45 protein-coding genes (2 of these 45 running past the window's edge) are annotated in these 57671 nt (G+C 58.9%); 22 read left to right on the plus strand and 23 right to left on the minus strand.

Features of this window, described 5'->3' with window-relative positions; genetic code table 11:
• On the plus strand, nt 1–579 hold the 3' portion of the coding sequence (locus tag AC1V0D_RS11870; protein ID WP_482907454.1) for an NAD-dependent epimerase/dehydratase family protein. Its footprint begins 57 nt before the window's first position; only the last 579 of its 636 coding nucleotides appear in the window; the start codon falls outside the window, past its left edge; it ends in the stop codon at nt 577–579.
• Here AC1V0D_RS11870 and nrdG read toward each other — a convergent pair.
• From nrdG to galR, 3 genes are all read right to left on the minus strand, one after another.
• On the minus strand, nt 571–1038 hold the full coding sequence (gene nrdG, locus AC1V0D_RS11875; RefSeq protein WP_046101097.1) for an anaerobic ribonucleoside-triphosphate reductase-activating protein: 468 nt from the start codon (nt 1036–1038) through the stop codon (nt 571–573). The genes AC1V0D_RS11870 and nrdG overlap by 9 nt on opposite strands.
• On the minus strand, nt 1035–3173 hold the full coding sequence (gene nrdD, locus AC1V0D_RS11880; protein ID WP_150028710.1) for an anaerobic ribonucleoside-triphosphate reductase: 2139 nt from the start codon (nt 3171–3173) through the stop codon (nt 1035–1037). The genes nrdG and nrdD overlap by 4 nt, the downstream gene beginning before the upstream one ends.
• 211 nt (nt 3174–3384) lie before the next feature.
• Complete coding sequence (gene galR / locus AC1V0D_RS11885) at nt 3385–4386, minus strand: HTH-type transcriptional regulator GalR (protein ID WP_009092386.1); 1002 nt, start codon at nt 4384–4386, stop codon at nt 3385–3387.
• Nucleotides 4387–4576: 190 nt separating this feature from the next.
• Between galR and AC1V0D_RS11890 the strand changes: the two genes are divergently transcribed.
• From AC1V0D_RS11890 to lplT, 8 genes are all read left to right on the plus strand, one after another.
• The gene (locus AC1V0D_RS11890; RefSeq protein ID WP_482907455.1) at nt 4577–6832 is read left to right on the plus strand and encodes a molybdopterin guanine dinucleotide-containing S/N-oxide reductase; all 2256 of its coding nucleotides are present in this window, start codon (nt 4577–4579) and stop codon (nt 6830–6832) included.
• Between the two features lie 295 nt (nt 6833–7127).
• Nucleotides 7128–8867 (plus strand): penicillin-binding transpeptidase domain-containing protein, encoded by a 1740-nt coding sequence (locus tag AC1V0D_RS11895; RefSeq protein WP_009092384.1) that lies wholly within the window; start codon nt 7128–7130, stop codon nt 8865–8867.
• 414 nt (nt 8868–9281) lie between these two features.
• Nucleotides 9282–10469, plus strand: a complete 1188-nt coding sequence (locus AC1V0D_RS11900) for an efflux RND transporter periplasmic adaptor subunit (RefSeq protein ID WP_336793824.1) — start codon at nt 9282–9284, stop codon at nt 10467–10469.
• Nucleotides 10466–13660 carry an efflux RND transporter permease subunit gene (locus tag AC1V0D_RS11905; protein WP_482907456.1) on the plus strand — a complete coding sequence of 1065 codons (3195 nt, stop codon included), beginning with the start codon at nt 10466–10468 and terminating at the stop codon, nt 13658–13660. The genes AC1V0D_RS11900 and AC1V0D_RS11905 overlap by 4 nt, the downstream gene beginning before the upstream one ends.
• Nucleotides 13657–16758, plus strand: coding sequence for an efflux RND transporter permease subunit (locus AC1V0D_RS11910; RefSeq protein ID WP_482907457.1), 3102 nt, complete (start codon nt 13657–13659; stop codon nt 16756–16758). Before AC1V0D_RS11905 ends, AC1V0D_RS11910 begins: the two co-directional genes overlap by 4 nt.
• A gap of 2 nt (nt 16759–16760) precedes the next feature.
• Nucleotides 16761–18146: an efflux transporter outer membrane subunit gene (locus tag AC1V0D_RS11915; RefSeq protein ID WP_482907458.1), complete on the plus strand. Its 1386-nt coding sequence runs from the start codon at nt 16761–16763 to the stop codon at nt 18144–18146.
• A 91-nt stretch (nt 18147–18237) separates the two neighbouring features.
• On the plus strand, nt 18238–20388 hold the full coding sequence (gene aas / locus AC1V0D_RS11920) for a bifunctional acyl-ACP--phospholipid O-acyltransferase/long-chain-fatty-acid--ACP ligase (protein ID WP_482907459.1): 2151 nt from the start codon (nt 18238–18240) through the stop codon (nt 20386–20388).
• Nucleotides 20385–21575, plus strand: a complete 1191-nt coding sequence (gene lplT / locus AC1V0D_RS11925; protein ID WP_046101105.1) for a lysophospholipid transporter LplT — start codon at nt 20385–20387, stop codon at nt 21573–21575. Before aas ends, lplT begins: the two co-directional genes overlap by 4 nt.
• Before the next feature lie 53 nt (nt 21576–21628).
• Here lplT and ridA read toward each other — a convergent pair whose 3' ends face one another.
• From ridA to argF, 4 genes are all read right to left on the minus strand, one after another.
• The gene (gene ridA / locus AC1V0D_RS11930) at nt 21629–22015 is read right to left on the minus strand and encodes a 2-iminobutanoate/2-iminopropanoate deaminase (RefSeq protein ID WP_058957616.1); all 387 of its coding nucleotides are present in this window, start codon (nt 22013–22015) and stop codon (nt 21629–21631) included.
• Nucleotides 22016–22087: 72 nt separating this feature from the next.
• Nucleotides 22088–22552 carry an aspartate carbamoyltransferase regulatory subunit gene (pyrI, locus tag AC1V0D_RS11935; protein ID WP_009092371.1) on the minus strand — a complete coding sequence of 155 codons (465 nt, stop codon included), beginning with the start codon at nt 22550–22552 and terminating at the stop codon, nt 22088–22090.
• Nucleotides 22553–22564: 12 nt separating this feature from the next.
• The gene (pyrB, locus tag AC1V0D_RS11940) at nt 22565–23500 is read right to left on the minus strand and encodes an aspartate carbamoyltransferase (RefSeq protein ID WP_482907460.1); all 936 of its coding nucleotides are present in this window, start codon (nt 23498–23500) and stop codon (nt 22565–22567) included.
• 284 nt (nt 23501–23784) lie between these two features.
• Nucleotides 23785–24792, minus strand: coding sequence for an ornithine carbamoyltransferase (gene argF / locus AC1V0D_RS11945; RefSeq protein ID WP_482907461.1), 1008 nt, complete (start codon nt 24790–24792; stop codon nt 23785–23787).
• 162 nt (nt 24793–24954) lie between these two features.
• On the opposite strand from argF, the gene rraB reads away from it, so the two are divergent.
• From rraB to AC1V0D_RS11965, 4 genes are all read left to right on the plus strand, one after another.
• Nucleotides 24955–25371, plus strand: a complete 417-nt coding sequence (gene rraB, locus AC1V0D_RS11950) for a ribonuclease E inhibitor RraB (protein ID WP_009092365.1) — start codon at nt 24955–24957, stop codon at nt 25369–25371.
• 56 nt (nt 25372–25427) lie between these two features.
• The gene (gene miaE, locus AC1V0D_RS11955) at nt 25428–26189 is read left to right on the plus strand and encodes a tRNA isopentenyl-2-thiomethyl-A-37 hydroxylase MiaE (RefSeq protein ID WP_009092364.1); all 762 of its coding nucleotides are present in this window, start codon (nt 25428–25430) and stop codon (nt 26187–26189) included.
• A 361-nt stretch (nt 26190–26550) separates the two neighbouring features.
• Nucleotides 26551–27870 carry a hypothetical protein gene (locus AC1V0D_RS11960; protein WP_482907462.1) on the plus strand — a complete coding sequence of 440 codons (1320 nt, stop codon included), beginning with the start codon at nt 26551–26553 and terminating at the stop codon, nt 27868–27870.
• Between the two features lie 13 nt (nt 27871–27883).
• The gene (locus tag AC1V0D_RS11965; RefSeq protein WP_140028782.1) at nt 27884–28672 is read left to right on the plus strand and encodes a histidine phosphatase family protein; all 789 of its coding nucleotides are present in this window, start codon (nt 27884–27886) and stop codon (nt 28670–28672) included.
• Here the strand turns inward: AC1V0D_RS11965 and AC1V0D_RS11970 are convergent.
• Nucleotides 28667–29167, minus strand: a complete 501-nt coding sequence (locus tag AC1V0D_RS11970; RefSeq protein WP_046101110.1) for a GNAT family N-acetyltransferase — start codon at nt 29165–29167, stop codon at nt 28667–28669. The two genes, AC1V0D_RS11965 and AC1V0D_RS11970, sit on opposite strands and share 6 nt — an antisense overlap.
• A gap of 234 nt (nt 29168–29401) precedes the next feature.
• On the opposite strand from AC1V0D_RS11970, the gene AC1V0D_RS11975 reads away from it, so the two are divergent.
• Nucleotides 29402–29995 (plus strand): hypothetical protein, encoded by a 594-nt coding sequence (locus AC1V0D_RS11975; RefSeq protein WP_482907463.1) that lies wholly within the window; start codon nt 29402–29404, stop codon nt 29993–29995.
• 269 nt (nt 29996–30264) lie between these two features.
• On the opposite strand, the gene AC1V0D_RS11980 is transcribed toward AC1V0D_RS11975, so the two are convergent.
• From AC1V0D_RS11980 to pepA, 3 genes are all read right to left on the minus strand, one after another.
• Complete coding sequence (locus tag AC1V0D_RS11980) at nt 30265–33120, minus strand: valine--tRNA ligase (RefSeq protein ID WP_046101111.1); 2856 nt, start codon at nt 33118–33120, stop codon at nt 30265–30267.
• Between the two features lie 5 nt (nt 33121–33125).
• Nucleotides 33126–33584 (minus strand): DNA polymerase III subunit chi, encoded by a 459-nt coding sequence (locus AC1V0D_RS11985; protein WP_009092358.1) that lies wholly within the window; start codon nt 33582–33584, stop codon nt 33126–33128.
• A gap of 64 nt (nt 33585–33648) precedes the next feature.
• On the minus strand, nt 33649–35160 hold the full coding sequence (gene pepA, locus AC1V0D_RS11990; protein WP_009092357.1) for a leucyl aminopeptidase: 1512 nt from the start codon (nt 35158–35160) through the stop codon (nt 33649–33651).
• A gap of 268 nt (nt 35161–35428) precedes the next feature.
• Here pepA and lptF point away from each other — a divergent pair, with 268 nt between their 5' ends.
• Both lptF and lptG read left to right on the plus strand, forming a co-directional pair.
• A complete protein-coding gene (gene lptF / locus AC1V0D_RS11995; RefSeq protein WP_058957610.1) occupies nt 35429–36529 on the plus strand; it encodes an LPS export ABC transporter permease LptF in 1101 nt (366 codons plus the stop codon).
• On the plus strand, nt 36529–37605 hold the full coding sequence (gene lptG / locus AC1V0D_RS12000) for an LPS export ABC transporter permease LptG (RefSeq protein ID WP_009092354.1): 1077 nt from the start codon (nt 36529–36531) through the stop codon (nt 37603–37605). The genes lptF and lptG overlap by 1 nt, the downstream gene beginning before the upstream one ends.
• 91 nt (nt 37606–37696) lie before the next feature.
• Here the strand turns inward: lptG and AC1V0D_RS12005 are convergent, their stop codons facing one another.
• The 6 genes from AC1V0D_RS12005 to AC1V0D_RS12030 all read right to left on the minus strand — a co-directional run bounded on the left by AC1V0D_RS12005 (nt 37697) and on the right by AC1V0D_RS12030 (nt 43828).
• Nucleotides 37697–38809: a M20 family metallopeptidase gene (locus AC1V0D_RS12005; protein ID WP_482907559.1), complete on the minus strand. Its 1113-nt coding sequence runs from the start codon at nt 38807–38809 to the stop codon at nt 37697–37699.
• Entirely contained in the window at nt 38809–39564 is a 756-nt protein-coding gene (locus AC1V0D_RS12010; protein WP_046101113.1) for a glutamine amidotransferase, read from the minus strand. The genes AC1V0D_RS12005 and AC1V0D_RS12010 overlap by 1 nt, the downstream gene beginning before the upstream one ends.
• 12 nt (nt 39565–39576) lie before the next feature.
• Entirely contained in the window at nt 39577–40656 is a 1080-nt protein-coding gene (locus AC1V0D_RS12015; protein ID WP_482907464.1) for a phosphotriesterase family protein, read from the minus strand.
• A gap of 3 nt (nt 40657–40659) precedes the next feature.
• Nucleotides 40660–41661, minus strand: coding sequence for an ABC transporter permease (locus AC1V0D_RS12020; protein WP_482907465.1), 1002 nt, complete (start codon nt 41659–41661; stop codon nt 40660–40662).
• A gap of 22 nt (nt 41662–41683) precedes the next feature.
• Complete coding sequence (locus AC1V0D_RS12025) at nt 41684–42430, minus strand: ATP-binding cassette domain-containing protein (protein ID WP_162484735.1); 747 nt, start codon at nt 42428–42430, stop codon at nt 41684–41686.
• A gap of 375 nt (nt 42431–42805) precedes the next feature.
• The gene (locus AC1V0D_RS12030; protein ID WP_111207644.1) at nt 42806–43828 is read right to left on the minus strand and encodes a LacI family DNA-binding transcriptional regulator; all 1023 of its coding nucleotides are present in this window, start codon (nt 43826–43828) and stop codon (nt 42806–42808) included.
• A gap of 323 nt (nt 43829–44151) precedes the next feature.
• On the opposite strand from AC1V0D_RS12030, the gene AC1V0D_RS12035 reads away from it, so the two are divergent.
• Entirely contained in the window at nt 44152–45102 is a 951-nt protein-coding gene (locus AC1V0D_RS12035; RefSeq protein WP_150028702.1) for an ABC transporter substrate-binding protein, read from the plus strand.
• Here the strand turns inward: AC1V0D_RS12035 and AC1V0D_RS12040 are convergent.
• A complete protein-coding gene (locus AC1V0D_RS12040) occupies nt 45095–45976 on the minus strand; it encodes a ribokinase (RefSeq protein ID WP_482907466.1) in 882 nt (293 codons plus the stop codon). The genes AC1V0D_RS12035 and AC1V0D_RS12040 overlap by 8 nt on opposite strands.
• 29 nt (nt 45977–46005) lie before the next feature.
• Here AC1V0D_RS12040 and AC1V0D_RS12045 point away from each other — a divergent pair, with 29 nt between their 5' ends.
• The gene (locus tag AC1V0D_RS12045; protein ID WP_009092343.1) at nt 46006–46851 is read left to right on the plus strand and encodes a BtpA/SgcQ family protein; all 846 of its coding nucleotides are present in this window, start codon (nt 46006–46008) and stop codon (nt 46849–46851) included.
• 65 nt (nt 46852–46916) lie between these two features.
• Here AC1V0D_RS12045 and AC1V0D_RS12050 read toward each other — a convergent pair whose 3' ends face one another.
• Complete coding sequence (locus tag AC1V0D_RS12050; protein ID WP_482907467.1) at nt 46917–48206, minus strand: DUF445 domain-containing protein; 1290 nt, start codon at nt 48204–48206, stop codon at nt 46917–46919.
• A gap of 248 nt (nt 48207–48454) precedes the next feature.
• On the opposite strand from AC1V0D_RS12050, the gene AC1V0D_RS12055 reads away from it, so the two are divergent.
• Nucleotides 48455–48949 carry a hypothetical protein gene (locus AC1V0D_RS12055; protein WP_009092341.1) on the plus strand — a complete coding sequence of 165 codons (495 nt, stop codon included), beginning with the start codon at nt 48455–48457 and terminating at the stop codon, nt 48947–48949.
• A 32-nt stretch (nt 48950–48981) separates the two neighbouring features.
• On the opposite strand, the gene AC1V0D_RS12060 is transcribed toward AC1V0D_RS12055, so the two are convergent.
• On the minus strand, nt 48982–50484 hold the full coding sequence (locus AC1V0D_RS12060; protein WP_325954361.1) for a helicase HerA-like C-terminal domain-containing protein: 1503 nt from the start codon (nt 50482–50484) through the stop codon (nt 48982–48984).
• A gap of 160 nt (nt 50485–50644) precedes the next feature.
• Entirely contained in the window at nt 50645–52216 is a 1572-nt protein-coding gene (locus tag AC1V0D_RS12065) for an ABC transporter substrate-binding protein (protein WP_482907468.1), read from the minus strand.
• 689 nt (nt 52217–52905) lie between these two features.
• On the opposite strand from AC1V0D_RS12065, the gene AC1V0D_RS12070 reads away from it, so the two are divergent.
• Genes AC1V0D_RS12070 through AC1V0D_RS12080 form a run of 3 tightly spaced genes read left to right on the plus strand, consistent with a single transcriptional unit; the run spans nt 52906 to nt 56702 of the window.
• Nucleotides 52906–53634 carry a gluconate 2-dehydrogenase subunit 3 family protein gene (locus AC1V0D_RS12070; protein WP_046101124.1) on the plus strand — a complete coding sequence of 243 codons (729 nt, stop codon included), beginning with the start codon at nt 52906–52908 and terminating at the stop codon, nt 53632–53634.
• Between the two features lie 31 nt (nt 53635–53665).
• Nucleotides 53666–55435 carry a GMC family oxidoreductase gene (locus tag AC1V0D_RS12075; protein ID WP_009092335.1) on the plus strand — a complete coding sequence of 590 codons (1770 nt, stop codon included), beginning with the start codon at nt 53666–53668 and terminating at the stop codon, nt 55433–55435.
• A 4-nt stretch (nt 55436–55439) separates the two neighbouring features.
• Nucleotides 55440–56702 (plus strand): c-type cytochrome, encoded by a 1263-nt coding sequence (locus tag AC1V0D_RS12080; protein WP_482907469.1) that lies wholly within the window; start codon nt 55440–55442, stop codon nt 56700–56702.
• 47 nt (nt 56703–56749) lie between these two features.
• On the opposite strand, the gene AC1V0D_RS12085 is transcribed toward AC1V0D_RS12080, so the two are convergent.
• Together AC1V0D_RS12085 and AC1V0D_RS12090 are read right to left on the minus strand one after the other, a co-directional pair.
• The gene (locus AC1V0D_RS12085; protein ID WP_140923198.1) at nt 56750–57418 is read right to left on the minus strand and encodes a MarC family NAAT transporter; all 669 of its coding nucleotides are present in this window, start codon (nt 57416–57418) and stop codon (nt 56750–56752) included.
• A gap of 15 nt (nt 57419–57433) precedes the next feature.
• Nucleotides 57434–57671 carry the 3' portion of a hypothetical protein gene (locus tag AC1V0D_RS12090; RefSeq protein ID WP_046101128.1) on the minus strand. 398 nt of this gene lie beyond the right edge of the window, so only the last 238 of its 636 coding nucleotides appear in the window; its start codon lies beyond the right edge, outside the window; it ends in the stop codon at nt 57434–57436.

Below are 57671 nucleotides of genomic sequence, written 5' to 3' on the forward strand. Positions count from 1 at the left end.
TTACTGATTGAGGATCCGCGCGTCGATGAGATCATCGCGCCAACCCGTCGTCCGCTGCCTGCCATGCGTAAGGTCGTCAACCCGGTGGAGGACGATCTGACCGATGTACTCGGGCCGTTGCACTCTTCGCTGGATACGGTGTTCTGCTGTCTGGGCACCACGCGCCGGCAGGCGGGCAGCAAAGCGGCGTTTATTCACGTCGATTACACCCTGGTGGTGGACAGCGGATTGAGCGGACTGCGGCTGGGGGCAAAACAGATGCTGGTGGTGAGCGCCCACGGTGCCAGCCGTCACTCACCTTTCCTGTACAGTCGCGTGAAAGGCGAAATGGAAAACGCATTGCGCCATCAGGGCTGGCCGCACCTGACGCTGGTACGGCCTTCGTTACTGCTGGGCGAGCGGGCGCAGACGCGTCCGGGGGAACGCCTGATGGCCCCGCTCTTTTCTCTGCTGCCGGGTCACTGGCGGGCGGTGAGCGCACGTGACGTGGCCCGCTGTCTGCATCAGCAGGCGTTCACCCCGGCGGGCGAAAGCGTCACTATCATTGAGTCGGGCGACATCCCGCGTCACTCAGCGTAACTGCCAGAGGATCTGATTGCGGCTGCCGCGCCAGGGCAGCGAGGCATCCTTCTCCTCTTCGACAAAACGGCCATCAATCAGCACGTCGAGATAGATCAGCACGGCGCGCTGCGCGGCATTCAGCTCCTGCATCCGGTAACCGGTCCAGAGCCAGATATCTTTACCGGGACAGCTCTGGCGCACCCGCTTCACCAGACGGCGAATGTGCGGCACGTTGTGCGGATGCAGCGGATCGCCGCCGCTCAGCGACAATCCCTGACGCGGAATGCGCGTGTCCTGCAAATCCGCCAGCAGCTGCTCCTCCATCGCCAGCGTGAAAGGCACGCCGGAGTCGGTTCGCCAGGTACTCTGGTTGTAGCAGCCACGACACTGATGTTCACAACCGGCGACAAACAGCGTGCAGCGTGTGCCGGGGCCATTCACGATATCCACATCGTAGTAGCGATGGATATGCATCATCCCAGCGGTCCTTCTGCCAGATGTTTCACCCGGCGCTGCACTTCCTGCTGTTTTCCGGCGTTAAAGGGCCGCGCATCCGGGCTGCCGAGATAGCCGCAGACCCGCCGGGTGACGGAGACGCGCGCCGGATCGTGGTTGCCGCACTGCGGACAGGTAAAGCCGCGGCTGGTACAGGTAAACTCACCGTTGAAGCCGCAGTCGTAGCACTCATCAATCGGGGTGTTGGTGCCGTAGTAGGGCACGCGGTCGTAGCTGTAGTCCCAGACATCCTCCAGCGCCCTGAGGTTGTGCTGCACGTTCGGGTATTCGCCGTAACAGATGAATCCGCCATTCGCCAGCGGTGGATAGGGCGCTTCAAAGTCGATTTTATCGTAGGGATTCACCTTCTTCTCAACGTCGAGATGGAAGCTGTTGGTGTAGTAGCCCTTGTCCGTCACGCCCGCCACCAGACCAAACTGCGCCGCGTCCAGACGGCAGAAGCGGTCACAGAGATTCTCACTCGGCGTGCTGTAGAGGCTGAAGCCGTAATGGGTTTCGGCTTTCCAGCGATCGGTGGCAGCGCGCAGATAGGCGATGATCTCCACCCCTTTCGCGCGCAGCGCCGCGTCATCATAGGGGTGCTTCTGGCCGCCGCTGAGGGCATTCAGGGTTTCATGCAGGCCGATATAGCCCAGCGACAGGGAGGCGCGGCCATTGCGGAAAATCGGCCCCACCTCATCATCGGCGTTGAGCCGGACACCGCAGGCCCCTTCCATGTAGAGGATGGGGGCCACGCGCGCTTTGGTTTTCTCCAGCCGCGCCACCCGCGTCATCAGCGCCCGCTTCGCCAGCAGCAGACGCGCATCCAGCAGTTGCCAGAAGCGCGCTTCATCGCCGCCCGCTTCCAGCGCGATGCGCGGCAGATTGAGGCTGATCACCCCGATATTGTTGCGGCCCTCATGGATCTGTTCGCCGTTCTCTTCGTAGACGCCAAGAAAACTGCGGCAGCCCATCGGGGTTTTAAACGAGCCGGTGACTTTCACCACCTGATCGTAGTTGAGGATGTCGGGATACATCCGCTTGCTGGCACACTCCAGCGCCAGCTGTTTGATGTCATAGTTAACGTCGCCTGCACGCCGGTTAACGCCTTCGCGAATGGTGAACACCAGTTTGGGAAAGACGGCGGTTTTACGGTTTTTACCGAGTCCGGCCAGGCGGTTGCGCAGAATCGACTGCTGGATCAGGCGGGCTGCCCAGTCCGTTCCCAGACCAAAACCAAAGGTGACAAACGGAGTCTGTCCGTTGGCGGTGTGCAGGGTATTCACCTCATACTCCAGCGACTGAAAGGCGTCATAGCACTCTTTGTCGGTGCGCTGGCGCGCATACGCTTCTGCCTGCGGGATCTGCCACTGTTCCGCGATCGCCAGATGCCTGGCATAGCTCTGCTTAACAAACGGCGCCAGCACCTCATCGATGCGATTGATGGTGGTGCCGCCGTAAATGTGGCTGGCGACCTGCGCGATGATCTGGGCCGTCACGGCGGTGGCGGTGGCGATCGATTTGGGCGGCTCGATCTCGGCATTGCCCATTTTGAAACCGTTGGTCAGCATGCCTTTGAGATCGATCAGCATGCAGTTGAACATCGGGAAGAAGGGGGAGTAGTCGAGATCGTGGTAATGGATCTCGCCGCGCTCGTGCGCCAGCACCACATCGCGCGGCAGGATCTGCTGCTGCGCATAGTGCTTCGCCACGATCCCGGCCAGCAGGTCGCGCTGCGTCGGGATCACTTTGCTATCTTTGTTGGCATTCTCATTCAGCAGCGCGGCGTTGGTCTGATCGACCAGCCCGCGAATGGCGTGATGCAACTGGCTCTGCCGATCGCGGGCCACATCGCGATCGTGACGGTATTCAATATAGGCGCGAGCCAGTTGCGGCCAGGGGCCTGCCATCAGCGTCTCTTCGACTGCGCACTGAATCTCACCGATCTCCACTTCCGGACGATTGGCCAGCTGCGCCGCGACGCGCTCAGCGACCTGCGCGCACCAGGCGCTGTCATCGACCTTTACGGCCCGTGCCGCCGCCAACACCGCATGCTCAATACGCTGCGCATCGAAGCCTGTCCGGCACCCATCACGTTTGATTACCACCGTCGCCATTTTTCTCTCCATGAACCACATATTGGGGTTCCGTGAATTCTATTCCCTACATGTAGTGATTTCCGGAAATTAATGCGCACGGTTTTGACCTGAAACAAAGAAGGCTCTACATAGTGGATCGTGCTGGCGGGTATAAAAAGAGAGGGCAGGTTACCGTCTGGTGCGGGGGAGCGGCGGGGAGCGCGGATGCGCCGGACCCGCCGCCGTGACGTCAGGCCGGGCCGCTTACCGAATGGCGGCGCACCAGCGTCGGGCTGAACATATGGGTGACTTCCGGCAGCGGCTGGTCGTTGGCCAGCGCCAGCGCCAGCTGAGCCGCCTGCTGCGCCATGGTGACAATCGGATAGCGCACGGTAGTGAGGCGCGGACGCACATAGCGCGACACCAGCACATCATCGAAGCCAATCAGCGACATCTCTTCCGGCACGCGCACGCCGTTGTCGCTCAGCACCGCCAGCGCGCCTGCCGCCATGGAGTCGTTGTAGCAGGCGACGGCGGTAAAGTTCCTGCCGCGCCCTAACAGTTCTGTCATCGCCTGCTCACCGCCCACCTCATCCGGTTCGCCCCAGGTGACCAGCCGATCGCTGCAGGGCAGGCCATGCTCCTTCAGCGCATCGTAGTAGCCCTGCAGGCGATCTTCGGCATCAGAGATGGTGTGGGTCGAACAGATAAAAGCGATATTCTGGTGGCCAAGCTGGATGAGATGACGGGTCGCCAGCCAGGCGCCGTAGCGGTCGTCGAGCGCAATACAGCGCTTTTCAAAGCCTTTTATCAGCCGGTTCAGCAGCACCATACCGGGCACCTGCTTCATCAGCACTTCCAGCTCCGCATCGGGAATTTTCTTGGCGTGAACCACCAGCGCCGCACAGCGGTGGCGCATCAGCTGTTCAATTGCCTGCCGCTCTTTTTGCTCATTATGGTAACCGTTACCAATCAGCAGAAAGTTACCGGTGTCGCCTGCGACCTCATCCACGGCTTTCACCATGGCGCCAAAAAAGGGGTCGGAGACGTCGCCCACAATCAGACCCAGCGTTTCGGTCGATTGCTGCGCCAGCGCGCGTGCGTTGGCATTCGGGTGATACTGAAGCTGCTCCATCGCCTGGCCTACGGCCTGTCGGGAGCTGTCGCTGGCTTTGGGAGAATTATTGATTACACGGGAGACTGTGGCGACAGAAACGCCAGCCAGTCGCGCAACATCCTTTATGGTAGCCATGCGTTGACCTGTCCGGGGGAAAACGTTTACACATCGCATCAGTGTTACGGAAAAGGGCAGACACATCAACCCGACAGAATGCCAGCGTCGTCGCAAAAAGGGGCAAAATCGGACCCGCAGGCACATCTTCTGCTGAGAGGCCGCCCCATGTTATGCTCCCTGTCCCCCCTGGCTACCGTGAAAAACAACGATGAAAACCAAAGTGCCACACCTGGCGCACTGGGGCGCCTTTACCGCCGTCACTGAAAACGATCGCCTGACGGGCTGCGAACCTTTCTTCGCCGATGCCGATCCGTCACCGATGATCCACACCATTCCAGAACTGGTCTATTCCGACAAACGCATCCGTCAGCCGATGGTGCGGCGCTCGTGGCTGAAGTCACGCGAAAACAGCGACCGCACGCTGCGTGGCCGCGAAGACTTTGTTGCCGTTGACTGGGAGACCGCGCTGGACCTGGTGGCGGAAGAGAATCGCCGCGTCCGTGAGCGCTACGGAGCCTCAGGCATTTTCAACGGTTCCTACGGCTGGTCATCGGCCGGTCGCGTTAACCACGCCCGCACCCTGGTGCGCCGCTTCTATTTTCAGGGCGGCGGCGGCGTCGATCAGCAGGGCAACTACAGCTGGGGAGCCGCGCAGTTCTTCCTGCCCTATGTGATTGGCACCTACATGCCACTGACCGGCCGCGTGACCGAATGGCCGCAGGTGGTCGAACATGCTGAGATTTTTGTCGCGTTCGGGGGACTGGCGCTGAAAAACGCTCAGGTCGCCTCCGGCGGAGCGGGGCAGCACAGCCTGAAACCGGCGCTGCAGCAGCTGGCGGCCAGAGGCACGCCGGTGATTAACATCAGTCCGATGCGCGATGACTGCCCGGAATTTGTAAACGCCGAGTGGATTCCGATTCGCCCTAATACCGACGTGGCACTGATGCTGGCGCTGGGGTATGAGATCAACCAGCGTGGCGCAGTGGATGAGGCGTTTCTCGCCAGTCACTGCACCGGCTGGCCGCAGCTGCGTGCCTATCTGCTGGGCGAGACGGATGGCGTGGCGAAAACCGCCGGCTGGGCCAGCCGCATTACCGGCATTCCGGCCGATCGTATTGTGCAGCTGGCGCAGCAGCTGATCGGCAAGCGCAGCTTTATGACCTGCTCCTATTCGGTTCAGCGCGCCCATCGCGGCGAGCAGCCTTACTGGATGATGATTGCGCTGTCGTCGATGCTCGGTCAGCCGGGTCTGCCGGGGGCCGGTTTCTCATTTGGTCACGGCTCGATGAACAGCGTCGGTAACCCGCGTCAGGAGGGGCCTGCCCCGATGATGAGCACCGGTCCTAACCCCGCCGGGCTGTCGATTCCGGTGGCCCGGATCAGCGATATGCTGCTCAATCCCGGTCAGCCTTACCGTTTTCAGGGCGAGACGCTGCACTATCCCGACATTCACATGGTGCACTGGGCGGGCGGCAATCCTTTCCATCATCATCAGCAGCTGAACCGGCTGGTGGCGGGCTGGCAGCGACCCGATACGGTGGTGGTGCAGGATATCGTCTGGACACCTGCCGCCCGGATGGCGGACATCGTCCTGCCCGCGACCACCACGCTGGAGCGCAACGACATCGGCGGCTCGTCACGCGACCGCTTTGTGCTGGCAATGCATCAGGCGATTAAACCGCAGCATCAGGCGCGCAACGACTTCGATATCTTTGCTGACCTGGCGGAGCGCCTGGGCTACCGCGACACCTTCACCGAAGGGCGCAACGAGATGCAGTGGATTGCGCATCTCTATCAGCAGTGCGCCACGGCACATCAGCGTAAAGGGATCGATTTTCCGGAATTTGATGAGTTCTGGCAGCGCGGATTTGTGGAAATTCCCGAAGGCGGCAAGCCTTATCAGTTTATGGAGGATTTCCGGGCCGATCCGCAGGCGAATCCGATTAAAACGGCCAGCGGCAAAATTGAGCTGTTCAGCCAGACCATTGCGGATTATGAGCTGGACGATTTCGCCGGGCATCCGGAGTGGCGTGAGCCGCAGGAGTGGCTGGGATCGCCGGTCAGCCGCGACTATCCGCTGCACATGATCTCCATTCAGCCTGCCGACCGGCTGCACAGTCAGCTGGATGCCACCGATACGGTGCAGGGGAATAAAACCGCCGGCCACGAAACGCTTTACATGCATCCGCAGGATGCGGCGGCACGCGGGCTGGCAGAGGGCGATGAGATCGAGGTGAGCAACGCTCGCGGGGTGATGCTGGCGGGTGTGCGGATCACCGACGGGGTCACGCCGGGCGTGGTGATCATCGCCACCGGCGCCTGGTTTGATCCTGGCTTTGGCCAGGCGTGGCAACCTTACGATCGCGCAGGGAACCCTAACGTCCTTACGCTCGACATCGGTACCTCGTCGCTGACCCAGGGGCCAAACGCCATGAGTTGCCTGGTGGAAATCAAAAAACATTAGGATTGCAGAATAGCGTAAAGATCTCATGGCTGGTTACATTTTGCCGGTAACTGTTGCGTTTGAGTGATGGCAGCCGATCAATCGCCCTTGCTACAGTCAGGGTCCCAGAGGTATTGATGGGTGAACATCAATAGATTTTCTTGATTACACCAACCTGCGCAGATGCGCAGGTTTTTTTTTGCCGCCAACCGGTGTCCGATAACGAACTGATACACAGTTTTCCTGTTATCCGGACCGCGCTTTCTTTATAACTGCTGGCTTAGCCCCTTTTCTTTATTTTGCGCAGCGGAACGCCATGCCCCGGATTAAAAAACTACTGGGAAAAGACCAGATAAAAGCCCCCTTTAACCCTTTCCGATTCCGGCTGATCTGCCTGGGTGTGATGACCTGTCTGGTGGTGCTGCTGGCGCGCGTCGCGGACCTGCAGTTCCTGAATCAGCCGATGCTGGAACACGAAGCGGATCAGCGATCGCTGCGAACCGTCACGCTGCCTACCAGTCGCGGCACCCTGCTGGATCGTAACGGCGAAGCCCTGGCGCTCAGCGTGCCGTCGCGCGATGTGATCGCCGATCCGCAGCGCGTGCTGGAGAGCAACCCCGATTTTACCAGTGCCAAATGGGCCTATCTTGCCGCGGCGCTCAACACCCGTCCCGAAGTGCTGGCCGCGCAGATCACCGCCAACCCGAAACGCCGCTTTCTCTACCTGGGGCGCAAAATCGAACTGGGGATCGCCAAAGATATTAAAGAGCTGAAGCTGAAGGGGATCAGCGAAGTCTATGATGACAGCCGCTTCTATCCGATGAGCGAAGCCTCTGCGCCGCTGATCGGCATCGTCGGGGCCGATAACGTCGGTCTGAACGGGCTGGAAAAAGGCTTTGATAAGGTGCTGCAGGGCGAGCCGGGCAAAGAGGTCTATCGTCAGGATGCGGCGGGCAACATTATCTCGATGATTAACTATCAGCCGCCAACGCAGCCGCCAACGGTGCAGCTCAGCATCGACAAATACGATCAGTACACCCTCTACAGCAAACTGCGCGACGGCGTACTGCTCAACAAAGCGGATTCCGGCGCCGCCGTGCTGGTGAAGATCGACACCGGCGAGATTCTGGCGATGGCCTCCTATCCGTCGTTCAACCCCAACAACTATGAAGGGGCCACGCCGGCGCAGATGCGTAACTCGGCCATTAACGACAGCTACGAACCGGGGTCGACCGTCAAGCCGTTAGTGGTCATGGAGGCGCTTGAGCGCCATCTGGTGCGGCCCGACTCGGTGATCGACACCACGCCTTATCGGGTTAACGGGCACCTGATCCGCGACGTCGGCCACTGGCCACGCCTGACCATGACCGGCATCCTGCAGAAGTCGAGTGACATCGGCGTCTCGCATATGGCGCTGGCGATGCCCGCCGAAGCGCTGGTCAACACCTACCATGCGTTCGGACTGGGTAAACCAACCGGCTTAGGCCTGACCGGCGAAAGTGTGGGCTACTTCCCGCTGCATCGCGCCCGCTGGGCCGATATCGAACGCGCCACCTTCTCGTTCGGGTATGGTCTGCGCGTCACGCCGCTGCAGATTGCCCGTGAATATGCCACGCTCGGCTCCTATGGTGTCTACCGTCCGCTGTCGATCACCCGCGTGACGCCGCCGGTTCTGGGCAAACAGGTCGCGAATCCGGAAACGGTCAAAGAGGTGGTGCATATGCTGGAGAGCGACGTGCTGCCGGGCGGCACCGGGGTGAAGGCGGCGGTGCCGGGCTACCGGCTGGCAACCAAAACCGGTACGGCGGAAAAGATGGGCACCAGCGGCAAATATGATGGCGGCTACGTCAACTACACCGCCGGTCTCGCGCCCGCCAGTCATCCTGAAGTGGCGCTGGTGGTGATGATTAACCATCCGACGGCGGGCGATCACTTCGGTGGCTCGGTGGCCGCACCGGTGTTCGGCAACATTATGGGGCCGGTGCTGAAGCACATGAACATCGCGCCGGACGCAATCTACAGCAAGCCGGTCACCGGCGCTTCAGATAAATCCTAGACAAATCAGAGTGTAAGCGCGGGGTGGCTAATTTTCACACCTCGTTGCACTTCCCCGAATTCGGTTGCGTTTTCACGCTGTCACCGCAGGGCAATTCAGTGCGACGATAGCGATCCCAGAGGTATTGATGGGTGTGAAAACAACACCGCTTCGGCGGTGAGACCCTGTTATTACACCAACCCACGCAGAAGCGTGGGTTTTTTTTGCCTGCATGCGGCCAGGGAGAGCGTAAAAACGCCTGCTAATCCTCATCGTTCTTAACGAAACCCTGACAGTTTGCCAATGGAAAGGCGCGTCACCTTTCACGGATAATAGCTCCCCTGAAATCGGGCAGTTCACGCTTCACTGCCGTTTCTCCATGCCGCATTCCGCACATTCCGGGATTTCTTTTTTGCTTAGCTGAAGAGTTTAACGATGACTCACTTTTCTCGCCCGGCGCGTACTTCTGGGCTTAAGTGGCTGCTTTTGTTGCTGGTGGCCACGATAGTGGCTGGCATTCTCTGGCGTCTGCTCTTATCGGGTTCCGGGAATAAACCGGGTGCGCACGGCACGATGGGGGGAGGTGCAACCCTGGTCCACAGCGGGGTTGCCAGTACGGCCGATGTGCCCGTGTGGCTGGATGCGCTGGGCACGGTGATCCCCAGCGCCAGCGTGACGGTCACCAGCCGCGTTGATGGCCAGCTTGAGCAGATTTTTTTTACCGAAGGGCAGAAGGTCAGCGCCGGACAGCTGCTGGCCCAGATCGACCCGCGCAGCTTTGAGGCAACGCTTAACCAGTATCAGGGTGAACTCAGCGAAAACCAGGCGCTGCTGAAAAGCGCCGAGCTGACGCTCGCGCGCTACCGCAAACTGGCGGCACAGGATGCGCTGGCGCGCCAGGATCTCGACAGTCAGATCGCCACCGTCGGACAGTATCGCGGCGCGGTCGCCGCCGATCAGGCACAGATCGCCAGTGCCAGGCTGAGCATTGAATATGCCCGGATTACCGCCCCGATTAGCGGGCGCGTCGGTCTGCGTCAGGTCGATCCCGGCAACATGGTGCAGAGCTCCAGCAGCACCGGTCTGGTGACCATCACTCAGATGCAGCCCGCCGCCGTCACCTTCAGCGTGCCACAAAGCAACCTCCCGGCGCTGGTCAGCGTGCTGCATCAGGGGCAGAGCCTGCCCGCCACGCTGTTCGATCAGGACAACCAGCACCAGCTCGCCAGCGGCGAAGTAAAGTTCATCAGCAACCAGATCGACACGGCTACCGGCACCGTGGCGCTGAAAGCGGTGTTTGCCAACCAGGATGAAGCGCTGTTTGCTAACCAGTTTGTGAATATCAGGCTGCAGACCCGGATGCTCAAAGGCGCAACGGTGATCCCGGCGCAGGCGCTGCAGTTGAGCAGCGACGGCAGCTTTGTCTTTGTGATCAATCAGGATCACACCGTCACGCGCAAAGCGGTCACCACCGGCCCCGCGTTCGGCGACGACCAGCAGGCGATCCTCAGCGGCGTCTCGCCGGGGGATCGGCTGGTGACTGAAGGGATCGATCGTCTGACCAGCGGCAGTCAGGTCACGCTGGCCGATGAGACGCCTGCTACCGGTGCTGTGTCAAAATGAACCCGTCTCGCCTGTTTATTCTGCGTCCGGTCGCCACCATTCTGCTGATGGTCGGCGTGCTGATTGCGGGCATCTTTGCCTATAAATTCCTGTCGACCTCGGCGCTGCCGCAGGTCGACTATCCGACTATTCAGGTCACTACGCTCTATCCGGGTGCCAGCCCGGATGTGATGGCGTCATCGGTCACCTCACCGCTGGAGCGCCAGTTAGGGCAGATGGCGGGTCTGAGCCAGATGAGTTCCACCAGCGCCAGCGGCTCGTCGATCATTACCCTGAAGTTCAGCCTCGATCTGTCGCTGGATGTCGCCGAGCAGGAGGTACAGGCGGCCATCAACGCGGCAAATAACCTGCTGCCCGACGATCTGCCCAATCCGCCGACCTACAAAAAGGTTAATCCGGCGGATAGCGCGGTGGTGACGCTGGCAGCCAGCTCCGGCACGCTGCCGCTGACCGAGGTGCAGGACCTGGTGAATACCCGGGTGGCGCTGAAACTGTCGCAGATTTCCGGCGTCGGAATGGTGACGCTGGCGGGCGGTCATCAGCCCGCCATTCGGGTGCAGATGAATCCGCAGGCGCTGGCGGCGCATCATCTGACACTGGAGGCGGTGAATACGCTGATCGGCAATAGCAACGTCAATGGCTCTAAAGGCGGCTTTGATGGCAAATATCATTCGGTCACCATCGACGCTAACGATCAGCTGCGTACCGCCGAAGAGTACGGCAACCTGATCCTCACTTATGAGAACGGTGCGGCGCTGCGCCTGAAAGATATCGCCCATATCGAACAGGGGCCAGAGAACAGCTTCCAGTCTGCATGGGCTAACAACCAGCCTGCGATTGTCATCAGCGTGCAGCGCCAGCCGGGTGCGAACGTGATTCAGGTGGTGGACAACATCAAGGCACAGCTCCCCGCACTGCAGGCCGCGCTGCCGGACGGGGTGAAGATGACGATTCTCTCTGACCGCACCCAGACCATTCGCGCCTCAATCAGCGACGTACAGTTTGAGCTGATGCTGTCGATTGCGCTGGTGGTGATGGTGACCTTCCTGTTCCTGCGCAACGTGGCCGCCACGCTGATCCCCAGCGTGGCGGTGCCGCTGTCGCTGGTCGGCACCTTTGGCGTGATGTATCTGGCGGGCTTCAGCCTGAATAATCTGTCGCTGATGGCGCTGACCATTGCTACCGGTTTTGTCATTGATGACGCCATCGTGGTGGTGGAGAACATTTCGCGCAGGCTGGAGCAGGGCGAGTCGCCGATGGAGGCGGCGCTGAAAGGCTCACAGCAGATTGGCTTCACCATCATCTCGCTGACCTTTTCACTGATTGCGGTGCTGATCCCGCTGCTGTTTATGGGCGATGTGGTCGGGCGGCTGTTCCGGGAGTTTGCGATTACGCTGGCGGTGGCGATCCTGGCGTCAATGGGGGTGTCGCTGACGCTGACCCCGATGCTGTGCGCGTATCTGCTGCGCCACATTCCGCCAGAGCAGCAGTCTACCTTTGCCCGCAAGGGCGGCGCGCTGTTCGACCGGCTGGTGCGCGGCTATGACCGGCTGCTGATCGTGGTGCTCAATCACCAGAAACTGACGCTGCTGGTGGCGCTGGCGACCTTCGGGCTGACGGCGCTGCTCTATCTGATGGTGCCGAAGGGTTTCTTCCCGACCCAGGATACCGGGCTGATTCAGGGCGTCACCGTCGCCTCACAGGATGTCTCATTTAACGCGATGGCTGAGCGGCAGCAGGCGCTCTCAGCACTGATCCTGAAAAATCCGGCGGTAGAGAGTGTCTCATCGACCATCGGTATCGACGGTACCAACACCAGCCTCAACAGCGGCCGGTTGCAGATTAACCTTAAGCCATTTGGCTCCCGCGATTTCAGCGCCAGCGAGGTGATCAGCCAGCTGAACCAGGCGACCGCCAGCGTGCCGGGTATCCGGCTCTATCTGCAGCCTGCGCAGGATCTCACCGTCAACGACCAGGTCTCGCCGAGTCAGTATCAGTTCACCCTGGACGACGCTGACAGTGAAAATCTGGTCAGCGCATCGCCGAAACTGGTGGCGGCATTGCAGCAGCGGCCCGAGTTTAATGGCGTGGTAAGTAACCTGCAGGATCAGGGGCGCGTCTCTTACGTGGAGCTGAACCGGGACAAAGCGGCGCGCTTCGGCATTACCGCATCGGACGTGGACACGGCGCTCTATAACGCCTTTGGTCAGCGTCTGGTTTCGACCATTTTTACCCAGTCGAATCAGTATCGGGTAGTGCTGGAAGTGGCGCCGGCCTTCCAGCAAGGGCCGGCGTCGTTTGATGATGTTTATCTGCAGCCGTCCACCAGCAGCAGTTCCACGTCGTCATCCAGCAGCACGACGTCATCAATCACCACATCCTCATCCTCAGCCACGGAGAGCACCACGTCCGGCAGCGGCATGGTAAAACTCACCGCTATCGCCACAATTCATCAGCGTACCGGATCACTGATGCACATGCGGCTGAATCAGTTCCCGGCGGTGATGATCTCCTTCAACCTGAATCCAGGCTACTCGCTGGAGGATGGCCAGCGGGCAATCGCCGACGTGCGGCAGCAGCTGCAGCTGCCGGAGAGCACCACGCTGCGTTACCAGGGCGAAACGTCGGCATTCCAGAGCGCCACCGGCAACACGCTGTGGCTGATTCTGGCGGCGCTGATCACCATGTATGTGGTGCTCGGCATCCTCTACGAAAGCTTTATCCATCCGGTCACGATTCTCTCTACGCTGCCGTCGGCGGCGGTGGGCGCGCTGCTGACACTGTTGCTGGCGGGCACGGAGTTCAGCCTGATTGCGCTGATTGGCGTCATCCTGCTGATCGGCATCGTGAAAAAGAACGCCATTATGATGATCGATTTCGCGCTGGAGGCGGAACATCAGCAGCACCTCAGCGCGCGTGAGGCGATTCATCAGGCCTGCCTGCTGCGCTTCCGCCCGATTCTGATGACGACGATGGCGGCGCTGCTCGGCGCGCTGCCGCTGATGCTCGCCTCCGGCTCGGGTGCCGAGCTGCGACAGCCGCTGGGGCTGGTGATTGTCGGCGGGCTGATTGTCAGTCAGGTGCTGACGCTTTTCTCTACGCCGGTCATCTACCTCTGGTTTGACGGGCTGGCGCAGCGCGGCAACGCCTGGGTGAAACGCCGTCAGCAGCAGGCGCGGAGCGGGCAATGAACCTGACACGGCTATTTATCTTTCGTCCCGTGGCGACGCTGCTGCTGACGCTGGCGATCCTGCTGCTCGGTGCGCTGGGTTACCGGCTGCTGCCGGTGGCACCGCTGCCGCAGGTCGATTTCCCGACTATCATGGTCAGCGCCAGCCTGGCGGGGGCCAGCCCGGAGACCATGGCGGCCACCGTCGCGACCCCGCTGGAGCGTTCACTCGGGCAGATTGCCGGTATCAGCGAGATGACCTCCAGCAGCTCGCAGGGCTCCAGCAGCATCATCCTGCAGTTTGAGCTGGACCGCGATATCAATGGCGCGGCGCGCGACGTGCAGGCGGCGATCAACGCGGCGCGCAGCCTGCTGCCGAGCGCCATGGCCTCGCTGCCGACTTATCGCAAAGCTAACCCCTCAGACGCGCCGATTGTGATGCTGGCGCTGACCTCTGCGACCCGCACGCCCGGCGAGCTTTACGATCTGGCGGAGAGCAAAATCGAACAGGCGATGGGGCAGGTACAGGGCGTCGGCGAAGTGTCGCTGATGGGCAGCGCCTTACCCGCGGTGCGGATTGATCTGCAGCCGCTGAAGCTGACCCACTACGGCATCTCGCTGGAGACGGTGCGTGCCGCCGTCGCCGACAGCACCACCAATCTGCCCAAAGGGATCTTACAGGGCAGTGACCAGTCGTGGCTGGTGGACAGCAACGGCCAGCTGGAGAAGGCCGCCAGCTACCGCGATCTGATCATCACCTGGCAGCAGGGCAAAGCGGTGCGGCTGCGTGACGTCGCCACGGTCTATGACTCGGTGGAAGATCGCTATCAGGCGGGATTCCTTAATGCCACGCCTGCGGTGATGATCGGCATTAAACGTCAGGCGGGCGCCAACATGCTCGAAACCATCGACGCAATAAAAGCGCAGCTGCCGCTGCTGGAAAAGAGCCTGCCCGCTGACAGCCAGCTGAAGGTGGTCGTTGACCGCTCACCGGGCGTGCGCGCCTCGCTGTATGACACCGAAGAGACGCTGCTGATCGCGGTATTGCTGGTCATCGCGGTGGTGTTTATTTTCCTGCGCAATCTGCAGGCGGTGATCATTCCGGCACTGGCGCTGCCAGTGTCGCTGATCGGCACCTGTGCGGTGATGTACCTGCTGGGATACAGCCTGGATAACCTGTCGCTGATGGCGCTGATTATCGCCACCGGCTTCGTGGTGGATGATGCGATTGTGGTGCTGGAGAACATCACCCGTCACATTGAGCGCGGGCTGAGTCCGCTGCGGGCGGCGCTGCGCGGGGCGCAGGAGGTGAGTTTTACCGTGCTGTCGATGACCGTATCGCTGATCGCGGTGTTTATCCCGATTCTGCTGATGGGCAGCATTGTCGGGCGGCTGTTCCGCGAATTTGCTGTCACACTCACGGTGTCGCTGCTGATCTCGCTGTTTGTCTCGCTCAGCCTGACGCCGATGCTCTGCGCGCGCCTGCTGAAACCGAAGCCGCCCGTCAGCCAGCGGCCGCATCCGCTTTATCAGTTTATTGAAAACCAGCTGAACCGCCTGCTGGCCGCCTACGGACGCGGGCTGGCCTGGGTGATGCGCCATCAGAAACTGACGCTGCTCAGCCTGCTGCTGACCGTGCTGCTCAATGTTTTCCTGTTCACCGTAGTGCAGAAGGGCTTTTTCCCGAATCAGGACACCGGGCTGCTGATGGGCGCGCTGCGTGCCGATCAGAACATTTCGTTTCAGGCGATGAAGCCAAAAATGCTGATGTTCACCAAAATCATTCAGGAAGATCCGGCGGTTGAGAGCGTAATGTCGTCGATGGGCAGCGGGATGTTTGGCTCCCGTAACAGCGCCAACTTCTTTGTGCGGCTGAAGGACTTTGACCAGCGTGATGCCACGGCCAGCGAAGTGGCCAACCGGCTGACGCGCAAAACCAGCCACATCGCCGGGGCACAGATGTTCCTGATGGCGGCGCAGGATCTGCACATTGGCGGACGCAGTGCTAACGCGACTTATCAGTACAGCCTGCAGGCGGACGATCTTGATCTGCTGCGGGTCTGGACGCCGAAAGTACAGGCGGCGCTGGCGGCAATCCCCCAGCTCAACAGTGTGGACTCGGACTCGCAGACTGGCGGTCAGGAGGTGGAGCTGACCATTGATCGTGACCGCGCCACACGGCTGGGTGTCAATGTGAAAATGCTCGATACGCTGCTGAACAATGCGTTCAGTCAGCGACAGATTGCCACGCTCTACCACACCCTGAATCAGTATCACGTGGTGATGTCGCAGCAGGATAGCGACACCGCCAATCCGGAGACGCTGCAGCAACTCTATGTGATTAACGACAGCGGTGACCGCGTGCCGCTCTCCGCCTTTGCCCGCTTCAGCGGCGGCAATGCGCCGCTGTCGGTGGCGCATCAGGGCCAGTCCGCCACCAGTACCGTAGCATTCAACCTCAATGAGGGCGTCTCGCTGGAGCAGGCGCAGTTACTCATTAAACAGGCGATGGCGAAGCTGGGCCTGCCGTCAACCATTCACGCCGGTTTTGCCGGTACCGCCGCTGCCTTTTCCCAGCTGACCGCCACCATGCCGTGGCTGATTCTGGCAGCGCTGGCGGCGGTCTATATCGTGCTCGGCGTGCTCTACGAGAGCTACATCCATCCGCTGACCATTCTTTCAACCCTGCCGTCCGCGGGCGTCGGCGCGCTGTTACTGCTGCTGCTGACCAACACGCAGCTCACGGTGATCGCGCTGATTGGCATCATCCTGCTAATCGGCATTGTGAAAAAGAACGCCATCATGATGATCGATTTTGCTATCGACGCGGAACGGCAGCAGGGTATGTCGCCGCAGCAGGCGATCACCCAGGCGTGTCTGATGCGCTTCCGTCCGATCATGATGACGACGCTGGCCGCCTTCTTCGGCGCGTTGCCGCTGGCGCTGGGCAGCGGCGGTGATGCCGATCTGCGCAGTCCACTGGGGATCGCCATCGCGGGCGGACTGGCGCTCAGCCAGCTGCTGACGCTGTTTACTACCCCGGTGGTTTATCTGTGGCTCGATCGTCTGGGTCGTGCCACTCAACGTCAATGGCGTCGTCTGCGCCATGCGGAAACCTGACCATGAAACCTTTTATGCCGTTTATTGTGCTGCTGCTGGCTGGCTGTAGCGTGGGTCCCGACTATCAACGTCCGGCGGTGGCGATGCCGGTTCACTATAAAGAGGCCCGGGGCTGGCAGCAGGCGACGCCGCTGGATGCGCAAAGCAAAGGCAAATGGTGGTCGGTCTACCATGACGCCACGCTAGACGGGCTGCTGAGCCAGGTGAGCGTATCGAATCAGAACGTGGCGACTTATGCCGCGCAGTACCGGCAGGCGCAGGCGCTGGCGGCGGAGTCTCGCGCAGCGCTGTTTCCTTCGCTGGGCTATGACGGCAGCGTGACGCGCAGCGGCAGCCATGCCACTGGCAGTAGCGTTCGCACCACCAGCAGCAGCCATCAGGCGGCGCTGAGTGCCAGCTGGGAACTGGATCTGTGGGGCAAACTGCGGCGCACGCTGGAGGAGGATCGCGCCAGCGCCTCGGCCAGCGCAGCAGAGCTGGCCAATATTACCCTGAGCGCCCAGTCTGAGCTGGCACAGGACTATTTCCAGCTGCGCATCATGGATCAGAAAATCGCGTGCTATCAGCAGAGCGTTGACGCCTATCAGCGCTACCTGAACGTCATTAACAGCCAGTATCAGGCGGGCACCGCATCGCGTGCGACTCTGGCTCAGGCGCAGTTGCAACTGGAGAGCGCCAGCGCCTCGGCGCAGGATTATCAGTGGCAGCGCGCGCAGATGGAACACGCCATTGCGCTACTGGTCGGCAAAGCCCCCGCTGACTTTACGCTGACCGCCGCGCCGCTGACCGCCACGCTGCCCGCGATTCCGGCAGCCCTGCCGGGCGAGCTGTTGCAGCGCCGTCCTGACATCGCATACGCCGAACGCAATATGGCCGCCGCCAATGCCGCCGTGGGGGTAGCGGTGGCTGGTTACTATCCCGACCTGACCCTGAGCGCCAGCGGGGGCGTCAGCGCTTCGGTGCTGCATTCGCTGTTCTCGCTGCCAAACCGCGTCTGGTCACTGGGGCCAGAGCTGAGCGGCACGCTGTTTGACGCGGGCGCGACCTCTGCCAGGGTCGATCAGGCGCGGGCAGCCTGGGATGCCAGCGTCGCGACCTATCGTCAGACAGTGCTGGCCGCGATGCAGGAGGTGGAAGATAAGCTGGTAGAGCTGAACACGCTACAGGGCGAGGTTGCCGCGCAGCAGCGTGCCACCGACGCGGCGCAGACCTCGGCGCGGGTGACGCGTCTGCAGTATGAGGCGGGCATGATTAACTACCTGGATGTGGCGACCACAGAGAACAGCAGCCTGAGTGCCCAGCAGAGTTTGCTGACGCTGCAGAGCACGCAGTGGGTCAGCAGTGTGGCGCTGATTGCCGCCCTTGGCGGCGGCTGGCAGGCACCCTGATGCGGTGTCGGTGTGGCGATAATTCTGTTGTCGAACTGCCTCAAATCCTGCATCGTGAGGGCCTATTTTTCCCCGATGCTAAGGAGCCGGCATGGTTTTCACACTCTTGCGCCTCATCTTCCGCCTGTTATGGCGGGTCGAACTGCGTGGCGACGTCGCCGAACTGCATAAACAGAAGGTATTGATCACGCCGAACCATATGTCGTTTCTCGACGGCATATTGCTGGCGCTATTTTTGCCGGTCAGACCGGTCTTCGCCATCTACTCGACCATCGGCGAAAGCTGGTTTATGCGCCTGGTCAGGCCGTTTATCGACTTTGTGCCGCTGGACCCGACCCGGCCGATGGCGCTGAAGCAGCTGGTGCGGCTGATCGACAGTGGCCGTCCGGTGGTGATCTTCCCGGAAGGGCGGATTACCGTCACCGGCTCGCTGATGAAGATCTACAGCGGGGCGGGCTTTGTCGCGGCCCGCTCGGGTGCGAACGTGGTGCCGATGCGGATTGAAGGCGCAGAGTTCACGCCGTTTGGTCGCCTGGCGGGCGTGTTCAAACGCCGCCTGTTCCCGCGCATCACCCTCTCTGTGCTGCCCGCCACCCGCATTCCGATGCCGGAGGCGAAACGGGCGCGCGACCGGCGTATGCTGGCCGGGGAGCATCTGCACCATATCATGATGGAAGCGCGCATGGCGGTGCGTCCGCGTGAAACCCTGTTTGAGGCGCTGCTCTCCGCCCGGACCCGCTACGGCGCGTTTAAGCGCTGCATCGAAGATGTCAGTTTCAAACCTGACAGCTACAACGCACTGCTGAAAAAGTCGCTGGGCGTGGGCCGGATTCTGGAGCGCTACAGTCAGCCGCGTGAAGTGGTGGGACTGCTGCTGCCGAATACCACCGTGACGGCCGCAGCGATTTTCGGTGCCTCACTGCGTGGTCGCGTTCCGGCGATGCTTAACTACACCGCAGGCGTGAACGGCATGCGGGCGGCGCTGACCGCCGCGCAGATTAAAACGGTCTTCACCTCGCGGCAGTTCCTGGAGAAAGGTAACCTGTGGCATCTGCCGCAGGGGCTCGGTGAGGTGCAGTGGATCTATCTGGAAGATCTGAAAGAGACGGTGACCGCGAAAGATAAACTCTGGATCGTCGCGCACCTGCTGATGCCGCGCCGCGCCCAGCTGCCGCAGCAGCCGGAAGATGCCGCGATGGTGCTGTTTACCTCCGGCTCGGAGGGCAATCCTAAAGGGGTGGTGCATTCGCATAAAAGCCTGCTGGCGAACGTCGAACAGATCCGCACCGTGGCGGACTTCACGCCGCGCGATCGCTTTATGTCGGCGCTGCCGCTGTTTCATGCCTTTGGCCTGACCGTCGGCCTGTTTACGCCGCTGATGACCGGCGCGCAGGTCTTTCTCTACCCCAGCCCGCTGCACTATCGCATCGTGCCGGAGCTGGTCTATGACCGCAACTGCACCGTGCTGTTTGGCACCTCCACCTTCCTGGGCAACTATGCGCGCTTTGCCGCGCCGTACGATTTTGCCCGCCTGCGCTATGTGGTGGCGGGGGCCGAGAAGCTGCAGGAGAACACCCGCCAGCTCTATATGGAGAAGTACGGCATCCGCATCCTTGAAGGCTATGGCGTCACCGAGTGTGCGCCGGTAGTCGCCATCAACGTGCCGATGGCGACGAAGGCGCACACCGTCGGACGGATTCTGCCGGGCATGGATTCACGGCTGATGTCGGTGCCGGGCATCGAGAACGGCGGACGGCTGCAGCTGCGCGGGCCAAACGTGATGAAGGGCTATCTGCGCGTCGAAAACCCTGGCGTACTCGAAGCGCCGGTCGCCGACGATGGTGAAGGCAATATGGAGGCGGGCTGGTATGACACCGGCGATATCGTCAGCTTCGATGAAGGCGGTTTCTGCCAGATTCAGGGCCGTGCCAAACGCTTTGCCAAGATTGCCGGTGAGATGGTGTCGCTGGAGATCGTTGAGCAGATCGCCCTGAAAGCGTCGCCGGACAAACAGCACGCCGCCTCACTGCGTCCCGATGGGCAGCGCGGCGAAGCGCTGGTGCTCTTCACCACCGACGCTGAACTGGCGCGCGACACGCTGCAGAAAGCGGCACGCGAGCTGGGCGCGCCGGATCTGGCGCTGCCGCGCGACATCCGGGTGGTGAAACAGCTGCCGCAGCTGGGCAGCGGCAAACCTGACTATGTAACGCTGAAAAAGATGGCGGAAGAGGAGCAGACATGAGCCCTGATCGCACTGCACCGTTGATGTCACGCGGCATGATCGCCGTGATTGTCGCCCAGTTCTTTTCCGCCTTCGGCGATAACGCGCTGCTGTTTGCCACGCTGGCGCTGCTGAAAAGCCAGTTCTATCCCGACTGGAGCCAGCCGATCCTGCAGATGCTCTTTGTCGCGGCCTACATTCTGCTGGCGCCTTTTGTCGGTCAGGTGGCGGACAGCATGGCAAAAGGGCGGGTGATGATGCTCGCCAACAGCCTGAAGCTGCTGGGGGCGCTGACCATCTGCTTCGGCTTCAATCCGTTCATCGGCTATACCCTGGTCGGCGCGGGGGCGGCCGCCTATTCCCCGGCCAAATATGGCATCCTGGGTGAGATTACCCACGGCGAGAAGCTGGTCAAAGCCAATGGGCTGATGGAGGGCTCGACCATCGCCGCCATTCTGCTCGGCTCGGTGGCGGGCGGAATGCTGGCGGACTGGCATCTGCTGGCGGCGCTGGGGATCTGTGCGCTCACCTACGGTATTGCGGTCGCCGCGAACCTCTTTATCCCGAAACTGCAGGCGGCGCGGCCAGGCCAGAGCTGGCGGCCGGGCGTCATGGTGCGCCGCTTTTTCGATGCCGTTGGGCTGCTGTGGCGCGACGCAGAGACGCGCTTCTCGCTGCTCGGCACCAGCCTCTTCTGGGGCGCTGGCGTGACATTGCGTTTCCTGCTGGTGCTGTGGGTGCCGGTGGCGCTGGGCATCAGCGACAACACCACCCCCACCACCCTGAATGCGATGGTGGCGATCGGAATTGTGCTGGGAGCGGCGGCGGCGGCGAAGCTGGTGACGCTGGAGACGGTGCGCCGCTGCATGCCCGCGGGCGTCCTGATTGGCGTGATGGTCGTCATCTTCTCGCTGCAGCATTCGCTGGTCAGCGCCTATCTCCTGCTGATGCTGATTGGCGCGCTGGGCGGTTTCTTTGTGGTGCCGCTGAACGCGCTGCTGCAGGCGCGGGGCAAAGAGAGCGTCGGTTCCGGCAACGCGATTGCGGTGCAGAATCTCGGTGAGAACAGCGCGATGCTGGTGATGCTGGGGCTCTATACGCTGGCGATAAAGGCGGGTGCGCCTGCTGTCGCAACGGGCGTCGGGTTTGGCGTACTGTTTGCGCTGGCGATAGCCGTACTGTGGCTGTGGCGACCGGCTAAGCGTTAAGCGCGTCACCGCCTCTCTCCGGCCTGCGCGGCGGAGAGAGGCGGATGGACGAATCAGCGACGGACCGCGATCGCTTCGATTTCAATCTTCACATCTTTTGGCAGACGCGCCACTTCGACACAGGAACGCGCCGGGAAGTGTGCGTCATGCTCGGTGAAAAACGCCTCGTAGGTGGCGTTGACCGTGGCAAAATCATTCAGGTCCTTCACGAACACCGTGGTTTTCACGATATCGCCCACCTTCAGGCCCGCCGCTTCCACAATCGCCTTCACATTCTCCAGCGACTGACGCGCCTGTGCGGCAATGTCATCCGCCACCTGGCCGGTCACCGGATCAACCGGGATCTGACCTGAGGTGATGATCATGCTGCCCAGATCGACACCCTGAACATAGGGACCGATCGCGGCAGGGGCTTTCTCAGTACTGATTTCACGGGACATCATGGCTCCTTTAATTATGTCGTCAGGCGGCGGTGCCGCCGGTGTTGCCCATTATAAGGTCGGGCAGGGCGATTACCAGTGACCCAGCACCACGTGGCGGGCGAACTCTTTTTCGCAATATTTGCATTTGAGATGCACATCGTCGGCGCGCTGCTTCACGGCAAAACTGGAGAAGACCGGCTCGCTGCGGCTGATGCAGTTGCTGTTGGGACAGGTCAGCACCCGCTCGATGCGATCCGGCAGCGTCGGGGCGATCTTGGCCACCACCTCATAGTCGTCGATGCGGTTAACCGTGGCATCGGGCGCATAGACCGCCAGCTGATTGATCTGATCGTCGGTGAGAAAGGTGTTTTCAATCTTGATCAGATCTTTGCGGCCCATCTCGCCCGACGGCAGATTCAGGCCGATGGTGATGCGCTGGTCGGTTTCGGTCAGCCGGAACAGAGAGAGCAGCTTAAAGCCGATCTGTGCCGGAATGTGGTCGATGACCGTGCCGCGTTTGATCGCTTCGACCTGCAATTTGTTGTCCTGCGTCATGATGAGATCTCCTTACAGGGCGAGTTCGCTGTTTAAAACCAGTGCCAGCAGAGCCTGGCGTGCATAGATGCCGTTACCCGCCTGCTGGAAATACCAGGCGTAAGGGGTGCTGTCGACATCGGTGGTGATTTCGTCGATGCGCGGCAGCGGGTGCAGCACTTTCATTTTGTCACGCGCCGTGGCGAGATCGGCGGCGCGGAGGATGAACTGCGCTTTGACGTTGGCATATTCAGACGGATCGAGCCGCTCTTTCTGCACCCGCGTCATGTAAAGAATATCGAGCTGCGGCATGACCTCTTCAAAGCTGTCGTGACGTGACCAGGGGATACTCTTCTCGTCCAGCATGTCGGTGATATAGGCGGGCATCGCCAGCGCATCGGGCGCGATAAAGAAGAAGCGGTTGCCATCAAACTTCGCCAGCGCCTGGGTCAGGGAGTGCACGGTGCGGCCATATTTCAGATCCCCCACCATCGCCACGTTCAGGTTATTCAGGCGGCTCTGGGTCTCCTGGATGGTGAAGAGGTCGAGCAGGGTCTGGGTCGGATGCTGGTTGGCCCCGTCACCGGCGTTCAGAATCGGGATGCCGCCGGAAAACTCCGTCGCCAGCCGCGCCGCGCCCTCCTGCGGATGACGCATCACAATCGCATCCACATAGGTGCCGATGACGGAAATGGTGTCGGCCAGGGTTTCGCCTTTTTTGCCCAGTGACGTGTTGCTGCCGTCAGCAAAGCCCACCGCTGAGGCACCCAGACGGTGAATCGCGGTTTCAAACGACAGGCGGGTGCGGGTCGAGGCCTCAAAGAAGCAGCTGGCAATCACCTTGTGCTTCAGCAGTTCCGGCTGCGGATGGGCTTTCAGCTGAGCGGCGGTGTGCAGCGCCAGCTCCAGCTCTTCACGACTGAGGTCGTTAATTGAAATGATGTGCTTGCGGTATAGCGGGTTAGCCATAACTCTCTCCTCTGCGCGGCCGGATTGCGGACAAAAAAAAGCCCCTGCTTAAGGGGCTTTTTTAAGATCGGGTCGATGACCGAAAGAAACAGCAGCACCGCCTGCGGTCAGGCGTGATGGCGCGTCAAATTGTCCGCTGTGCTGTCGCATATTTCCTCCGGCAAATTGGGGCGCATTATACCCGTTCGCGGTGGCGCAGCAAGGGAAAACGTTTGCGCTGCGGAGAGGGCCGGGGCGACAGGCGGGCGACAACCTGTGGCGTCAGCCCGCCTGCCGCCGGACGATCAGCGCTGGCCCAGCGTGGCCACCATCACCGCTTTGATGGTGTGCATCCGGTTCTCGGCCTGGTCGAAGACAATGCTGTGCGCCGACTCAAACACCTCGTTGCTCACCTCCATACCGTTAGGCAGATCGTACTGTTCCGCCATCTGCTGACCCAGCGTGGTCTGATCGTCATGGAAAGCGGGCAGACAGTGCAGGAATTTCACCTGCGGGTTGCCGGTCAGATCGAGCATCGCCCGGTTAACCTGATAGTCACGCAGCAGGGCGATACGCTCTGCCCAGACCTCTTTGGCTTCGCCCATCGACACCCAGACATCGGTGTAGATGAAGTCTGCGCCTTTGACGCCGTCGGCAATGTTGTCGGTGAGGGTGATAGTACCGCCGGTCTGACGGGCGACCTCACGGCACTCTGCCACCAGTTGCGCCTCGGGCCAGCAGCTTTCCGGGGCTACCAGGCGCAGATCCAGTCCGGTCAGCGCCGCCGCTTCCAGCATCGTATTACCCATGTTGTTGCGTGCGTCACCGACATAGACCAGCGTCATGTCGCTGAGTTTTTTGCCCGGCAGGTGCTCCTGCATGGTCAGCAGGTCGGCCAGCAGCTGGGTCGGGTGAAATTCGTCTGTCAGGCCGTTCCAGACCGGCACACCGGCATGTTCCGCCAGCGTTTCAACCAGCGTCTGACCGTAACCGCGATACTGGATGCCATCGTACATCCGGCCCAGCACCCGCGCCGTGTCGCGCATCGACTCTTTATGGCCGATCTGGCTGCCACTCGGGCCGAGATAAGTGACGTTAGCACCCTGATCGTAAGCGGCAACTTCGAAAGAGCATCGGGTACGGGTCGAGTCTTTTTCGAAGATGAGCGCGATGTTTTTGCCTTTCAGGTACTGCACTTCGCTGGCGCTTTTTTTCGCCTGCTTTAATTCAGCGGAAAGGGTAAGCAGGTGATCCATTTCGGCGGGGGTAAAATCCAGAAGCCTGAGGAAATGGCGCTGATACAGCTGACTCATACAACACTCCGGTAATCATTAAAGTGAATTAAAATTCAATCTAACCGTATGAATATGCATTTTCAAGAGCGGGTGCCAATAAACTTGTCGTTTTGTGTAGTGGCGCGACAGGCAGTGTGGGAAAATAGCGGTTTATTGCCGAACTCAGAGAGGAACATCGTTATGGCATATGAAGCATTGCTGGAAGAGCAGCGTGAAGAGACGCGGCAGATTATCGAAGAACTGCTGGAGGATGGCAGCGATCCCGATGCGCTCTATACCATCGAGCACCATCTCTCATGCAATAATTTTGATTCGCTGGAAAAAGCGGCCGTTGACGCCTTTAAGCTGGGTTATGAAGTGACCGAGCCGGAAGAGCTGGAGCTGGAAGATGGCACGACCGTCATGTGCGTTGACATCCTCAGCGAATCGGCGCTGAAAGCAGAACTGATCGATGTGCAGGTTGAGCAGCTGGTTAACCTGGTCGGTAAATACAACGTCGATTATGACGGCTGGGGCACCTATTTCGAAGATCCCGATGCCGAAGAGGAAGATGACGACGCTATCGACGATGAAGATGATGATGGTGTTCGCCACTAAGTCGCCCGGGCGGAGCCCTCTCCGCCTCTTACCTTCTCCTGCTCTGTTCTGACATCATGAATTACGCACCGCTACTCGAACCAATCTGTCAGTTTCTGCACTGCCGCACGCCGCAAGCCTGGATTGATGAGGCGCGCAAGCCGGAAAACCTGACCCTGCTGCTGACCGACCATCTGGTGTGCGAACTGAAAGCCGCGCAGACCGCGGTATGGTTAATCCGTAAGTATGTTGCCGACAAGCCGAGCGGCGAGGCGATTCTCGCCTGGCTGAAACCCTATGAAGACTTCATCTTCCGCGAAGATGGCGACAGCGACTTTATCAATGCCCATAAAAATCTGACCAAACGCATCATCGTGCGCAATGCGCTGCCCTGGGCCGATGAGCTGGTGGAAAAGATGGTGCTGCTGATTAAAGAGGAGCTGCATCACTTCTATCAGGTGTGGGAGATTATGCAGTCACGCGGACTGGTCTATCAGAAGATCACCTCCAGCCGCTATGCAAAATCTCTGCTGCGTGAGGTGATCACCCATGAGCCGGAAACGCTGGTGGATAAGCTGATTTGCGGCGCTTACATTGAGGCGCGATCCTGCGAACGTTTTGCCAGTCTGGCTCCCTGGCTGGATGATGAGCTGGCGAAGTTCTATCTGTCGCTTCTCCGCTCCGAGGCGCGCCACTATCAGGATTACCTGACGCTGGCTGCGCAGATCGCGGCAAAAGATATCGCGCCACGGGTGCAGGCGATTGGCCGGGTCGAGGCGAAGCTGATTAGCGAGCCGGACACGGAGCTGCGTTTTCACAGCGGCGTACCCGCCTGGTGAATCCCTGAGGGCACCCTGATCGGGGTGTCTCTTTTTCTGATTGGGTGATCGCGTTTATATTTCCTGCGTGGCGCTGTTTTAAATAACGCGCTGTGTAACGCTTTATTTTAAATCACGCTGGCAGACAAAGATATTTTGTGCCACCTATCACATAACGGCTTTTTTACGCTGACTTTCCGCCCTTAAATAAATATAGTCCCGGAGTCAGTGCGGGATTGTTATTTTTTTAAGCAAAACCCGACTCGCTGCCCTTTTTAACAGAGGGCAGTGGGTCGGGTTTTTTTATGGGTTAACGGCACCAGGTCACCCTTATTGTCATGGGGTGACGGATTTTTAATATCGCCAGGTGAAGGACTTCATAATGAAAGGAAAACGTTATTCTCTGTTATTTGTTTCGCTATTTTTGACCCTTTGCTGGGGAAATGTTAATGCGTCCGGCATTCAGACCTCCTCCGGATTATGGCGTGACGCTGCGCTCGATCTCAGACTGCGCAACCACTGGAAGTATCTCAAGGAGAACGAAGCGCAGCCCACTGCGGTTCACAACGCCTGGGGCCAGGCCGCGACGTTCGATTTTCGTTCCGGTTATCAGTGGGACCTGCTCGGGTTTGATGCGACCTATACCCGCGCCGTACGCCTGGGCGCCAGCGACTACTTCTCCACGCGCGGTCTGCTCTATGACAGCGGCGGGAACATGGAAAAGCGGAATGCGCACGGCTTCAGCAAATTCAGTCAGCGCTATCTTAAGCTGAAGCTCGGCAACCGCGCGCTGCGGTTCGAGGGTAAGGCGGGCTGGCAGGAACTGAAAAATATCGGTGTGCTGACGACCACGGATCGCCTGTCGCGCAACAGCTATGCCGGCTACAGCGGTGCAGTGACGTGGCAGAATGCCCGGCTGGATCTTGCCATGGTTAACAAAGCCATACGGCACGACTCGGGTAAAACGCTGGCGCTGCAAACCCAGGCCCGGCAAAAAATCGACGCCATTTACACCGCGGCGCTGAGCTACAAAGATAGCGGTCACGCGCTGGCCTATGCGTTTGGTGAGGCCGAACGCTATCAGCGCCGTCATGTCATTGAGGCAGGCTATTCCCTCTCGCCACACTGGTCACTGGCTTCGCAGATCTATGGCAGCCAGGCGCTGGAAAAGTATAAAAGTATGCCCGCCAGCAAAAGAACCTTTGATCACCAGGCATGGCACTATGTCGGGGAGGCCATCTGGAAGCAGGGCGCCTGGACGCAGAGGCTGGCTGCTGGCTGGACCTCCGCCCCTAAAAAGCAGGCGGTGGGCTATTATGCCCGACCCCTGACTAAAAATACCCGGGGACGTTTCACTTCACTGACCTCCGCGGGCAAAGATTATATGCGTGACAGAGAGCTGGCGCTGGTCTCTCTGAGTCAGTATGAAATCACAAAGGGGATCAGCAGTGGAATACAGCTTAATTATGGTCAGTTCCATTATCATAATAATCTTGTACGAACTGGCGAGGTTTCATTAATTAATCAGTTCAGTAATCAGCATCCCTCCTTTAAAAATCTGACGCTGTTTACGCTGACCGGTTATGGCTGGTCATATAAAAACAGTAAAGAGACTCCGCGCCTGAATAGTCAGGGAAAAGTTCAGCGCTCCCGCAGTTTATCCGCCGAAGTGGTCATTCAATATAAATTCAATCTTTTTTAACCCGGAGAGTAAAATGAAAACGAAACTGAAAACCCTGATGTTAATTGCCCTCATCTCCGTCAGCACTGCCGGCTCCGCCTGGGCCGCGGATGTGATGCTCTATGTGACCCGGCATGGCAAGACCATGTTTAACACGGTGCATCGCGCTCAGGGATGGGCCGATACGCCGCTGACCGCTTCCGGCGCCGCGGTTGCAGAGCAACTGGGACGGGGTTTACAGCCGTTGCCCTTCGTCGCGGCCTGGTCCAGCGATTCGGGTCGGGCGAGAGAAACCGCGCAGCTGGTGATGAAGAACTGGAAAAATCCGCCTGTACTGAAAGAGATGAAAGGGCTGCGCGAGGTGGGATTTGGCCTTTATGAAGGCGATCTGGATAAAAATCTGATTACCGCTGCCGCTCTTCAGGCGGGTTATCCCTCCGACACGGCGCTGCTGGAGGCATTCAGCGCCGGTAAAATTCAGATGGACAGGATGATCGATGCGATTCATGAGGCGGAAGCCGCAGGCACGCCATCGCTGCCAGGGATTAAATCCTCCGGCCAGGCCGAAACCTATCAGCAGGTAGCTAAGCGCATGGTGGAGAGTATTACGGCAATCGCGAAGCAGGCGCAGCAGCAGGGCGGAGGCAATGTGCTGGTGGTCAGTCACGGTATGGCTATCACCACGCTGCTGCAGGCGCTGGGCGATACTTCGTTACGCGAGCAGCTTAAGAATGCCAGCGTGACGCTGCTGCGCTACACCGATAACGGGCAGTTCAAAATCGAGTCCATCAACGATATGCGTTACGTGGAGCGCGGCTTATAAGGTCTTCAGCATGCGCACTTCGCAATCCACATGGCCGGTGCAGCCCATCGCGCCCTCGATGTGCGCAAAGCCCAGCGACTCATAGAGTCTGATGGCGCGGGTCAGGCTGGCGGTGGTTTCAAGGTAGCAGCGACGGAAGCCGTGGCTGCGTGCATGATCCATCGCCCGCAGTGCCAGCTCGCGCGCCAGGCCCTGGCCGCGCACCACGGGCAGGAAGTACATTTTCTGCAGTTCGCAGATGTCTGGCGCACTGCAGGCGAGAGGCGCCACGCCTCCGCCGCCCACCACCTTGCCCTGATACTCAACAATCCAGTAGGCGCTCTGATCGGCACTGTAGAGCTCAAACAGCTGGTCGAGCTGGGGATCGGAGACGGTATAGCCCTTGTCAGCCGTCAGCCCAAATTCCGCCGAAACAACGCGGATGACATGAGCGATATGCGGATTATCGGCGGCAGTAATCGGCCGCACCTGGAGGTGTTGAGAGTCAGAAATCATGTTGGGGTTGGGTTATGCGAATCGGTTAGACATTTACCAGAAGTAACATTATCGTCATCTAAAAGCAATATTACTGATAATCCTCAGACGCTTTTAATGCCATTTACATTTCTGACTACGATGCAGGAATTCTTTTTACTTTTAATGATTACCCGCCTTATGAATAAAAGTGCTTTCTTCTCGCATTTCTGAAAATAAGGCTGTCTTTGTATTGAGATCTGTCTTTATTCGTTGATGCAAATCAACGCTATCTGGCTTTGCTTCGGTAAGTTGAACGCTTCAAAAAGCGATAAAACAATATTCTGGGAAAAAGGAATCTGTGAAATGAAATGGCCATTTGTTGTGGCAATTGCTTTATTCTCTTTGATGTGTTCATCAGCGGAGATTAAATCCTCAGAGGGAATTTTAGCAGACAAAGTCCTGACGGCATCGGGCAGTAACGACAGTACTCAACTTTCTGAAAAAGATTATGAACAGATAACGGCCTATCTTTCAGAAGGACGCGCTTACTGGATAGGACTCTACCCGGTTCTTACTCGTTCGCCTTTCTTAGGGCAAACCTCTTTTCAGGAAGGTTTAAACATCGCTATGGCCTATGCCCTGCCTGCAAACCCTGCAAAGGTATTGATGTTTCTCAATGAAGAAAATGTTGATGCCATTTGTGGTGTGCCATTTATTGAGCCAGCGCCGGATGAAGTATCGCTTTATGTTGCGAAAAGCACGGCTGCGCTCAGTAAATTAAACTCCGGGGGGTGCTGGAAAGAGAGATGTATGACGGTTTTAAATGCGGCTGTCACGCATCTGAATAATACGATGCAGCCTGAATAAAACCGATGGCGGCGGGTTATTGACAGGTTGACCCCGATCTTTTTCTTTCTTATTTAACTAACACGTAACGCCTTTTGCCGAAATCAAAACTCTGAATTTACTGATCTGAATATTGCTATCATGACGTTAATTCGCAAACAGGCAGTGCAGATGGCGCAGGGAAACTGGCGTTATTTTTTAGCCTGAATCGGGATAACCCTATATCTTGCTTATTCACCTATAAAAAACCCCGCGCTCTTGCGCGGGGTTTTTTCAGAGCAAACTGTTAATCAGAGTGCCGCAATGACCGCCTGCTGTTCAATCAGTTTTGCTTTTGATTGTTGCAGGTCTGCCACGCGCTCGCGCTCTTTCGCCACCACGGCTTCCGGCGCGCGTGAAACAAAGCCTTCGTTCGCCAGCTTGGTCTCGATCTTCTCGATTTCCACATCCAGCTTAACCAGCTCTTTCGCCAGACGCTCCAGCTCAGCGGTTTTGTCGACCAGATCCGCCATCGGGATCAGCAGCTCTGCGCCTTCCACAATTTTAGTGACCGAGACCGGACCTTTCTCGCCTGCCGGCAGAATGGTCAGGCTTTCCAGACGCGCCAGGCGTGACAGGAAGTTACGGTTCTCTTCAACGCGGCGCTGGGCTGCCGGTGAACAGTCACGCAGCAGCACATCCAGCGGCTTGCTCGGCGCAATGTTCATCTCCGCACGGATATTACGCACGGCAACGATCGCCTGCTTCATCCACTCGATATCGGCTTTCGCTTCCGCATCTTCCTTCGCGGCATCAAACTGCGGGAACGGCTGCAGCATGATGGTGTCATCGCTGATGTTTTTCAGGCCTTTCACGCGCTGCCAGATGGTTTCCGTGATAAACGGAATGATCGGGTGCGCCAGGCGCAGCAGCGCTTCCAGTACGTGAACCAGCGTGTGACGGGTGCCACGCAGCTCCGCTTCACTGCCACTGTTCATGACCGGCTTGGTCAGCTCCAGATACCAGTCACAGAACTGGTTCCAGGTGAAGTCATACAGGATGTTCGCCGCGATATCGAAGCGATAGGTATCCAGCGCTTCACGGTAGGCTTTCACCGTGTGATTGAACTCGGTCAGGATCCAGCGATCCGCCAGCGACAGCGTCATCTCGCCGCCATTCTGTCCGCAATCCTGCTCTTCGGTGTTCATCAGCACAAAGCGGCTGGCGTTCCACAGCTTGTTACAGAAGTTGCGATACCCTTCCAGGCGCTTCATGTCCCAGTTGATGTCGCGACCGGTTGAGGCCAGGGCCGCCAGCGTAAAGCGCAGCGCATCGGTGCCTGATGGCTCGATGCCGTTCGGGAACTGCTTCTCGGTACGTTTGCGGATCTTCTCGGCCAGCTGCGGCTGCATCATGTTGCCGGTGCGTTTTTCCAGCAGCGCTTCCAGCGAGATGCCATCAACCATATCCAGCGGGTCAATCACGTTACCCTTGGATTTTGACATCTTCTGACCCTCTTCATCACGGATCAGTCCGGTCATGTAGACGGTTTTAAACGGCACCTGCGGTTTGCCATTTTCATCTTTGATGAAGTGCATGGTCAGCATGATCATGCGGGCAATCCAGAAGAAGATAATGTCGAAGCCGCTGACCAGCACGCTGGTCGGATGGAAGGTGCGCAGCGCTTCGGTGTTCTCCGGCCAGCCCAGGGTAGAGAAGGTCCACAGGCCTGAGGAGAACCAGGTGTCCAGCACGTCATCATCCTGACGCAGCGCCACATCGGCGGCCAGGTTGTTTTCCGCGCGCACTTCGTCTTCAGTGCGGCCGACGTAGACGTTGCCGTCGTTGTCATACCACGCCGGAATGCGGTGACCCCACCACAGCTGACGGGAGATACACCAGTCCTGAATATCGCGCATCCAGGAGAAGTACATGTTTTCGTACTGCTTCGGCACGAACTGGATATCACCGTTCTCAACGGCTTCAACCGCCACTTTCGCCAGCGGGGCGGTACGCACATACCACTGGTCGGTCAGCATCGGTTCAATCACCACGCCGCCACGGTCACCGTAAGGAACGGTCAGGTCGTGGGGTTTGATCTCATCCAGCAGGCCCAGCTCATCCACCGCGGCGACAATCGCTTTACGCGCGGCAAAGCGTTCCATGCCCTGGAAGGCGGCCGGGATGTCGTCGGAGCAGACATCGCTGGCTTCGCCGTTGGTGTCATACACCTGAGCGCGGTCGCGGATATCGCCGTCAAAGGTCAGGATGTTGATCATCGGTAAGCGATGACGACGGCCGACTTCGTAGTCGTTGAAGTCATGAGCCGGGGTGATTTTGACGCAGCCGGTGCCTTTTTCCATGTCCGCGTGTTCGTCGCCGACGATCGGGATCAGGCGGCCAACCAGCGGCAGCATTACGAATTTGCCGATCAGATCTTTATAGCGCGGATCTTCCGGGTTCACGGCCACGCCGGTGTCGCCCAGCAGGGTTTCCGGACGGGTGGTGGCGACGACCAGGTAATCTTTGCCGTCAGCGGTTTTAGCGCCATCCGCCAGCGGATAGCGGATATGCCACATTGAGCCTTTGCTCTCGCGGTTTTCCACTTCCAGATCGGAGATTGCGGTGCGCAGTTTCGGGTCCCAGTTCACCAGGCGTTTGCCACGGTAGATCAGGTTCTCTTTGTAGAGGCGAACAAACACCTCTTTAACGGCGTTGGAGAGGCCCTCGTCCATCGTGAAGCGCTCGCGCTCCCAGTCAACGGAGTTACCGAGGCGACGCATCTGGCGGGTAATGGTGCCGCCGGATTCCGCTTTCCACTCCCAGATTTTTTCGATGAACGCATCGCGGCCATAATCCTGGCGCGTTTTGCCCTCTTCAGCCGCAATCTTGCGCTCAACCACCATCTGCGTGGCGATGCCCGCGTGGTCCGTGCCCGCCTGCCATAGGGTGTTTTTGCCCTGCATGCGCTGGTAACGGATCATGGTGTCCATGATGGTTTGCTGGAAGGCGTGACCCATGTGCAAGCTACCGGTGACGTTCGGCGGCGGGATCATGATGCAAAAGCTTTCCTGGCTGGTGTCGCCATTGGGTTTGAAGTAGCCCTGCTTTTCCCAGTGCTCGTAAAGCGGCTGCTCGATATCTTGCGGGTTATATGTCTTTTCCATTTCTGCTATGTCGTTTGCGGCTGTGGTGGCGCTGCCGTATTCAATTGGAAACCCACGCTGCGATACGCTTTGTAGCGATCGCGCGCGAGTTGTTTGAGAGCGTCTTCGTAAGGAACGAAGTCTATCACTTCATGGAAAGCAGTAGCAAAATCTGCGAAGTGGGGCAGCAGGCTAATCAGCAGGTCGCGCGGTGAACTGCCGCGACGCTGTGGCCAGGCCAGCTCAACCGGCGCACCGTAGCGCGGGCCTTCACCCGCCAGGTTGTGTGGCACGAAGGCATTGGCCGGTCGTTGCCACAGCGCTTCGTCGAGACGAATGGCTTGCTGTTCATCTTCGCAGGCAATCAGCACCCGCTTTCCGGCCCGCCAGCGTGTTTCCGCCAGATTGCACACCAGCGCTTCAACAGCGCTCAGGCCATCCTGGGTGGCATCGGTTTCCAGCACGTAGAAGGTTGCGTTTTTCATCGGTTTGCTCATCAGAAGATCAGGGCGGAATCAGATCCGCCCTTGCTGTCAGAAAAGAGGGCGCTTAATCGTCGCCGTTCAATCCTGCCCGATTCAACAGGAACTGTGACAGCATCGGCACCGGACGACCGGTGGCGCCTTTGGCCTTGCCGGAGCGCCAGGCGGTTCCGGCGATATCCAGGTGCGCCCAGTTATATTTGCGGGCGAAACGCGCCAGGAAGCAGGCGGCGGTGATCGCGCCGCCCGGACGGCCTCCAATGTTGCCCATATCGGCAAAGTTGGACTCCAGCTGCTCCTGGAACTCATCCGCCATCGGCAGACGCCAGGCGCGATCGCCGGACTGCTCGGACGCGCTGATCAGTTCATGCGCCAGCGGATTGTGGTTCGACAGCAGGCCGCTGATGTGATGGCCCAGCGCAATTACGCAGGCACCGGTCAGCGTCGCGACGTCGATCACCACTTCCGGGTCGAAACGCTCGACGTAAGTCAGTGCATCACAGAGTACCAGACGGCCTTCGGCGTCAGTGTTCAGCACTTCGACCGTCTGGCCTGACATGGTGGTCAGCACGTCACCCGGACGCATCGAACGGCCATCCGGCATGTTTTCACAGCCCGCCAGCACGCCGACCACGTTCAGCGGCAGGTTCAGCTCGGCCACCATACGCATGACGCCATAGACCGCGGCGGCGCCGCACATGTCATACTTCATCTCATCCATGCTGTCGGCAGGCTTGATGGAGATGCCGCCGGAGTCAAAGGTCAGCCCTTTACCCACCAGCACAATCGGGCGCGCTTCAGCGTCCGGATTGCCTTTGTATTCAATGACCGACATCAGCGACTCATTCTGCGAGCCGGCGCCGACGGCGAGATAGGCGTTCATGCCCAGCTCTTTCATCTGCTGTTCGCCGATCACGCGGGTAGTCACATTTTTGCTGAAGGCATCGGCCAGCTGGCGCGCCTGTGACGCCAGATAGGCGGCGTTACAGATGTTAGGCGGCATGTTGCCAAGATCTTTCGCCGCTTTCATACCGGCGGCAACCGCCAGCCCGTGCTGGATCGCCCGCTCGCCGCTGGTCAGCTCGCGACGGGTCGGCACGTTGAACACCAGTTTGCGCAGCGGACGACGTGGCTCGGCTTTGTTGCTCTTCAGCTGATCAAAGTTGTAGAGCGCCTCTTTTGAGGTTTCCACCGCCTGACGCACTTTCCAGTAGGTATTGCGTCCTTTGACATGCAGCTCGGTCAGGAAGCAGACCGCCTCCATGGAGCCGGTGTCGTTCAGCGTATTAATGGTTTTCTGAATGACCTGCTTGTACTGGCGTTCGTCCAGTTCACGCTCTTTCCCGCAGCCAATCAGCAGAATACGCTCAGACAGGATATTTGGCACATGATGCAGCAGCAGTGTCTGGCCCACTTTCCCTTCCAGCTCGCCGCGGCGCAGCAGGGCACTGATGTAACCGTCACTGATTTTATCCAGCTGTTCGGCAATCGGTGACAGACGACGCGGTTCGAAAACGCCAACGACAATGCAGGCACTGCGTTGTTTTTCCGGGCTTCCGCTTTTTACACTGAACTCCATGCACTCTCCTGAATCTTAAAGACAACGGCCGCTGCTGCCGCTAGAATGTAGCGCGCTCATGACCCATTTATTCATTGTCGCAGCATGACATTCTGCCGCTGGAGGTCATAATGAATCAGGGTGACAAGATGTTGTTTTTTCACCACCCGGACGCGTTTTTCATACAATTTTAGCTACGACGACGGCCATTGATGAAGAAAAATGGCTGATAAGCGTTGAAACTAGCGATTTTCCTGCAAAAAGACAAGTTTTCACAGGCGTACTAAGCGTGATCATCATTAGATATCTGGTTCGGGAAACGCTCAAAAGCCAGCTGGCTATCCTGTTTATCCTGCTACTCATCTTCTTTTGCCAGAAGTTAGTCAGGATCCTGGGAGCCGCGGTGGATGGCGAAGTGCCGACAAACCTTGTTCTGACACTGTTAGGACTCGGCGTGCCTGAAATGGCACAACTTATACTGCCCTTAAGTCTGTTTCTGGCGATCCTGATGACGCTGGGACGGCTTTACACGGAAAGTGAAATTACCGTGATGCACGCCTGCGGCCTGAGTAAGGCCGTACTGGTTAAAGCGGCGATGGTATTGATGCTCTTTACCTCGCTGGTGGCGGCGGTAAACGTTATCTGGCTCGGCCCCTGGTCATCCCGCTATCAGGATGAGGTAACGCAGAATGCCAAAGCGAACCCGGGAGCCGCGGCGATGGCCGCTGGCCAGTTCCAGACCTCCAGCGACGGCAGCGCCGTGCTGTTTGTCGAGGATGTAAAGGGCAATCAGTTTGGCAACGTTTTCCTGGCGCAGCTGCGGCCTAAAGGCAATGCGCGTCCGTCAGTAGTGCTGGCCGACAGCGGCCACATGGAGCAGCGTAAAGATGGTTCGCAGGTGGTAACGCTGGATAAGGGCACCCGCTTTGAGGGCACGGCCCTGCTGCGTGACTTCCGCATTACCGACTTCACCAACTATCAGGCGATTGTGGGCTATAAGGCGGCAACGCTCGATCCGAATGATGCAGAGCAGTCGAGCTTTACCGGCCTGTTCAGCAATAACACGCCTGAGTTTAAGGCCGAGCTGCACTGGCGTCTGACGCTGGTGTTCGCGGTGCTGGTGATGGCGCTGATGGTGGTGCCGCTCAGCGTGGTGAACCCCCGTCAGGGACGCGTGCTGTCGATGCTGCCCGCGATGCTGCTCTATCTGATCTTCTTCCTGCTGCAGAGTTCGCTGAAGTCGAGCGGAGCAAAAGGCCGCCTCGATCCGGGTGTGTGGATGTGGGTGGTGAATATCAGCTATCTGCTGCTGGCGATAGTGCTTAACCTGTGGGATACGGTGCCGATGCGTCGGGTTCGCGCCCGCTTTACACGCGGAGGGTCAGTCTGATGTTTCGCGTACTTGACCGCTATATCGGTAAAACGATTTTCAATACGATAATGCTGACGCTGTTCATGCTGGTGTCGCTTTCCGGCATCATCAAGTTCGTCGATCAGCTGCGTAAGACCGGGCAGGGGAGCTACAGCGCGCTGAGCGCCGGCTATTACACCCTGCTGAGCGTACCCAAAGATATTGAGATTTTCTTCCCGATGGCGGCCCTGCTGGGTGCTCTGCTGGGACTGGGCGCGCTGGCGCAGCGCAGTGAGCTGGTGGTGATGCAGGCGGCGGGCTTTACCCGCATGCAGGTGGCGCTGTCGGTGATGAAAACGGCGATTCCGCTGGTGCTGCTGACCATGGCGATCGGGGAATTTGTGGCGCCGTCAGGCGAGCAGATGGCGCGTAACTACCGGGCGCAGCAGCTTTACGGCGGCGCACTGGTGTCGACGCAGAATGGTCTGTGGGCGAAGGATGGCAACAACTTCATCTTTATTGAGCGCATTAAAGGCGACAATGAGATTGACGGCGTCAGCATCTATAACTTTACCGATCAGCGCCGTTTACAGAGCGTGCGTTATGCGGCGACGGCGACCTGGGATAAAGACAAAAAGCGCTGGATACTGTCGCAGGTCGATGAGTCGAACCTGACCGATCCGAAGCAGATTACCGGCTCACAGAGTCTGAGCGGCGAGTGGAAAACCAATCTGACGCCTGACAAGCTGGGCGTGGTGGCGCTCGACCCGGATGCGTTATCGATTCGCGGTCTGTATAACTACAGTAAGTATCTGAAGCAGAGCGGCCAGGAGTCAGGACGATACCGGCTGAATATGTGGAGCAAGATTTTCCAGCCGCTGTCGGTGGCGGTGATGATGCTGATGGCGCTGTCGTTTATTTTCGGTCCGCTGCGCAGCGTGTCGATGGGGGTACGGGTCGTGACCGGTATCAGCTTCGGCTTCCTGTTCTACGTGCTGGATCAGATTTTCGGCCCGCTGAGTCTGGTTTACGGACTGCCGCCGGTGCTGGGGGCGATCCTGCCAAGCTTCGCGTTCTTTGCGATCAGTATGTTTATGCTGATTAAGCGGCGCTAAGCACCGTGAATGAAAAAAGGCCGCGCAAGCGGCCTTTTTTATGGCGGGCGTCGTGCGCCCCTTTATTCGGCCAGCCGTCTGAGGCACCCCACTATGACCTCATCCAGTCGTTAATCAACGCACCATACAACAGCTCCGCTTCCGCTAACCGGCTCAGCAGGCAATATTCATCGGTCTGGTGTGCCATGGATGGCTCGCCGGGACCAAGGATAATGCAGGGCGGCGTACCCAGTGCGGGTAACAACAGTGACGCATCAGTAAAGTAGGGCACAATGCGCGGCGTCAGCGGAGCGTCATGTAACGCCTGACAATGCTGATAAACAGAATGAATCCAGGCCTGATTCTCTTCGCTCAGTACGGCCGGCAGATCCACCAGCGTCGTCACCGTTACACTCTCTCCCAGTAAGGTTGTCAGTTGCTGTCGAATGGTGGCGTGCTGCAGATTGGGTGCGCTGCGGATATCCACATCAAATTGGGTGCGATCGGGTACAGAGTTAATGTTCAGGCCGCCTGAAATGCGTCCGACGTTAACGGTCGGCTGCTTCATCAGCGGATGTGGCGCGCCAGGCGAGAAGTGCTGGATCCTGCCCAGAGCCTCCGCCGCCAGATAAATGGCATTAATGCCCAGTTCCGGCATCGCGCCATGGGCCGTTTTCCCGCGCGTTTCACAACGTAGCCAGAGTGCGCCTTTATGGCCGATAACCGGATAGTTGGCGGTGGGCTCGCCGACAATCAATGCGGCGACATCGGGCAGGTCAGCGGCAGCAATCAGCGCCCGCGCGCCGTCACAGCCCGTCTCCTCCCCGCCGGTGATCACCAGTACAACGCCGGAGCCCTGCTGAATCGCCTGTTGATGCGTCACGCAGGCAACTGCAAAAGCCGCGACAGCGGCCTTCATGTCACTCGAACCGCGACCGTAAAGCCGGTCACCCACGATTTCACCAAACGGATCGAACTGCCAGTCAGCATTGCCGAGCGGGACCGTATCCAGATGGCCGGTAAACGCCAGCTGCGGGCCGGGCTGACGGCCAGGGAGACGGGCAATCAGGTTCAGACGATTTTCACCGAAGGGGGACAGGGTGACCTCAAAGCCCCGTTCCGCCAGCCACTCTGCCAGAAAGTGCATGCAGGCCGCTTCGTTGCCCGGGGGATTAATGGTGTCAAAGCGCAACAGCTGCTGCGCCAGCGTCTGGCTCTGGCTCATCATCCGCGCACCGTTAACCAGTCCAGGCAGTTGATCCACAGCTGGCGGTAACCCGGCCACTGAGCAAACTCCTGCGGCAGCCAGTGCGCAGACATATCACTCGTCCAGACCAGCGAACGGCCCTGCTGATACTCGCGCACCGCCAGCAGCGGATGTGAGGTGCCGGCGATGGTCGCCAGCAGTTTACCTTCCGGGTGCATCTCCACTTCGTTATAGCCCAGTAGCCATGGCCAGTCGTCTGGCATACCGGCGAACAGCGCGTGAGATTCGATCATGCAGGGATAAACGCCTTCGGGCGTTTCGATGCGGTCATCCCAGGCCAGGCAGCGCACCGGCAGGACTTTCTCGACCGCCGTGTTGCGATAGCGCGCGCCGCCATTGATACCCTGAAAACTGAAGTAGCCGCCAATCATCATCAGCGCGCCGCCCGCCGCCACATAGTCGTGGATCAGCGTCAGGCGATTTGCCGTGCGCTGGCTCTTCAGCCAGGTATCGGGGTGCAGCAGCAACGTATTGGCGCCGATGTCGGACAGAATGATCGCATCCCACTGCTGAAGCCCGTCCGGGGTTAAAGGAAATTCGGTGGCGGCAGCATGGGCGGGCATGTAGGTGATGGCATAATCGCTGTCGGCCAGCGCCGCCATAAAGTCGGTCGCGCCATTATGCCAGGTGGCGGTGGCAAACTGATCGAAGCCTTTGACGTGAACAGACGTGCTGGTCCAGGACTCGCCGACCAGTAAAATTTTCTTCTGCATTCAGGTTCTCCCTTACCCACCAAAAACGCGCTGTGGGTTAGCAATCAGTAAGGTTTCAAGTTGTTCGCCGCTGACGCCGTGGCGTTTCAGGCGCGGGACAAAATGTTTAAGGATGTAGCCATAGCCGTGACCGCCGTAGCGGGTCAGCATGGTTTTCAGGAACACGTCCTGCGACAGCAAAATCTGTTCGATAAAGCCGTCATCGATCAGCTCGCGGATGGCGCGGGCATTCTCCTCATCGGACGGTGACTGCGCGGTCTCATCGGCGTAGTAATAGCTCATGCCGATCATGTCATATTCCAGAAAGGCGCCGCGCTGTGCCAGATCGCGCTGGTAGCGCTTATCGGCAAAGCTGGGGTTCATGTGGCACAGCACCACATGACACAGGTCAGCGCCTTCTTCTTCCAGGATATCCAGCACCCGATGGCCTAAGCGCTCCCAGCCGGGCAGATGCACCTCAACCGGCACGCGTGTCGCGGCACTGGCGCGGCCCGCCGCCCGCAGGGATTTCTCCTCGTCAGGGGTAAAGCGGCTGGACACACCGATTTCGCCGATCAGGCCAGCCAGCACCTCGGGTTTCTCCTCTCTGCCGCCCAGGTCGTAAATCAGCCTGTCAGAGAGCGCGTCAATGCTGATCGATTTGACCCAGTCGGGATGTGAGGGCTCCAGATACAGCCCGGTGCTCATGATGATGTTCAGCCCGGTCAGGCGCGCGATGCGCTGCAGCGCTTTCGGGTCACGGCCAATGCCGATATTGGTGGGATCCACCACCGTCTCGCCGCCCAGTGCCCGGAACTTCATCAGCTCTTCAATCGCCAGATCCACATCAAACAGCTGACAGTTATCGCGGCTGATCAGCGGATTAAGCGACAGCTCGCCCAGGTTTTCGATGCTGACCGGCATTTCCGCCAGATGACGCTCGCCACAGCAGCAGGGCGGTACCCACTTGCCGGAGGCATCCAGCAGAATGTGCTCGTGCATCAGCGTCACGCCCATCTCATTCACCGGCAGCGGGCCAAGGACGGTCATCACATAGCCGCTGTTGCTGCCCAGCGGCAGCGGATCGGGATGACGGAAAATAGAGTGTTTCATCAGCTATCCTTTCGCCGCCGATCGCGTCGGGTTGAGAATGCGGGTGTTGAGCCAGATGGCCAGCAGAATAATCGTACCGGTGGCGATCTGCGTGTAAAACGGGGAGATATGCGACAGAATCAGGCCGTTCTGGATGATGGCAATCGACAGCGCGCCGAGCAGCGTGCCGATAACGGTTCCGAAGCCGCCAAACAGGCTGGTACTGCCCAGCACCACCGCCGCGATCACCTGCAACTCGAAGCCTTCGCCCTGGTTGGAGGAGCCGCTGCCCAGACGTGCGGTGATGATCATGCCCGCCAGCGCCGCCGCCATACCGCTGAGGATGTAGACCTTCATGGTTACGGCTTTGGTGTTAATGCCGCTCCGGCGCGCGCCTTCCGCATTCGCGCCAATCGCCGTGACATAGCGACCAAAACGCATATGATTCAGCGCGATATGGCCGACGATCAGCGCCACGATGCCAATCAGCGCGGGCATCGGCACGCCCAGTACCCAGGCGCGGCCCATTAAAGCGAACGGGCTGTCGGCAGGAATGGGAATGGAGTAGCCCTGGGTAATCAGCAGCGCCACGCCGCGCACCACCGCCAGCGTCGCCAGCGTGACGATAAAGGCCGGGATGCCTTCGTAAGCGATAAAGAAGCCGTTAATGGCCCCCACCAGCGCGCCCAGCAGCAAGCCGCCCAGCAACACCACCGGCCAGGGCAGGCCCCAGTTATTCAGCGCGATAGCGGAAAGGACGCCGACCAGCGCCAGCGTCGATCCTACGGAGAGATCGATCCCGCCCGTGGTGATCACCAGCGTCATCGCCGTGGCGACAATCAGCAGCGGCGCGCTCTGGCGAATGATATTCAGCCAGTTAGCACTGCTGAGGAAGTTGCCGGTGATCAGGGAAAAGACCACGCAGCAGAACACGAAAAACAGCGCGATGCTCACCACGCCAGAGTGGTTGTGCAGCAGACGACGCGGCAGCGAGTGCTGTGTCATGCGGGAACTGCTCAGATTCATAATAGTCATCCTGTTACCTCGCTCAGTGCGCGGCGGCCGAGCGGGCGACAAACTTCTCACCCACGATCAAATTGACGATCTCGGTCAGATCCGTTTCGGCCACGCGGCGCTCCGCCACATTGGTGCCCTCGTACATCACCATGATGCGATCGCACACCAGGAAGAGATCCTGTAAGCGATGGGTGATCAGGATGACGCTCACGCCCCGTGCCGACACCCGGCGGATCAGCTCCAGCACCGCCTCCACTTCGGCGACGGCCAGCGCGGCGGTGGGTTCATCCATAATCAGTACCTTGGGATCGAAGGCGGCAGCGCGTGCAATGGCAATCGCCTGGCGCTGCCCGCCGGATAAGTTGCGCACCAGCAGCCGGGTATCCGGGATAGAAATCCCCAGGCCTTTCAGCATTTCCCGCGCGTCAGTGTGCATTTTTTCTTCGTCCAGAAACGGGATGCCGAAAATGGACTTCATCGGTTCACGTCCCATAAACAGGTTGCCTGCCACATCGACGGTGTCGCACAGCGACAGATCCTGATACACCATCTCGATATGGCAGCGGCGCGAATCCGCCGGAGTAGAGAAATGCTGCTCTTCGCCATCAATACGAATCGTGCCGCTGGTCGGGACGACCGCTCCTGACAGCACCTTGGTCAGCGTGGATTTTCCCGCGCCGTTATCGCCCACCAGACCCAGCACTTCACCCGGAGCCAGTTGCAGGTTGACGCCCTGCAGAGACCGGATTGCGCCATAGGTCTTGGTAATATTCACCATCTCTACCCGTGTCAGGGCAGTGTGTGCCTGCTGCATATGATTACTCCCATCACCACTAACGGGACCGTTACTCTGCATGTAAAAAGGGGCTATCCGGCACGGTTTACGCCCTTGTAAACCGGTTTACCTGCAGGATAAACCCTTTGTCACAACACACAGAACAACACGCTACACGATATTTGTTTGCCGGGTGAGACAGTGCAGCTTCCGTGCCAGTCTGTGATCAGGCGTGGCACTTAGGGTCTAACTCACTGTAATGCAGAACATTTGCTGTTTGACTTCAGGTAAACCGGTTTACTGAACAGAAACCGGCAAAATGAAGGCGCTCACTTTTTGCGCCACTATTGTGCGCTTTTGCGCCATTCTGGGTCGTGGTTAACGGATCCGTATCGAGTCGCGCGCCACCCATTCAACCTGCAGGCGGGTTTCGGCGGGGACGGGGAGGTCATCATTCAGAATACGCAACATGATCTCTACGGCCGTGCGGCCCAGTTCACGTGCGGGCTGGCGGATGGTGGATATACGGGGCTGGGTGAAGTCAGCATAGGTGGCGTCATCAAAGCCCACCAGGGACAGCGCGTCGGGCGCACTGAGTCCGCGCGCGCGCAGGCCATCCATCAATCCCAGTACCAGAAAATCGCTGGCGGCAAAGACGGCGGTGGGGCGCTCTGCGCGGCTGAACAGCTGTTCCAGCGCCTGTTTACCGAACTCACGCTGGTATTCGCCGTACATCACCCATTCGGGCGGGACACGCAGGCCAGCCTGCTCCATTGCGGTGCAGAACCCCTGGTAGCGTTCGCGTACACTCATCAGTTCCGCCGGGCCGCCGACAAAGGCGATATCCCGATGACCCGCAGCAATCAGATTTTCGGTAGCCATCCGTCCACCCTGAACGTTGTCGGCAAACACCTTGGGCACGACGCTGCCAGGGATGTCCTCATCCAGCAGCACGATGCGCTGGTGGCGGTTAATCTCTTTGCGTAACAGACCGTTATCAGGATGGTTGGTGGTAAACAGCAGGCCATCCACCTGGCAGGTATCCAGCCAGCGGATAAACTGACTCTCTTTGTCCGGATGGTTGCGGGTAATACAGAGTACCAGGCTGTAGCCATGAGCAGAGGCGGCTTCTTCGGCGGCATCTGCCAGTTCGGCAAAGAAGGGATTGGTAATATCGGGCAGCACCAGCCCCAGAGTTTCGCTGCCGCCCTTGCTCAGGCGACGCGCCAGACTGTTACCGCGATAATCCAGCTGACGAATCGCCGCTTCAATGCGGTCAATCGTCTCCTGCGGCAGCATAATGCTTTGATTCATATAGCGGGATACGGTCGCTTTAGAGAGTCCGGCCAGCGCTGCCACATCCGATAACAGCACCCGTTTTTTACTCATATCACCTGCCATCTTGCCCGGAATCGGCTATCAGTAACACAGTTGCGCGCAGCGGAGACAGTTTTTCCATGCCCGCTGACGATAAAATAATCGCTTGACAAAATTTAGCCAGAAGCGAATGTTAAAGGCAGTTTACCGCACGACCCGGGAGTCACTCCCAAACCCGATTAATTCCTTTCACACGTGCACCATAATGGACGGTGTGCAGAAAGTCGATTATTCAGGTTCTGGCTGAAGCAGCCATTCAGACGATATTTGCCCGCCAACACTATTCCCTCTGCATTTTAATGCGGAGATCAACTGGTTATCGCTCATTCCCGACGAGGAATTTTAAGATGATGGCATTTAACACCAGAAAACTGCGTGCTGTTGCGCTGGCAACCGGCTTACTGTCTGCGGGTTCATTATTTTCACTGGCGAAAGCCGCGCCCACTTATGCGCTGGTTCAGATCAATCAGCAGGCCCTGTTTTTTAATCAGATGAATAATGGCGCCCAGGAAGCAGCGAAAGCCAGCGGTAAAAATTTAGTGATCTTTAACGCCAACGATAATCCAGTGTCTCAAAACGACGCCATTGAAACCTATATTCAGCAGGGTGTGAAGGGCATTATGGTGGACGCGATTGACGTCAACGGCATTATGCCAGCGATTAAAGAAGCGGCCGCCGCCAGAATACCGGTTATTGCGATTGATGCGGTATTACCGGCGGGCCCACAGGCGGCACAGGTGGGCGTGGATAACCTGGAAGGCGGCAAAATTATTGGTCACTATTTTGTCGACTACGTGGCGAAGAATATGGGCGGCAAAGCGCGACTGGGCATTGTGGGCGCGCTGAATTCGGCCGTGCAGAACCAGCGTCAGAAGGGATTTGAAGAAACCATCAAAAGCAATCCGGGCATCACCGTCGCGGATGTGGTTGATGGCCAGAACGTGCAGGATACGGCGATGACGGCGGCAGAAAACCTGATCACCGGTAACCCGGATTTAACCGCTATCTACGCGACCGGCGAGCCGGCACTGCTGGGCGCGATTGCGGCGGTGGAAAACCAGGGCCGCCAGAAAGAGATCAAAGTCTTTGGCTGGGATCTGACGTCCAAAGCCATCAGCGGGATTGATGGCGGTTATGTCACGGCTGTCCTGCAACAGGACCCGAAAAAGATGGGTGAAGAGGCGGTAAAAGCCCTGAACGCGATTACCGCAGGCAAAACCGTGTCGAAAACCATTCTGGTTCCGGCCACGGTGGTGACCAAAGCCAACGTGGACAGTTATCGCGCAATGTTTAAATAACCGCTGGCTCGCTGCCTGACTGGAGCAGCGCGGCGAGTTCCTCTGCGGTGGGGAAGGCCTGACGTGTCCCGTGACGGCTGACAGTCAGCGCCGCAGCCTGACTGGCATGCGTCAGTGCTAAAGCATCGATTTCCCCCCCGCGCAGGATCGCGGAAGCCAGCATCACGGCAAGAAAGGTATCGCCTGCGCCGGTGGTATCTGTGGCATTAACGGGTTGCGCCGGACAAAACGTTCGCTGGTCGCCCTGCGTCAGCCAGGCGCCCGCACTGCCCAGTGTGGTCACTAGCGTTTTCACTGCGCGGGGCTGTAGCTGCAGCGCTTCGTGCTGATTGACCACGGCGATATCGACCAGCGACCAGCATGAGGCAAAAGCGGCGTGCACGGGTGAGGGGTTAAATACGGTTATCAGGCCGCAGGATTTGGCCAGGCTGAACAGCGCATGGGTTTTTTCGGGCGAGAAATTGCCCTGCTGCACCAGCAGATCGCCCGGACGCGCGCTGGCCAGATGGTGGCCAAGCGTAGTGATATCCAGCGCTTCTGCCGCCGATGTACTGGTAATAATGGCGTTATCGCCATCGGCGCTGTGCAGAATAAGCGAGGTGTCGCTCAACGCAGTCATCGGCTGCGTGGGCAGTAACGTCACGGGCTCGTTCATGAGCTGCTGACGGATCCATTTTCCTTTGCTGTCATGACCGGTCGCGGCAATTAAACAGGTTTCAATGCCGCAACGGGATAACACTATCGCCTGATTCGCGCCTTTTCCGCCGATATCCTGCGATCGCTGATAACCGTGAACAGAGGCGCCCTTAGCCGGAATATCGGTAACAGACCAGGTTTCATCGACAGTAATATTTCCAGCCACATAAACACGCATAGTGTTTTCCCGAACAGGATAAAGAAGCGATGGTTGCTATATCAGCAGGAAAAATTGATGCAATACAAGCGATATTTTCACGCCCTAAAGCGGTTATTGGCGTCATTCATTGTGACCCCTTCCCGGGCTCACCAAAATATCGGGGCAAACCTGTCAGCGCGATAATTGATCGCGCATTACGCGATGCGGAAAATTATATTCTGGGCGGGGTTCACGGCCTGATTGTGGAAAATCATGGCGATATTCCTTTTTCAAAACCTGAGGATATTGGCCCGGAAACGCCGGCGCTGATGGCGGTGATTACGGAAAAAGTGCGGGAGCGTTTCGGCGTGCCGCTGGGCATTAACGTGCTGGCGAATGCCGCGCTGCCTGCCTTTGCCACCGCGCTGGCGGGCGGGGCGGATTTTATCCGCGTCAATCAGTGGGCGAATGCTTATATCGCCAACGAAGGCTTTATTGAAGGGGCTGCCGCGAAAGCGCTGCGCTACCGTAGCCAGCTGCGGGCCGAACATATCCGGGTATTCGCCGACAGCCATGTTAAACACGGCAGCCACGCGATAGTGGCCGATCGCTCCATTCGGGAACTGACCCGCGATGTCGACTTCTTCGAAGCGGATGCGGTTATCGCCACCGGACAACGCACCGGCGACAGCGCCACGCTGGAGGAAATCGACGAGATCCGCGCTGCCACCACCTTACCGCTGCTGGTGGGGTCGGGCGTGACGCCCGCCAACGTCTGCCAGATTCTGGCGCGCACGCAGGCTGTGATCGTAGCCAGTGCGCTCAAAGTCGATGGCGTCTGGTGGAACGATGTGGATCGGGAGAGGGTAAAAGCGTTTATGGCGGTCGCGCAGCCTGCGCTGGAGCAGCCATAACCGCCCTTTATTGCCTGACGCAGAGGACAAAAAACCCCGCAGGGAGGCGAGGTTTTTTGGTTACGTCAGCCCAGCCAGCCTTTCACCACCGGCAGTACGGCGGGAAGCTGCGACAGCAGGTAGAGGATCAGCCCGATGGTGCCGCCCACCAGCGTCCCGTTGATGCGGATAAACTGCAGATCCTTACCGATGTTCAGCTCTATCTGCTGCGACATATCCCGCGCATCCCAGCTTTTCACCGTGTCGCTGATATGGCGCGTCAGGAAGCGGGCAAACTCCGGCGCGACGCTGCGGGCGGCCTGCTCCAGGTGCTGATTCATTGAGTCGCGCAGCGCCGGGTCGGCGGCCAGGGTTTCGCCCAGCCAGCGTGCCGCATCGCCTATTTTCTCCTGCACGCGTGAATCTTCGCTGCTGAAATCTGCCTTGAGCCAGCTGCGCATATCATTCCAGAGCTCGCCGATGTAGCGGTTAAAGGAGGCATCCTCTTTCAGCCAGCCTTTGATCTCGTCGGCGCGGGCCGCCATTTCCGGGTCGCTCTGCAGCTTCACGATGAGCTTCTCAACCGCCCGGTTAAAGCCCAGCCGCAGTTCATGGCCCTGATCCAGCGCCACATCATCCAGCAGGGAATCCACCGCGTTCGCCACCAGTTCTGCGCTGTGCTCGCCCAGCCACTCGGTCGGCAGCATTTTCGCCTTGATGGGATGCTCGCGCTTCAGCCAGCGCACCAGCTGGTTAGCGATAAATTCCCGGGTGGTGGGTTTGTGCAGCAGCTTCAGCAGCTGGTCGATTGCCGCGTCCAGCAGCGCCTGGTGACGATTGTTCTTCGTCAGGCTCTCCAGCACCAGGGCACTGGTCTGGCTGAGATCGACCTTATCGATAGCGCGATGCACCGCACGACGCATAAAGGTCTGGATGCGGGTGTCATCGGTCAGATCCAGGAAGCCGCGCATCACCTGCAGCAGATGGCGGCCCACGCGGTCGGCGTTACCTGGCGCATTGAGCCACTTCGCCAGCAGGGTGGAGGGATCGTAGCGGCGGATCAGATTCAGCAGCGAATCGGTATCCAGAAACTTCTCCTGCACAAAGCGCCCCAGATTCTCACCGATGCGATCTTTGTTGCGCGGAATAATGGCCGTATGACGGGCAATAAACGGCACCGGCACGCGGCGAAACAGCGCCACCACCGCAAACCAGTCGGCCAGTGCGCCGACCATCGCGGCTTCCGCTATGGCTTTGATGCCGCTGACGTAAAAGCTGGGCGGCAGAAACAGTGTGACGACAAAGGTGAGGGCGGCCAGCAGCAGCAGCGAGAGCGCCAGGCGTTTGGTCCGTTTGAGTTCGCGTTGTTTATCCATATCCTGATCTTAGCAGTTTGCCTGCTTAACAGGTCAACGTTCTCCTCTCCCGGTCGAAAAGTGCAGTTAAGTCTGGCACGGATTTATGCGGTCTTAACCGGACGGGCGAGGCGCTGACCAGACTGTTCCTAAAAACTAATCACCTTAAAAATTACCACTCTGATAAACAGTTACGGCGGTGTACATTCCGCAGGCAGTCTCCTTACGTTGACACACCCTATCCATGGAACCAGACCAGGAGAATTCACGTGAAAGCAATCGCAACGGCAACCGCCAGTCTGTTGATGTTAATGAGTGGTATCGGCGCGCATGCAGAAGGGCTGACCACCTCTGCCGATGGAAAAAATCTGACCGTCAGCTTCGGCAAGCCCACCATTAAGCAGGTCCTGCATTACCGTAAAATGTACGACAAAAAACCCTTTCCCGATGCCGAAATTTATTACTACGACAACGGCACCTATAAAATCATCTCGCAGGGTGAAAACCATTACGGCGTCTACGTGATGCAGGGCAGTTTCGATGATGAGACCTTCACGGTGCGCTTTATCTCGCTGCCCTCCAGCGATTGGGGTAACAAGACCGCCTTCCATCAGCTGACCTTTGTGCGCGGCGATAAGCAGAATGTGTTTATCCAGAACGCGATTGTCGATACCGGCGAAGCGATTGCCCAGCAGAACGGCACCTACACGCAGGAAAAGAACACGGTCACCAACCCGGTCTCCACCCACTGGAAACATCAGTAGCGTTAAGGTGGCAGCCCGGCTGCCACCCACCTTTAGCGGCGACGACCGCCAAACAGGCTGCCCAGCACGCCGCGAATGATCTGGTGAGTAATCTGACGCCCGGCGCTCTTCGCCATGGTCTGCACCACACCATCCCGCTTGCCGCCGCGCGGACCGGTGCTGCCAAACAGGATCTCTTTTAATCCCCCCAGAATCCCGTCATCGACCGCCACCGCGTTGCCTTTGGCTTCAGGCGCATTGGCCTTGTCACTGGCGGCCTGCACGCCCTGTTGCAGCCGTTCATAAGCCGATTCCCGATCGATGTCCGTGTCATATTTGCCATACAGCGGCGAATGGTTGATCAGACCGTTGCGCTCATCGCCTGTCACCGGACCCATGCGCGAACCAGGCGCAATCACCATGGCGCGCTCGACGACCGACGGACTGCCTTTGGCATCCAGGAAGGAGATGAGTGCTTCGCCGGTGCCGAGTGCCTGAATGGCCTCTGCGCTGTCAAAAGCCGGATTGGCGCGCAGGGTCTCTGCGGCGGTTTTCACCGCCTTCTGATCTTTGGGGGTGAAGGCGCGCAGGGCGTGCTGTACGCGGTTGCCGAGCTGGCCCAGCACCCGATCCGGGATATCCGACGGGTTCTGGGTAACAAACCAGACGCCGACCCCTTTGGAGCGGATCAGACGCATCACCTGTTCGATCTTCTCCAGCAGCACCGGCGGCGCGTCGGTAAACAGCAGGTGCGCCTCATCAAAGAAGAAGACCAGCTTAGGCTTATCCAGATCGCCCGCTTCCGGCAGACGCTCATACAGCTCTGACAGCAGCCACAGCAGGCTGGTGGCATAGAGCTTCGGCATCTGGTAGAGCTTTTCAGCAGAGAGGATGTTGATGACGCCTTTACCGTTGCTGTCGACGCGCATCCAGTCGGCGATATCCAGCATCGGTTCGCCAAAGAAGTGCTCTGCACCCTGTTGCTCCAGCGTCAGCAGACCGCGCTGAATCGCGCCGATCGAGGCGCTGTTGATATTGCCATACTGGGTCTGAAAGCTCTTCGCGTTGTCACCGATGTACTGGGTCATGGCGCGCAGATCTTTGAAGTCCAGCAGCAGCAGGCCCTGATCATCGGCGATGCGGAAGATAATCTGCAGAACGCCGCTCTGCACCTCATTAAGGTTCAGCAGGCGCGCCAGCAGCAGCGGGCCGAGATCGGAGACGGTTGCCCGCACCGGATGGCCTTTCTCGCCGAAGATATCCCACAGCACCACCGGATTGCTCTGCGGCTGCCAGTCGGTGACGCCGATCTTCGCCAGTCTCTCCTGAAGCTTTTCGCCGGACTGACCGGCCATCGCCACGCCGGTTAAATCGCCTTTCACGTCGGCCATAAAGACCGGCACGCCGCTGGCGGAGAAGGATTCGGCCAGCTTCTGCAGCGTGACGGTTTTACCGGTGCCGGTTGCGCCGGTGATTAAGCCGTGGCGGTTCGCCATTTGCGGTAACAGATGGAGTTCGACGTCAGGCGTCCGGGCAATCAGTAGCGGAGATGTCATGATTTTCCTCTCTCGGGCAACGGGTTATGCCTGAAGGATAGCAAGCGAAGGGCAGGGAAGAGGAGAACAATTCGTCAAAAGCGAGGCCGTTGCGCTGTCCTGCAACGGCCTCGCTTTTACTGGCGTCATTTCAGGCAGGCTGCCATCCCTGCCGGGTTTTCTACTTCTGCACCTCTTCAAAATTGAGCAGGCTGACGCCGATACCCTGCTGCAGGCTCTTCAGGTTGCTGCGCACGGCGACCTGGGTTGCGCCCTGCAGCAGCAGAACAAACGGCGAATCCTGCTGGACGCGGGTCTGCAGGGCCGTGTAAAGGCTGCGACGTTTTGCGGCGTCACTCTCTCCGGCGGCGGCGCGGGTCTGCGCGCTGAGTTCAGGGATCGTCCAGCCGACGCGCCAGGCCAGGGTTTTGCCGCCGCCGGGTACGTTATAAGCAAAGGCGCTGGCGTTGGTGTTGGGATCGATGTAGTCCGCGCCCCAGTAAGAGAAGATCGCCTGGAAGTCACGGCTGCGCATTTTGCTCCACAGCTCCGATTCCGCCACCGGCTGAAGATCGAGTTGCACATCGGCTTTAGCGAAGCTCGCCTGCAGCGCCTGCGCCACGTCGATGTAAGGCGGCTGGTTGACCACCGTCAGCGCGATATGCGTGCCCGGTTTAATGCCGCCTTTCTGCAGAATTTCCTGTGCCTTTTTCAGATCGTAGTGGAACGGCGTGGTATTCAGGGTGCCGTCAAACCCGTCCGGCAGGAAGCTCTGGTGAATACGGTACTGACCCTTCAGCAGCTGGTTCGCCAGGCTCTCATAGTCCACCAGCCAGCGCGCCGCCTGCCACAGCGCCGGATTGCCCAGCGCCGGTTGCTGCGGACTTTGGGTGTTAAAGCCGAGGTAGTAAACCAGGCTCGACGGGAAGGCCTCGACACGCACCCCCGCCGTGTTCTTCAGCGCGGCGATCTGGTCCGGGCCGAGCTGATAGGCGACATCCACATCTCCCTGCTGGATCAGCAGCCGGCGGCTGCCCGGATCGGCCACCCCTTTCAGCAGAACGCGCTTCAGATGCGGTTTTTGGGTGCTGTAGGGATTGGCCTCCAGAACCAGCGCCTGCAGCGGCACAAACTGCCTGATGGCGTAGGCGGCGCTGCCTGCCGAGTGCACCTTCAGCCAGCCGTTGCCGTAGTCATTGTTACTGGCGTGCTGCCGGACCAGCCTGCTGTCAACAATCGAGGCGACCGGCGCGGTCAGCAGGCGCAGCGCCAGGTCGCGGCCAATCTCCGCCGGCCAGCGCAGCTCAAGCTGGTGGTCGCTGATCACCGTGAACTGCTGGTCGATATTTTCTGGCGTCCAGCCAAACTCGCCCAGAATAAAAGAGGGCGCTTTATTCAGCTTCACCGCGCGGGTTAAGGAGAACACCACATCCTCAGCGGTCAGCGGATTACCGCTGGCGAAGCGGGCCTGGGGATTAAGATCAAATACCAGACTGTGCGGTGTTTTGCCCGCCTGCCAGCGGGTCGCGGCCAGCGGCGAGAGCTGCTGCGGATTGTGATGATCCGGCTCCAGCAGCATCTGGTAGATATTGCGCAGGCTGCTGTTGCTGACCGTTTCGAAACTTTCCGCCGGGTCAAAACTGATGATGCCATCCAGCGGAACGGCCACCACCAGCGTATCGGCGGGGGTGGCCGCATGTGCGGAGTGAACCAGAGTCAGAGCCGTTAACAGGGACAAAAGCGTTTTTCGCATAGAGGGTTATCCTGAGTCGGTAATGGCTCTACTCTAGCGGGCGCCCGATAATCTCAAAATGCCGGTTTGTTCTGAGCTTTGCACAAATAGTCGCGTCAGGTTCAGACGGACAGAAAGGCGAATATAATGGCGGATTGTGATTATTTCTTTAATATTCTTTTCGCTCCGGAAATATTATTCCGGCTCACCGAAGCAAAAGCCTGTTATCTGTAACTGACCACCTGAAAAAAGCAGCCTGTTTAAAGCGTGGCGTGCAGAAAGGCAGCGAACAGGGAAGCGTAATCTTTTTTAACGATCGATGAGCGTGATAATGACAATAGGAAAATATCCCGCCACATAGCTGCCGGATAATGGCTAATTAACCGATTTTTATCGCTTTTTCCCGGTATTCCCTCTTCCGGTTACGCTTTTTTCTGCCCGCTGAATGGGTGCCGTCTGATAACCTTTTTCGGCTGTGACAGCGTGTAAATTTTAAATTTACATTCAGACACATTTATATCCCTAAGATTGTCAGGTCTTTAACCGATATATTTTCTTTGTCACCGATAGATAATTCTACCCGCCCTTAACCGTTCTGCCGTCGTCTGTGCCGTGTGCGTGAATACCGGCGGGGAATACCCCTCTGCGCATCGCCTTTCAGCGTCATCAGCGATTAAGAGGGGTATTCAGCAGATGAGAGTCGTGCGGATATGCTTTTAGAAAAACCCACCACCAGGCGTAAATTTTTGCTCGGTTCACTGCTGGCGCTGCCATTAAGTGAGCTGGTGTTAAAGGGCATCACGGCGGCACAGGCGGCAGAGATGGCGGCCCCCGAGTTAGCCGATTACAGGCCGATCTTTTTCAGTGCCGACGAGTGGCAGTTCATCCTGGCGGCCACCGATCGTCTGATCCCGGCAGGCGGCAAAGGCAAAGCGCCGGGCGCGCTGGAAACCAATGTGCCGATCTTTATCGATCAGCAGCTGCACAGCGAAGCCTTCGGCAGTGAAATCTACCTGCAGGGGCCTTTCAATACCCAGGCTCCCGCGACGCTGGGCTATCAGATCCCGTTCCGTCCCCAGCAGATCTACCAGACCGGCATAAAGCTGCTCAATCAGTGGTGCCATGACACCCATCAGAAAGCGTTTGCTGCGCTGACGCTGGAGGAGAAGGATGCGGTGCTGACGCAGGTGAATAAAAACCAGATCGACTTTGCCGCGCTGGGCGAAGCCGATCTCAGACCGTCACATTTCTTCAGCCAGCTGCTTTCCGATACCAAACATGGCTATCTGGCCGACCCGATGTATGGCGGCAATAAAGGGATGAAAGCCTGGATCGCCATCGGCTTCCCCGGCGCGCGTGCCAGCTTCACCGAGTGGGTGAAACAGCACAATGTGCCTTATCCGCTCGGCCCGGTCAGCATCAAAGGTGAACGCGCCTGAGGCGCTTCCACATCAGGTAAACAGGATTATCATGGCACAGGTTACTAAAAAAGAAGTCGACGTCGTGGTCTGCGGCCTCGGCTGGGCAGGCTCACTGATGAGTATTGAGCTGGCGCTGGCAGGACTGGAGGTGCGCGCCCTGGAGCGCGGTGGCGATCGCGATTATGACGAGTTCGCCTATCCGAAACCGGCAGATGAATATGCCTATGCGGTGCGCAACAAAGTGTTCGCCACCCCGGCGGAAGTGGCGGTCACCGTGCGCTACAACAGCAGCCAGACCGCACTGCCTACCCGTAAATGGGGTGCATTTGCACCGGGCACCGGCGTCGGCGGTGCAGGCATGCACTGGACGGCGGTACTGATCCGTCCCACTCCGACCGATATCAAACTCAAAACCTATGTCGACGAGGCGTACAAGCCCGGCATTCTGCAGGAAGATATGCGGGTGATGGACTTCCCCTTCAGCTGGGAAGAGATCGAGCCGTACTACTACAAATTCGAGCTGATCTGCGGCCAGTCGGGCAACACCGGCAATCTGCGCGGCAAAATCCTGCCGGGCGGCGATCCGTTTGAAGGGCCACGTTCTGAACCTTATCCGCTGCCCGCGCTGGAAGACACGCTGAACAATGTGATGTTCAAAGAGGCGGCGCAAAAACTCGGTTACCACCCGTTCCCGAACCCGTCGGCCTGTGTGTCGCGGGCGTGGAAAAACCCCTACGGCAACCAGATCGCCCCCTGCAACTACTGCGGCTACTGCAGTAAATATCCCTGCCTGAACTACTCCAAAGCGTCGCCGCAGACGGCGGTGATGGACGCGCTGAAGCGCATGCCGAACTTCTCTTATGAAGTGAACGCGGAAGTGATTAAGGTGGTGCTGAACGATGATAAGAAAACCGCCAAAGGGGTGATCTACATCGATGCGCAGGGCAATGAGTGCTTCCAGCCGGCGAAAATCGTCGTGCTGAGCAGCTTCCAGCTCTACAACGTGCGGCTGATGCTGCTCTCCGGCATCGGCAAGCCTTACAACCCGATAACCGAAGAGGGCGTGGTCGGCCGTAACTACGCCTTCCTGTCGAACGGCGGCGCAACCCTCTTCTTCAAAGATAAAAACTTTAACCCCTACGCCACCGCAGGCGCGACCGGGCAGATGTTTAACGATATCTCGCCAGGCAACTTCGATGGTCCCGGACTGGGCTTCCTGGGCGGCGCGAAGATCCACAGTTCACAGGCGACCGGCACGCCCATCAGCACCGCGCTGCCAAAAGGCACGCCCTCCTGGGGCATGGGCTACAAGGAAGGCCTGGAGGAGTGGTACGGTCATTCGATGAAGATCAGCATTACCACCACCTGTCAGTCCTACCGCGATATCTATCTGGATCTCGATCCGAACTACAACGATCACCGCGGGCTGCCGCTGCTGCGTATGACCTTCAACTGGAAAGAGAATGAGCTGAAGCTGCAGCAGCATCTGAAAGGGATCGTCGGCAATATCGCTAAAGAGCTGAACCCCGACAGCATGAGCATGAGCTTCCTGCCGATGGGCGCGGATTTCGATATCACCAAATATGTCTCGACCCACAACGTGGGCGGGGCGGTGATGGGCGATAACCCGAAAACCTCGGCGCTGAATAAATACCTGCAGAGCTGGGATGTGCATAACGTCTTTGTGCCGGGCGGCAACGCCTTCCCGCAGAACTTCCAGGCGAACCCGACCGACACCATCGGTGCGATTACCCTGATGGCCGCACAGGCGATCAAAGATCACTACCTGAAAAATCCCGGCCCACTGGTACAGGCATAAGCGCATGAATAAGCTGAAAATTAACTCTTTTATCGTCAGCAGCGCGCTGCTGCTGGGCAGCCTCTCTGCGCTGCCGGTGCACGCCGAAGATGAAGCACAACTGATTAAGCAGGGTGAATACCTCGCCCGGCTCGGTGACTGCATGGCGTGCCACTCGCTGCCGGGCAAGCCCGACTATGCGGGCGGACTGGCGATTACCTCGAACCTCGGCACCATCTTCTCCACCAATATCACGCCCGATAAGCAACACGGCATCGGTAACTACAGTGAGCAGCAGTTTGCTGACGCGGTGCGAAAAGGCATCCTGCCGGACGGCTCCCGTCTCTATCCGGCGATGCCTTACCCCGACTACGCCAGAATCAGTGATGACGATATCCACGCGCTCTACGTCTACTTTATGAAGGGCGTGCAGCCGAACGCAGAACAGCCACCGGAAACGGATCTGAGCTTTCCGTTCAGCCAGCGCTGGGGCATGCGTTTCTGGAACTGGGCGTTCACGTCCGATAAGCCGTTCCGGCCAATCGGTGGCGCATCAGCCGAGGTTAACCGCGGTGCCTATATCGTGGAGAGTCTGGGTCACTGCGGCAGCTGCCATACGCCGCGCGGCCTGGGCATGAACGAGAAAGCCCTCGACAGCGGTGACGATCAATTCCTGGCAGGTGGCAGCCTGAACCACTGGGCAGTGCCGTCGCTGCGTGGCCTGCCGCACTGGAGCCAGCAGGAGATCGTGGATTATCTGCAGACCGGGCGTAACGATAAAGCGTCAGTAGGCGGCGAGATGACCTCTGTGATTGAGCACAGCAGTTCGCACATGACCGACGCCGATCTCAACGCCATCGCCGCTTACCTGAAGTTCCTGGGCGGCAATCCGCCCCTGCAGGCGTTTAACGTGCAGGCGCAGCAGGCTACGGAAGCGAAACTTACCGCGGCGAAAAATCTCAGCGAAGGTGAGCGTCTCTATCTGGATAACTGCGGTGCCTGTCACTTCGTGACCGGCAAAGGCGCACCGGGCGTCTTCCCGGAACTGGATCAGGCGACGATCGTCAACGCCAGCGACCCCACCGGACTGATCCATACGATCCTGGCAGGCGCACAGCAACCCTCTGTCGCTAAGGCCCCGTCAAAACTGGCGATGCCTGGCTTTGCCGGACGGCTGAGTGATGATGAAGTGGCGCAGCTGGCGACCTTTATTCGTCAGGGCTGGAGCAACAGCGCGCCAGCCGTGAGTAAAGATCAGGTGGCTGAGGTGCGTAAAACGCTGAAGTAACGAAGAAGGGCTTCCCCTCGGCCGGTCTGGAGAGGGGAACGCCCGGATCAGTGGAAGGTGCGCGCCACTTCCAGCACGCCGTTAATCACAAACTGCACGCCCATGCAGACCAGTAAAAATCCCATCAGGCGCGAGATCGCCTCAATGCCGCTTTTGCCGACCAGCTTCATGATCGCTCCGGAGCTGCGCAGCGAGACCCACAAAATCACACTCACCAGCAGGAAGGTCAGCACCGGCGCGACGCTCAGCACCCAGGCGGGAAAATCGACCCCGCTTTTCACCGTCGAGGCGGAAGAGATGATCATCGCAATGGTTCCCGGCCCGGCCGTGCTCGGCATCGCCAGCGGCACAAAGGCGATGTTCACCGGCTCTTTGGCCTCGTCCAGCTCATCCAGTTTCTGCTTTGCTTCCACCGAATGGCTGGCAGGCTTCGCCGGAAAGAGCATCCGGAAACCGATAAAGGCGACAATGAGTCCACCGGCGATACGCAGGCCGGGAATCGAGATGCCAAAGGTGTTCAGCACCGCATTGCCCGCGTACCACGCCACCAGCATGATGGCGAACACGTAGAGAGACGCCTGGCGCGCCTGACGGTTGCGCTCCTGGAAGTTCATGTCACCCGCCAGCCCTAAAAACAGCGCCACGGTGGTGAGCGGATTCGCCAGCGGCAGCAGCACGACCAGCCCCAGGCTTACCGCTTTGATCAGCTCCAGCATGTCAGATCCCCCTGATTAATGTTTCGGGCGCTCCAGCGCTTCCAGCAACTCGGGGAAGAAGTCCTGCAGGATTTCAGGCGTCATCAGTTCGGGATACTGCATCAGGTGTTCGCGGATGCGCTCGTTGACTTCCGGCAGCAGTCGCTGGGCCGCGGCGCTGGCGGTGATTTTATGCTTCTTCATGGCGCGCAGCAGATCGCCCGGCAGGGCGTCTTCGTCGTCGCCGTCATCGACCATCTCCAGCGCGTCCAGC

This window comes from Pantoea sp. PA1 (assembly GCF_056856975.1).

Excerpts from the sequence above, each read along its gene's own strand:
- nrdG (WP_046101097.1), bottom strand. The coding sequence starts at position 1,038 with ATGATGCATATCCATCGCTACTACGATGTGGATATCGTGAATGGCCCC.
- nrdD (WP_150028710.1), bottom strand. The coding sequence starts at position 3,173 with ATGGCGACGGTGGTAATCAAACGTGATGGGTGCCGGACAGGCTTCGAT.
- galR (WP_009092386.1), bottom strand. The coding sequence starts at position 4,386 with ATGGCTACCATAAAGGATGTTGCGCGACTGGCTGGCGTTTCTGTCGCC.
- AC1V0D_RS11890 (WP_482907455.1), top strand. The coding sequence starts at position 4,577 with ATGAAAACCAAAGTGCCACACCTGGCGCACTGGGGCGCCTTTACCGCC.
- AC1V0D_RS11895 (WP_009092384.1), top strand. The coding sequence starts at position 7,128 with ATGCCCCGGATTAAAAAACTACTGGGAAAAGACCAGATAAAAGCCCCC.
- AC1V0D_RS11900 (WP_336793824.1), top strand. The coding sequence starts at position 9,282 with ATGACTCACTTTTCTCGCCCGGCGCGTACTTCTGGGCTTAAGTGGCTG.
- AC1V0D_RS11905 (WP_482907456.1), top strand. The coding sequence starts at position 10,466 with ATGAACCCGTCTCGCCTGTTTATTCTGCGTCCGGTCGCCACCATTCTG.
- AC1V0D_RS11910 (WP_482907457.1), top strand. The coding sequence starts at position 13,657 with ATGAACCTGACACGGCTATTTATCTTTCGTCCCGTGGCGACGCTGCTG.
- AC1V0D_RS11915 (WP_482907458.1), top strand. The coding sequence starts at position 16,761 with ATGAAACCTTTTATGCCGTTTATTGTGCTGCTGCTGGCTGGCTGTAGC.
- aas (WP_482907459.1), top strand. The coding sequence starts at position 18,238 with ATGGTTTTCACACTCTTGCGCCTCATCTTCCGCCTGTTATGGCGGGTC.
- lplT (WP_046101105.1), top strand. The coding sequence starts at position 20,385 with ATGAGCCCTGATCGCACTGCACCGTTGATGTCACGCGGCATGATCGCC.
- ridA (WP_058957616.1), bottom strand. The coding sequence starts at position 22,015 with ATGTCCCGTGAAATCAGTACTGAGAAAGCCCCTGCCGCGATCGGTCCC.
- pyrI (WP_009092371.1), bottom strand. The coding sequence starts at position 22,552 with ATGACGCAGGACAACAAATTGCAGGTCGAAGCGATCAAACGCGGCACG.
- pyrB (WP_482907460.1), bottom strand. The coding sequence starts at position 23,500 with ATGGCTAACCCGCTATACCGCAAGCACATCATTTCAATTAACGACCTC.
- argF (WP_482907461.1), bottom strand. The coding sequence starts at position 24,792 with ATGAGTCAGCTGTATCAGCGCCATTTCCTCAGGCTTCTGGATTTTACC.
- rraB (WP_009092365.1), top strand. The coding sequence starts at position 24,955 with ATGGCATATGAAGCATTGCTGGAAGAGCAGCGTGAAGAGACGCGGCAG.
- miaE (WP_009092364.1), top strand. The coding sequence starts at position 25,428 with ATGAATTACGCACCGCTACTCGAACCAATCTGTCAGTTTCTGCACTGC.
- AC1V0D_RS11960 (WP_482907462.1), top strand. The coding sequence starts at position 26,551 with ATGAAAGGAAAACGTTATTCTCTGTTATTTGTTTCGCTATTTTTGACC.
- AC1V0D_RS11965 (WP_140028782.1), top strand. The coding sequence starts at position 27,884 with ATGAAAACGAAACTGAAAACCCTGATGTTAATTGCCCTCATCTCCGTC.
- AC1V0D_RS11970 (WP_046101110.1), bottom strand. The coding sequence starts at position 29,167 with ATGATTTCTGACTCTCAACACCTCCAGGTGCGGCCGATTACTGCCGCC.
- AC1V0D_RS11975 (WP_482907463.1), top strand. The coding sequence starts at position 29,402 with ATGCAAATCAACGCTATCTGGCTTTGCTTCGGTAAGTTGAACGCTTCA.
- AC1V0D_RS11980 (WP_046101111.1), bottom strand. The coding sequence starts at position 33,120 with ATGGAAAAGACATATAACCCGCAAGATATCGAGCAGCCGCTTTACGAG.
- AC1V0D_RS11985 (WP_009092358.1), bottom strand. The coding sequence starts at position 33,584 with ATGAAAAACGCAACCTTCTACGTGCTGGAAACCGATGCCACCCAGGAT.
- pepA (WP_009092357.1), bottom strand. The coding sequence starts at position 35,160 with ATGGAGTTCAGTGTAAAAAGCGGAAGCCCGGAAAAACAACGCAGTGCC.
- lptG (WP_009092354.1), top strand. The coding sequence starts at position 36,529 with ATGTTTCGCGTACTTGACCGCTATATCGGTAAAACGATTTTCAATACG.
- AC1V0D_RS12005 (WP_482907559.1), bottom strand. The coding sequence starts at position 38,809 with ATGAGCCAGAGCCAGACGCTGGCGCAGCAGCTGTTGCGCTTTGACACC.
- AC1V0D_RS12010 (WP_046101113.1), bottom strand. The coding sequence starts at position 39,564 with ATGCAGAAGAAAATTTTACTGGTCGGCGAGTCCTGGACCAGCACGTCT.
- AC1V0D_RS12015 (WP_482907464.1), bottom strand. The coding sequence starts at position 40,656 with ATGAAACACTCTATTTTCCGTCATCCCGATCCGCTGCCGCTGGGCAGC.
- AC1V0D_RS12020 (WP_482907465.1), bottom strand. The coding sequence starts at position 41,661 with ATGAATCTGAGCAGTTCCCGCATGACACAGCACTCGCTGCCGCGTCGT.
- AC1V0D_RS12025 (WP_162484735.1), bottom strand. The coding sequence starts at position 42,430 with ATGGTGAATATTACCAAGACCTATGGCGCAATCCGGTCTCTGCAGGGC.
- AC1V0D_RS12030 (WP_111207644.1), bottom strand. The coding sequence starts at position 43,828 with ATGGCAGGTGATATGAGTAAAAAACGGGTGCTGTTATCGGATGTGGCA.
- AC1V0D_RS12035 (WP_150028702.1), top strand. The coding sequence starts at position 44,152 with ATGATGGCATTTAACACCAGAAAACTGCGTGCTGTTGCGCTGGCAACC.
- AC1V0D_RS12040 (WP_482907466.1), bottom strand. The coding sequence starts at position 45,976 with ATGCGTGTTTATGTGGCTGGAAATATTACTGTCGATGAAACCTGGTCT.
- AC1V0D_RS12045 (WP_009092343.1), top strand. The coding sequence starts at position 46,006 with ATGGTTGCTATATCAGCAGGAAAAATTGATGCAATACAAGCGATATTT.
- AC1V0D_RS12050 (WP_482907467.1), bottom strand. The coding sequence starts at position 48,206 with ATGGATAAACAACGCGAACTCAAACGGACCAAACGCCTGGCGCTCTCG.
- AC1V0D_RS12060 (WP_325954361.1), bottom strand. The coding sequence starts at position 50,484 with ATGACATCTCCGCTACTGATTGCCCGGACGCCTGACGTCGAACTCCAT.
- AC1V0D_RS12065 (WP_482907468.1), bottom strand. The coding sequence starts at position 52,216 with ATGCGAAAAACGCTTTTGTCCCTGTTAACGGCTCTGACTCTGGTTCAC.
- AC1V0D_RS12070 (WP_046101124.1), top strand. The coding sequence starts at position 52,906 with ATGCTTTTAGAAAAACCCACCACCAGGCGTAAATTTTTGCTCGGTTCA.
- AC1V0D_RS12075 (WP_009092335.1), top strand. The coding sequence starts at position 53,666 with ATGGCACAGGTTACTAAAAAAGAAGTCGACGTCGTGGTCTGCGGCCTC.
- AC1V0D_RS12080 (WP_482907469.1), top strand. The coding sequence starts at position 55,440 with ATGAATAAGCTGAAAATTAACTCTTTTATCGTCAGCAGCGCGCTGCTG.
- AC1V0D_RS12085 (WP_140923198.1), bottom strand. The coding sequence starts at position 57,418 with ATGCTGGAGCTGATCAAAGCGGTAAGCCTGGGGCTGGTCGTGCTGCTG.